49 protein-coding genes, 1 pseudogene and 1 riboswitch (2 of these 51 running past the window's edge) are annotated in these 57,096 nt (G+C 72.2%); of the genes and pseudogenes, 19 read left to right on the plus strand and 31 right to left on the minus strand.

The features are described from left to right. On the minus strand, window positions 1–419 hold the 5' end (the start) of the coding sequence (locus ACFU3E_RS18305; protein ID WP_384158702.1) for a SpoIIE family protein phosphatase. 2,035 nt of this gene lie to the left of the window's left edge; the window shows 419 of its 2,454 coding nt (coding positions 1–419); its start codon is at window positions 417–419; its stop codon lies beyond the left edge, outside the window. Between the two features lie 439 nt (window positions 420–858). After that, complete coding sequence (locus tag ACFU3E_RS18310; protein WP_384158705.1) at window positions 859–2,028, minus strand: DUF418 domain-containing protein; 1,170 nt, start codon at window positions 2,026–2,028, stop codon at window positions 859–861. Window positions 2,029–2,641: 613 nt separating this feature from the next. On the opposite strand from ACFU3E_RS18310, the gene ACFU3E_RS18315 reads away from it, so the two are divergent. Then, window positions 2,642–4,426, plus strand: coding sequence for an ABC transporter ATP-binding protein (locus ACFU3E_RS18315; protein WP_384158708.1), 1,785 nt, complete (start codon window positions 2,642–2,644; stop codon window positions 4,424–4,426). A 762-nt stretch (window positions 4,427–5,188) separates the two neighbouring features. On the opposite strand, the gene ACFU3E_RS18320 is transcribed toward ACFU3E_RS18315, so the two are convergent. The 3 genes from ACFU3E_RS18320 to ACFU3E_RS18330 form a co-directional block, all read right to left on the minus strand. After that, entirely contained in the window at window positions 5,189–6,307 is a 1,119-nt protein-coding gene (locus ACFU3E_RS18320) for a sensor histidine kinase (RefSeq protein ID WP_384158711.1), read from the minus strand. Then, window positions 6,304–6,975 carry a response regulator gene (locus ACFU3E_RS18325; RefSeq protein ID WP_384158714.1) on the minus strand — a complete coding sequence of 224 codons (672 nt, stop codon included), beginning with the start codon at window positions 6,973–6,975 and terminating at the stop codon, window positions 6,304–6,306. The genes ACFU3E_RS18320 and ACFU3E_RS18325 overlap by 4 nt, the downstream gene beginning before the upstream one ends. Window positions 6,976–7,913: 938 nt before the next feature. Continuing rightward, the gene (locus tag ACFU3E_RS18330; protein ID WP_384158837.1) at window positions 7,914–9,164 is read right to left on the minus strand and encodes a lactonase family protein; all 1,251 of its coding nucleotides are present in this window, start codon (window positions 9,162–9,164) and stop codon (window positions 7,914–7,916) included. A 215-nt stretch (window positions 9,165–9,379) separates the two neighbouring features. On the opposite strand from ACFU3E_RS18330, the gene ACFU3E_RS18335 reads away from it, so the two are divergent. Further along, on the plus strand, window positions 9,380–10,030 hold the full coding sequence (locus ACFU3E_RS18335) for a hypothetical protein (protein ID WP_384158717.1): 651 nt from the start codon (window positions 9,380–9,382) through the stop codon (window positions 10,028–10,030). A gap of 184 nt (window positions 10,031–10,214) precedes the next feature. Next, window positions 10,215–10,832: a hypothetical protein gene (locus tag ACFU3E_RS18340; protein WP_384158721.1), complete on the plus strand. Its 618-nt coding sequence runs from the start codon at window positions 10,215–10,217 to the stop codon at window positions 10,830–10,832. A gap of 269 nt (window positions 10,833–11,101) precedes the next feature. Here the strand turns inward: ACFU3E_RS18340 and ACFU3E_RS18345 are convergent, their stop codons facing one another. Then, window positions 11,102–11,623: a nitroreductase family deazaflavin-dependent oxidoreductase gene (locus tag ACFU3E_RS18345; protein WP_384158724.1), complete on the minus strand. Its 522-nt coding sequence runs from the start codon at window positions 11,621–11,623 to the stop codon at window positions 11,102–11,104. A 253-nt stretch (window positions 11,624–11,876) separates the two neighbouring features. Continuing rightward, on the minus strand, window positions 11,877–13,601 hold the full coding sequence (locus tag ACFU3E_RS18350; RefSeq protein ID WP_384158840.1) for a chloride channel protein: 1,725 nt from the start codon (window positions 13,599–13,601) through the stop codon (window positions 11,877–11,879). Between the two features lie 462 nt (window positions 13,602–14,063). Between ACFU3E_RS18350 and ACFU3E_RS18355 the strand changes: the two genes are divergently transcribed. The 6 genes from ACFU3E_RS18355 to ACFU3E_RS18380 all read left to right on the plus strand — a co-directional run bounded on the left by ACFU3E_RS18355 (window position 14,064) and on the right by ACFU3E_RS18380 (window position 19,810). Then, the gene (locus ACFU3E_RS18355) at window positions 14,064–14,762 is read left to right on the plus strand and encodes a hypothetical protein (protein ID WP_384158727.1); all 699 of its coding nucleotides are present in this window, start codon (window positions 14,064–14,066) and stop codon (window positions 14,760–14,762) included. Further along, on the plus strand, window positions 14,699–15,433 hold the full coding sequence (locus tag ACFU3E_RS18360) for a DUF1775 domain-containing protein (protein WP_384158730.1): 735 nt from the start codon (window positions 14,699–14,701) through the stop codon (window positions 15,431–15,433). The genes ACFU3E_RS18355 and ACFU3E_RS18360 overlap by 64 nt, the downstream gene beginning before the upstream one ends. A 118-nt stretch (window positions 15,434–15,551) precedes the next feature. Then, window positions 15,552–17,369, plus strand: coding sequence for a copper resistance CopC/CopD family protein (locus tag ACFU3E_RS18365; protein ID WP_384158733.1), 1,818 nt, complete (start codon window positions 15,552–15,554; stop codon window positions 17,367–17,369). Between the two features lie 246 nt (window positions 17,370–17,615). Beyond that, on the plus strand, window positions 17,616–18,371 hold the full coding sequence (locus ACFU3E_RS18370) for a hypothetical protein (RefSeq protein WP_384158735.1): 756 nt from the start codon (window positions 17,616–17,618) through the stop codon (window positions 18,369–18,371). A gap of 312 nt (window positions 18,372–18,683) precedes the next feature. Then, entirely contained in the window at window positions 18,684–19,229 is a 546-nt protein-coding gene (locus ACFU3E_RS18375) for a superoxide dismutase family protein (protein WP_384158738.1), read from the plus strand. Between the two features lie 32 nt (window positions 19,230–19,261). Further along, window positions 19,262–19,810, plus strand: coding sequence for a copper resistance protein CopC (locus ACFU3E_RS18380; RefSeq protein WP_384158741.1), 549 nt, complete (start codon window positions 19,262–19,264; stop codon window positions 19,808–19,810). Between the two features lie 511 nt (window positions 19,811–20,321). Here the strand turns inward: ACFU3E_RS18380 and ACFU3E_RS18385 are convergent. The 4 genes from ACFU3E_RS18385 to ACFU3E_RS18400 form a co-directional block, all read right to left on the minus strand. Continuing rightward, window positions 20,322–21,347 (minus strand): LacI family DNA-binding transcriptional regulator, encoded by a 1,026-nt coding sequence (locus ACFU3E_RS18385; RefSeq protein ID WP_384158744.1) that lies wholly within the window; start codon window positions 21,345–21,347, stop codon window positions 20,322–20,324. Between the two features lie 69 nt (window positions 21,348–21,416). After that, entirely contained in the window at window positions 21,417–22,253 is an 837-nt protein-coding gene (locus ACFU3E_RS18390; protein ID WP_384158747.1) for an ATP-binding cassette domain-containing protein, read from the minus strand. Then, window positions 22,250–23,263 (minus strand): ABC transporter permease, encoded by a 1,014-nt coding sequence (locus ACFU3E_RS18395; RefSeq protein WP_384158750.1) that lies wholly within the window; start codon window positions 23,261–23,263, stop codon window positions 22,250–22,252. The genes ACFU3E_RS18390 and ACFU3E_RS18395 overlap by 4 nt, the downstream gene beginning before the upstream one ends. 106 nt (window positions 23,264–23,369) lie before the next feature. Further along, window positions 23,370–24,392, minus strand: coding sequence for a sugar ABC transporter substrate-binding protein (locus ACFU3E_RS18400; protein ID WP_384158753.1), 1,023 nt, complete (start codon window positions 24,390–24,392; stop codon window positions 23,370–23,372). A 245-nt stretch (window positions 24,393–24,637) separates the two neighbouring features. On the opposite strand from ACFU3E_RS18400, the gene ACFU3E_RS18405 reads away from it, so the two are divergent. Next, on the plus strand, window positions 24,638–25,600 hold the full coding sequence (locus ACFU3E_RS18405; RefSeq protein ID WP_384158756.1) for a carbohydrate kinase: 963 nt from the start codon (window positions 24,638–24,640) through the stop codon (window positions 25,598–25,600). A gap of 137 nt (window positions 25,601–25,737) precedes the next feature. Next, entirely contained in the window at window positions 25,738–26,031 is a 294-nt protein-coding gene (locus tag ACFU3E_RS18410) for a putative quinol monooxygenase (RefSeq protein WP_384158758.1), read from the plus strand. Window positions 26,032–26,315: 284 nt separating this feature from the next. Here the strand turns inward: ACFU3E_RS18410 and ACFU3E_RS18415 are convergent, their stop codons facing one another. Beyond that, window positions 26,316–27,011 carry a GAF and ANTAR domain-containing protein gene (locus tag ACFU3E_RS18415; protein ID WP_384158761.1) on the minus strand — a complete coding sequence of 232 codons (696 nt, stop codon included), beginning with the start codon at window positions 27,009–27,011 and terminating at the stop codon, window positions 26,316–26,318. A 235-nt stretch (window positions 27,012–27,246) separates the two neighbouring features. On the opposite strand from ACFU3E_RS18415, the gene ACFU3E_RS18420 reads away from it, so the two are divergent. From ACFU3E_RS18420 to ACFU3E_RS18435, 4 genes are all read left to right on the plus strand, one after another. Beyond that, window positions 27,247–28,074, plus strand: a complete 828-nt coding sequence (locus ACFU3E_RS18420) for an endonuclease/exonuclease/phosphatase family protein (RefSeq protein WP_384158843.1) — start codon at window positions 27,247–27,249, stop codon at window positions 28,072–28,074. Window positions 28,075–28,478: 404 nt separating this feature from the next. Then, entirely contained in the window at window positions 28,479–30,197 is a 1,719-nt protein-coding gene (locus tag ACFU3E_RS18425) for a SpoIIE family protein phosphatase (RefSeq protein ID WP_384158764.1), read from the plus strand. Then, window positions 30,133–30,837: a hypothetical protein gene (locus tag ACFU3E_RS18430; protein WP_384158767.1), complete on the plus strand. Its 705-nt coding sequence runs from the start codon at window positions 30,133–30,135 to the stop codon at window positions 30,835–30,837. Before ACFU3E_RS18425 ends, ACFU3E_RS18430 begins: the two co-directional genes overlap by 65 nt. A gap of 43 nt (window positions 30,838–30,880) precedes the next feature. Next, window positions 30,881–32,074, plus strand: coding sequence for a Rieske 2Fe-2S domain-containing protein (locus tag ACFU3E_RS18435; protein ID WP_384158770.1), 1,194 nt, complete (start codon window positions 30,881–30,883; stop codon window positions 32,072–32,074). A gap of 75 nt (window positions 32,075–32,149) precedes the next feature. Here ACFU3E_RS18435 and proP read toward each other — a convergent pair whose 3' ends face one another. Further along, window positions 32,150–33,646: a glycine betaine/L-proline transporter ProP gene (gene proP, locus ACFU3E_RS18440; protein ID WP_384158773.1), complete on the minus strand. Its 1,497-nt coding sequence runs from the start codon at window positions 33,644–33,646 to the stop codon at window positions 32,150–32,152. Window positions 33,647–33,880: 234 nt separating this feature from the next. On the opposite strand from proP, the gene ACFU3E_RS18445 reads away from it, so the two are divergent. Continuing rightward, window positions 33,881–35,395 (plus strand): MFS transporter, encoded by a 1,515-nt coding sequence (locus ACFU3E_RS18445; protein ID WP_384158776.1) that lies wholly within the window; start codon window positions 33,881–33,883, stop codon window positions 35,393–35,395. Window positions 35,396–35,924: 529 nt separating this feature from the next. Here the strand turns inward: ACFU3E_RS18445 and ACFU3E_RS18450 are convergent. Further along, entirely contained in the window at window positions 35,925–37,739 is a 1,815-nt protein-coding gene (locus ACFU3E_RS18450) for an ABC transporter ATP-binding protein (protein WP_384158779.1), read from the minus strand. Between the two features lie 281 nt (window positions 37,740–38,020). Here ACFU3E_RS18450 and ACFU3E_RS18455 point away from each other — a divergent pair, with 281 nt between their 5' ends. Then, window positions 38,021–38,275 carry a hypothetical protein gene (locus tag ACFU3E_RS18455; protein WP_384158782.1) on the plus strand — a complete coding sequence of 85 codons (255 nt, stop codon included), beginning with the start codon at window positions 38,021–38,023 and terminating at the stop codon, window positions 38,273–38,275. 137 nt (window positions 38,276–38,412) lie between these two features. Here ACFU3E_RS18455 and ACFU3E_RS18460 read toward each other — a convergent pair whose 3' ends face one another. The 4 genes and pseudogenes from ACFU3E_RS18460 to ACFU3E_RS18475 all read right to left on the minus strand — a co-directional run. After that, window positions 38,413–38,745: an STAS domain-containing protein gene (locus tag ACFU3E_RS18460; protein WP_384158785.1), complete on the minus strand. Its 333-nt coding sequence runs from the start codon at window positions 38,743–38,745 to the stop codon at window positions 38,413–38,415. Beyond that, entirely contained in the window at window positions 38,742–40,064 is a 1,323-nt protein-coding gene (locus ACFU3E_RS18465) for a PP2C family protein-serine/threonine phosphatase (RefSeq protein ID WP_384158846.1), read from the minus strand. The genes ACFU3E_RS18460 and ACFU3E_RS18465 overlap by 4 nt, the downstream gene beginning before the upstream one ends. Next, on the minus strand, window positions 40,064–40,867 hold the full coding sequence (locus ACFU3E_RS18470; protein WP_384158849.1) for an alpha/beta fold hydrolase: 804 nt from the start codon (window positions 40,865–40,867) through the stop codon (window positions 40,064–40,066). Before ACFU3E_RS18470 ends, ACFU3E_RS18465 begins: the two co-directional genes overlap by 1 nt. A 75-nt stretch (window positions 40,868–40,942) precedes the next feature. Then, window positions 40,943–41,504, minus strand: a pseudogene (locus ACFU3E_RS18475) (maleylpyruvate isomerase N-terminal domain-containing protein); the annotation flags it as partial. A 167-nt stretch (window positions 41,505–41,671) separates the two neighbouring features. Here ACFU3E_RS18475 and ACFU3E_RS18480 point away from each other — a divergent pair. Continuing rightward, window positions 41,672–42,808, plus strand: coding sequence for an amidinotransferase (locus ACFU3E_RS18480; protein ID WP_384158788.1), 1,137 nt, complete (start codon window positions 41,672–41,674; stop codon window positions 42,806–42,808). Window positions 42,809–42,868: 60 nt separating this feature from the next. Here ACFU3E_RS18480 and ACFU3E_RS18485 read toward each other — a convergent pair whose 3' ends face one another. The 13 genes from ACFU3E_RS18485 to ACFU3E_RS18545 form a co-directional block, all read right to left on the minus strand. Continuing rightward, window positions 42,869–43,723 carry an energy-coupling factor ABC transporter ATP-binding protein gene (locus tag ACFU3E_RS18485; RefSeq protein WP_384158791.1) on the minus strand — a complete coding sequence of 285 codons (855 nt, stop codon included), beginning with the start codon at window positions 43,721–43,723 and terminating at the stop codon, window positions 42,869–42,871. Then, the gene (gene cbiQ / locus ACFU3E_RS18490; protein WP_384158794.1) at window positions 43,720–44,469 is read right to left on the minus strand and encodes a cobalt ECF transporter T component CbiQ; all 750 of its coding nucleotides are present in this window, start codon (window positions 44,467–44,469) and stop codon (window positions 43,720–43,722) included. The genes ACFU3E_RS18485 and cbiQ overlap by 4 nt, the downstream gene beginning before the upstream one ends. A gap of 6 nt (window positions 44,470–44,475) precedes the next feature. Then, window positions 44,476–44,844, minus strand: coding sequence for an energy-coupling factor ABC transporter substrate-binding protein (locus ACFU3E_RS18495; RefSeq protein ID WP_384158797.1), 369 nt, complete (start codon window positions 44,842–44,844; stop codon window positions 44,476–44,478). After that, on the minus strand, window positions 44,841–45,542 hold the full coding sequence (locus ACFU3E_RS18500) for an energy-coupling factor ABC transporter permease (RefSeq protein ID WP_384158800.1): 702 nt from the start codon (window positions 45,540–45,542) through the stop codon (window positions 44,841–44,843). The genes ACFU3E_RS18495 and ACFU3E_RS18500 overlap by 4 nt, the downstream gene beginning before the upstream one ends. A 29-nt stretch (window positions 45,543–45,571) precedes the next feature. Beyond that, window positions 45,572–45,757: riboswitch (cobalamin riboswitch) on the minus strand. Window positions 45,758–45,886: 129 nt separating this feature from the next. After that, a complete protein-coding gene (locus ACFU3E_RS18505) occupies window positions 45,887–47,314 on the minus strand; it encodes a serine/threonine-protein kinase (protein ID WP_384158851.1) in 1,428 nt (475 codons plus the stop codon). A 244-nt stretch (window positions 47,315–47,558) separates the two neighbouring features. Continuing rightward, window positions 47,559–48,863 (minus strand): MDR family MFS transporter, encoded by a 1,305-nt coding sequence (locus ACFU3E_RS18510; protein WP_384158803.1) that lies wholly within the window; start codon window positions 48,861–48,863, stop codon window positions 47,559–47,561. Then, entirely contained in the window at window positions 48,860–50,734 is a 1,875-nt protein-coding gene (locus tag ACFU3E_RS18515) for an ABC transporter permease subunit (protein ID WP_384158806.1), read from the minus strand. The genes ACFU3E_RS18510 and ACFU3E_RS18515 overlap by 4 nt, the downstream gene beginning before the upstream one ends. 20 nt (window positions 50,735–50,754) lie before the next feature. After that, entirely contained in the window at window positions 50,755–52,254 is a 1,500-nt protein-coding gene (locus tag ACFU3E_RS18520; protein ID WP_384158809.1) for an ABC transporter substrate-binding protein, read from the minus strand. Window positions 52,255–52,277: 23 nt separating this feature from the next. Beyond that, window positions 52,278–52,811, minus strand: a complete 534-nt coding sequence (locus ACFU3E_RS18525; RefSeq protein WP_384158812.1) for a GNAT family N-acetyltransferase — start codon at window positions 52,809–52,811, stop codon at window positions 52,278–52,280. 30 nt (window positions 52,812–52,841) lie between these two features. Beyond that, the gene (locus ACFU3E_RS18530; protein ID WP_384158815.1) at window positions 52,842–53,234 is read right to left on the minus strand and encodes a nuclear transport factor 2 family protein; all 393 of its coding nucleotides are present in this window, start codon (window positions 53,232–53,234) and stop codon (window positions 52,842–52,844) included. 111 nt (window positions 53,235–53,345) lie between these two features. Continuing rightward, window positions 53,346–54,143, minus strand: coding sequence for a VOC family protein (locus ACFU3E_RS18535; protein ID WP_384158818.1), 798 nt, complete (start codon window positions 54,141–54,143; stop codon window positions 53,346–53,348). A gap of 112 nt (window positions 54,144–54,255) precedes the next feature. Further along, entirely contained in the window at window positions 54,256–55,116 is an 861-nt protein-coding gene (locus ACFU3E_RS18540) for an SDR family NAD(P)-dependent oxidoreductase (RefSeq protein ID WP_384158821.1), read from the minus strand. 226 nt (window positions 55,117–55,342) lie between these two features. Continuing rightward, window positions 55,343–56,482, minus strand: a complete 1,140-nt coding sequence (locus ACFU3E_RS18545; protein ID WP_384158824.1) for a winged helix DNA-binding domain-containing protein — start codon at window positions 56,480–56,482, stop codon at window positions 55,343–55,345. A gap of 143 nt (window positions 56,483–56,625) precedes the next feature. Here ACFU3E_RS18545 and ACFU3E_RS18550 point away from each other — a divergent pair, with 143 nt between their 5' ends. Then, window positions 56,626–57,096, plus strand: partial view of a hypothetical protein gene (locus ACFU3E_RS18550; RefSeq protein WP_384158827.1) — the 5' portion only. It continues 183 nt past the right edge of the window; 471 of the gene's 654 nt are visible here — the first part of the coding sequence; the start codon lies at window positions 56,626–56,628; its stop codon lies beyond the right edge, outside the window.

A 57,096-nucleotide genomic window follows, 5' to 3' on the forward strand; every position in this document is an offset into this window, starting at 1 on the left:
CCCGAGGAGGCGTTGATCCACAGGAACCGCAGCTCAGGGTCGTAGGCGCCCAGAGCGAAGGGAGACTGCTCGAATGCCCGGTCGGCGATCACCGGACGGCGTCCCCAACGCTGGATGGTCACCACGTGGCCCAGTGTCCGCTCGTCGGGTCCGAGCAGCGGGTGGGACGTCACCACGGCGTCCACAGTGGAACCGTCCCGGTGGCGTAGGAGGATGAACCCCGTCGGGTCGGGACCGGCGCCGTAGCCCTCGGGGAAGCCGGGTGGCGGGGGATCGACCAGCAGGTCGGTGACGGGGCGCCCGACGGTGTCCTCCGCCGTCCAGCCCAGCAGCAGCCGGCCCCCCTCACTCCAGCCGCTCACCATGCCGTCCGGGCCCACCACGACAGCGGCAGTGGGGGCATCCTGCTTGTCGGCCATCTCCACGTGCCACGCCTCCGTCCGGATTGCCGTGCCCGTCGGGGCTGGTTTCCAGCGGCTGCTTCCAGCCTAGATCGGCCCCCGCTCCACGGCGCTCCGGCTGGTGCGCTTCGGGGTGCCAGGTCCCGGAGCGACCGAGGCCGGGGCCTGCGCGTCCCCGCTCGACAGCATCGGCCGGGCCGACGACCGAGACCACGATCGCGCGGCTGACCTGACCGCCGTTGAGGGACGTGTGGTGCCCTGCCATGGGCAACGTGCACGTGAACAGTGCGAACGTGGGTGCTGTGGGCCGTGGGCCGTGGGCCGTGCGGCTCTCGGTGCACCTTTCGGCGACGATCCAGGCTTACGGGTGGAAGCTCGCAGGGAGAATGCGCCTGCGGGATCCATGAGCGGTCCAGGCCGGGGTGGGACGCGGCGGTCGAGCCACCCCGGCCGGGCCTCATCGGATGTGCTTCGCCGGCTTGGTGGCGGCGTTGAGCAGGTACTCCAGGGGGCCGCGGCGAAAGAAGCGGGACCAGATCGCGGCGAACACGATCGCCCCGAGGATGTACATGAGCAGCGGCATCCAGGACTGCTGGGTGCTGCCGGGCCCGCTGAGCCCGCCGGGCCCGGACAGCACGGACTGTGCGACGAAGTGGCCGACGTAGGCCGTCAGGGACATGGTGCCCACGGCGATGACCGGTTTCGCCAGGCGGCGCAGTAGCGGCAGGCGGTCCATCGCCACCGTCGCGCCCACGATCACGAGGATCGCGATCCCCACGCTGCCGATGATGTCGAACGTGGTGCCGCTGTGGGGCCCGGCCGTCAGGAGCATCGATGCCTCGGGCTCGAAGGACCCACCGCCGGGGGGCATCGAACCGGAGCCACCGGACATCGACCCGGAGCCACCGGACGAGGGCCCGCCTTCCGCCAGACTGTTCAGCGCGGTCTTGCCGGCCAGCAGCAAGGACATGCCGTACGCGGCCACGGTGAGGGCGGCGCCGAGCGCGGCCAGGCGCCGCTGGACGGCGGTCCGGGAGAGGTCGAGGCGGGCCAGCGCCATACCGGCGACCACGAACGATATCCACGTGATCGTCGGGTAGAAGCCGGTGAGCAGCAGATCGAGCACTCCCACGTCGCTGAGCCGGCGAAGCGGGTCGTAGGCGTTGATGCTCTGCTGGACCGGCTCGTTCAGCACCGAGTTCAGGGCGAACAACAGCTGTGGTGTAACGAGGGCCAGTACCGCCGCGGTGATCGCGAGGGTCTTGGCCCGCAGGCGCACCAAGGGCAGGGCGAGCAGGAAGTAGACCCCGTAGAAGCCGAGGATGATCACTCCGCCGTACTCCATGGCCATCGCGGTGCCCAGCGCGAGCAGGACCACGGCGCGGATCGCGATCCTGGCCTTCGCCTGCCGGCCCGCCAGGCCGGTCTTCGGCTCCCGGCGACCGGCGAGCAGCATCAGGGAGAACCCGGCGAGGGTGGCGAACAGGACCGACGAGTGACCGTCCGCCATGTACCGGATCCAGCTGGCGACGCCGTCCGTGGCCGACAGCGGGGGACCGATGTGCACGACGTACATGCCGAACACCGCCAGCGCGCGGGCCAGGTCCACCCCGACGAGGCGTCCCATCGAAGGACCGGGCGAGGCCGGTACGGCGGAATCGGGCGGGGTTCGGGGCTGCGGAGGCGAGTTCTCCTGCGGAGCTGACGTCTCCTGCAGCGGCTGCGACTTTGTCATACGGAGAATCTCGCGTGGACGTCCGAGGGCGGACCATCCGGCAGGCTTCGGTAACGGCCCCGCCGGTCGGCGGGTAACGGCCCCGCCGACCGGTGGGGCCTCCTCCCGACGGTCCGGCGCGACCGGACGGCGGTTCTACAGCCACTCGGCGGGAGTGGGCCCGACAGTTGCCGGATGGGCGCGAGGCGGCCGGGCTTCCAGGCTGGAGGCATGACTCACCGTGCGCGACACAAGGAGCCCGGGGACTTCCTCGGGTCATCGGCCGAGGTACCGGGCCGGCGGGAGGTCATGCCTGGCGGGGGCGCGTTTCTGGAGTCCCTGGGCCTGAGGCCGGCGGCGGGCGCCTTCGTCCTGTTCGTCATCCGCTCTGAATTCTCCGAAGCCTTGGTGCACACCCTTGCCGCGAGGCCAGCCGGACCCGTCACCTGAGCCGGCACCTGCTCACGCCCTGGTGCGCCGGCCCGCTGATGCGGCGCCCGGCAGACCGCAGAAGAAGAGGAACATCGTGAACACCGCATCCGCCCCGACGACGGATGAAACCTCCCTGTCCGCCCGAGAGACCGTCAAGGCCCTGTGCGCCTATGTCCGCCCGCACCGGTGGGCCGTCGCCCTCGGCCTGCTGTGCGCCCTGGCCGGGGCCGCCGGGGGACTGCTGCAGCCACTGGCCACCAAGACACTGGTGGACCGGCTGGCGACGGGTGAGACCATCGCCGGGATCCTGATCGCGCTCACCGCGCTGGTGGTGCTGGGCACGGCGGTCGAAGCGTTCGGCGCGTATGTGCTGGAGCGGACGGCGGAGTCGGTGGTCCTGGCCGCGAGGCGCACCCTTGTGGGGCGGTTGCTGCGGCTGCGGATCGCGGAGTGGGAGCGGATCCCGCCGGGTGACCTGATGTCCCGGGTCACCTCGGACACCACGCTGTTGCGGGCGGTCAGCACCCAGGCGGTCGTCTCCGCGGCCACCGGCGCGGTGGCCTTCGTGGCGGCGATCGTGATGATGGCGTTCCTCGACATCGTGCTGCTGGGTGTGACGCTCGGCGTGGTCGTGCTGGTCGGCGGAGCCGCCGCGCTGGTGATGCCGAAGATCGCCCGCGCCACCGAGCGCTCTCAGGAGGCAGTCGGGGAGATATCCATCGCACTGGAACGGGTCTTCGGGGCGTTTCGCACGGTGAAGGCGTCCGGCGCAGAGGAGCGGGAGACCGCCCGGGTGGAGGCGGCGGCACGACGGGCCTGGCGGCACGGCGTGAAGAGCGCGAAGTGGGAGTCCGTGGCAGGCTCGGCGGACGAACTCGCCGTACAGCTGGCGTTTCTCGCGGTGCTCGCGGTCGGCGGGGCGCGTGTGGCCTCCGGGGAGATCCCCGTGTCCACCCTCATCGCCTTCCTGCTGTACCTCTTCTACCTGATCGAGCCGGTGTCCAAGCTGGTCGACGCCGTGTCCCATTATCAGGAGGGGGCAGCCGCGATCTCCCGGATCGCGCAGGTGGAACGCCTGTCGACGGAGCCGACCCGGCAGCAGGGCGCCCTGCCCAGGCAGCGGGGAGCGGTATCGGGCCCGGCGTCGGTCCGTTTCGAGGACGTGTCCTTCCGCTACCGCCCGGGCCAGTCGTACATCCATCAGCAGGTGAGTTTCGAGGTACCGGGCGCCGGGATGACGGCCTTCGTCGGTCCCTCCGGTGCGGGCAAGTCGACGGTGTTCGCGCTCGTCGAGCGGTTCTACGAGGCCACCAGCGGCCGGGTCCTGGTCGACGGCAAGGACGTACGGGACTGGTCCCTGTCCGAGCTGCGGTCTGCCATCGGGTACGTGGAGCAGGACGCTCCGGTGCTGGCCGGCACGCTGCGAGAGAACCTCGTCTTCGCTGCGCCCCGCGCGACGGACGACGACATCCGCGACGTTCTGGCCCGGACCAAGCTCGACACCCTCGTCGAGCGCCTGCCCCACGGCCTGGACACCCCGGTCGGACACCGCGGCTCGAAGTTGTCGGGCGGCGAGCGGCAGCGCATCGCGATCGCCCGCGCCCTGCTGCGGCGGTCCCGGCTGCTGCTGTTGGACGAGGCGACCTCGCAGCTCGACGCCGTCAACGAGCTGGCGCTGCGGGACGTCGTCGCGGAGGTGGCCCGCGAGACCACCGTGCTGGTGGTGGCCCACCGCCTGTCGACGGTGACAGGCGCCGACCGGATCGTCGTCATGGACGCCGGACGAGTGAGGGCCGTGGGCACCCACGGGGAACTGGTGGCCCAGGACCAGCTGTACGCCCAGCTGGCGGCCACCCAGCTCCTGACCCCCTCGCGATGACCCACCACACGCAGGGTTGTCCGGCCGTCCATTGCCCCGTTCCGGCCGGACAACCACGCGCCGACACCAACGAAAAACCATGACCGTGAAAGGCCCCGCATCACACCGAGTCCGCCGCCCCTCACAGATATGCGGTGTGGGACTGGGGTCCTGTGCGGGCCCTGGCTGGTGGCGTTCCGAGAGCATCGAATACATCGCCTTCGGAATCAACACCGTCCCCTGCTGCTGTGCGGGGTCTGCCGGCCTCCCGGGCTCCAGGCCGCACATGGGGACGAGCCGTCAGAATCGGCTGTGCCGACGCGCTCTCGGGAGTGGCCGTCGCCTTGGTCAGCACACTGCTGAAGTAACGCGGCTACAGTCACTCATGCGGTGCGGAGGGCGGGACCGATGTCGCTGAGCCGCGCATCGGCCCTGGCCGGCCTCCGTCAGGCGCTGACGGGAGGCCGGGGCCGTCGGCGAGCCCGCAGGCGACACCGGGCACGGTCAGGACGGGAGCTGGACGGGCGCGCAGGCCGGGCGGGGCCAAGCGCCCATCCCGCCCTTCTTGGCGCCGGCCGCGCAGGGGTGACCGGCGTCCGCGGAGGTGCGGTGTCGTCGCCCGGCTCGGTCGAGGAGAGACCTCAAGCCACCGGGCGCGTCCTGCCGACCGGACGTCGAGGCCACACGTCTGCAGAAGGCCCCCGAAGCGGGCCGCACGGAGCCCGAGCGGCGGGTCTGGTGAGCCGGCACAAACCGACTGGGCCGGCGTGAGGTCCTGGTCGGTCAGTCCGCGCTGAGGGGAACCCGCAGAAGCACCCGGTAGCCGCCTTCCGTGGTCGAGCCGGTCTCCAGGGTGCCGTGCAGGATGTCGGCCCGTTCTCGCAGGCCGACCAAACCGTGCTGTGATCCGGGGAGGGACAGGGAGGGACGCGTGGGCGGGGTGTTGGTGACGGTCACTCCGACGTGGTCGCCGTCCTGCCACAGCTCGACGCGGGCGGTCGCGCCGGGGGAGTGCTTGCGGACGTTGGTCAGCGCTTCCTGGACCGTGCGGTAGAGGGCCCGTTGGGCGGGTGTGCTCACGGTGGGCGGCAGTTCACCCTTCAGCTCTGCGTGAGTGCCGCTGGATTCCACGAGTTTGTGCAGATCGGCCAGGGTGGGCTGTGGCGTCAGCTCGGTGGCTTCGCCGCCGGAGGCGCGCAGAAGCGTGACCATGGTGCGCAGTTCGTCCAGCGTGGTGACGCTCAGCGAACGGATCGTACGGGCGGCCTCTTGGGCGTTCGGGTCCTTGGCGGCGACCTGCATGGCTCCGGCCTGGACGGCGATCAGGCTGACCTGGTGGGAGACCACGTCGTGCATCTCGCGGGCCAGCTGGGCGCGTTCGCGGGCGAGCACGGCCTGCGCGTGCAGAGCCCGCTCGTGCTCCCTGGCCTCCTCGATCTCGGCCAACCGCCGCGCCAAGTCCCGGTGTGCCTGGAGGAGTTGCCCGAAGAGGACCGGGGCGGCAGCGGTGGCCAGGCTGTACACGAAGTCGATCAGCGTCATGGTCCGGCCGACCTCGGCGAAACTGGCCAGGGGCCACGGAGCGCTGCTTGCCACGGCGGTCAGGGCGACGCATCCCGCGAGGAGGGGACGGCTGCGGGAGCGTTCGGCCAGCGTGAACAGCGCCATGAGCGGGGCGAGGGCGACTGGCTGCGTCAGTGCGATGGGCAGGGTGAGCAGGAAGACGCCGAGCGGGAATCTGCGCCGGAAGGCCAACGCGGCGCAGCCGAGCGTGGCCAGCGCGACGCCGAGGTGCGTGTGGTCCCACATGGTGAGCCATACGTCCACGGCCGCCACCGCCACCAGGACGATGTCGACGACCGGCGCGGGCACCCGCTCCCACAGATCGCGTGCCCGGCTCATGGTGCGGCCGCCGATCGCGGGTGCTCGTCGAGCAGTCCGGCCCGCTGAGCCAGCAGTGCTGCCTGCACCCGGCTGGTCACCCGCAGCTTGGTGAGGATCGCGCTGACGTGGTCCTTGACTGTGCCGGCACCGAGGTGGATGCGCGCCCCGATGTCGGCGTTCGACAACCCCTCGGCCGCCAGGACGAGGACGTCGCGCTCGCGGGCGGTGAGCAGCCGGACGCGGGCCGCCTCCTCGTCGACGGCGGCCTCGGTGCCGGGGTGGCTGTGCAGCAGGGTCCGCGACGCCTTGGGGGACAGCACCACACCGCCCGCGGCCAGGGTGCGCACCAGGTGGGCGAGCTGCTCCGGCTCGGTGTCCTTGAGCAGGAAACCGGCCGCGCCGCAGTGCAGCGCGGTCAGGATGTACTCGTCGGCGTCGAACGTGGTCAGCATCGCCACCACCGGAGCGTCCGGCATCGTCCGCAGCTCGCGCAGGACGGTGAGTCCGTCGACGTCCGGCATCCGGATGTCCAGCAGCACCACGTCGGGCCGCTCCCGCCGGACGGTCGCCACGGCATCGCCGCCGCCCGCTGTCGCGACGACCTCGATGTCCTCGGACGCGCCCAGAATGAGCCCGAAGCCCGACCGCACCAAGGCCTCGTCGTCCACCACCACTACCCGGATCACGTGTGCTCCGCCTCACCTTCGCGCCTACCGCCCGGCTCATACCGCCTCGACCCTAAAGCCCCGGAGCGTCCCTGCAGCGTCTCGGATGGCAGCTCCAGCCACCCGGCGGGGTATCGCCCTCCAGTCGGCAGGGGCACGGCAGTCTTCTGCCGGATACTCCGCGGGCTCGCCCGGTCTCCAGTGTGAGAGCCATGACACAGCGCGCAGACTCCCCGCCGGCCGACGCACCATCCTCTGCACACGAGACGCGGTGAGCCCACGCCGGGCACGCCCGGCGTGGGCAGGCTGGTCGGACTGGACCTGGCCCGGAGGCCTGGCTGCATTCGGTATGTACGCGGTCCATGTGGGTCCCGCCCCGGGGTGCGACGGGGCTCCGCCACCCGCACCGGAACTGCCGCCGGTGGCGTTGAAACCGGCGAGGAAGGGTGCGCTGACCCGCGGGAACGCGTGTGCGTGGGTGGCCGCCGGGCGGAAGGCGATCGGGTAAATCTCACTGTCTTCCACCTGCCCTCCGGAGGGCGTCCGAACAGCCGGAAGGCTCAGGCTGGTGCGTGGCACGTCCCGCACCTGTCGGCAAGGCGGCAACAAACACCACGCTCTGCTTGCGAAGAAGGGCCTGCCCAGGTTCACCGGCATCGACCCGTCCGCGCGACTGCCCGTAGCGCGCAGCCCCCGCCAACTCTCCCGTGACTCGGTGGTGCTGGGTCACACCAGTGGCCGGAGGTATGGGGGCCGTTGTTCTGGTGGATCGCCACGCCCACCACTTGTGTGAAGGAGGGGGCGAGGCGATCGAGCTCCAGGGTCCTCGCTCGGCGTAGCCGGAGCGACGACCGTCTGACCAGCGGCTGTCGAAGTGGACGATGTGCACCGGCCCTCATCTGGGCGTCCACGCCTCGTGTGAAGGAGGATCCCTTCAGATCGCGATGGCCGTGTCCGTGTCAGACGGCGGCGATGCCCTCCATTCCGGACTCGTCGAAGGCGGGCAGGCCCTCGGCCGTCGTGACCTTGGTGAGGGAGCCGTTCGCCTCGACGCGGAAGCCGTCGACTGTGCCGGACACGGCGTTCTGGACGTAGACGAATTTCTCGTCCTCGGTCACGGCGAGGTCGATCACGCCCTGCGAGTCCGCTGAGGGCGGAGTGGCGATACCCACCTCGTTGGTCAGGGCCAGCTTGCCCCGCTTGTCCATGCGGTAGCCGGTGACGGTGGAGTTGCCGGTGTTGGCGCCGTAGAAGTAGTCGCCCGCGCGCTCCAGCCAGCACAGCACCTCCTGGCCGTTGGCCAGGGGCTGTTGCAGGACTTTCAGTTTGCCGTCGTGCTTCACCTGGTACGTGGTCACCGTGGATTTCTCGGCCTCGGCGACCAGCATCCGCTTCCCGGTCCGGTCGAAGCTGATCGCGAACGGGACGCCGCCGGCCGACTTGTTGACGACGGGTTCGGCGACGGCCGGGAGGCCGTTCGGCTTCATCGGGAAGACTTCGACGGTGTTGTTGCCCTTGGTGGTGACGATCAGACTGCGACCGTCCGGGGCGAATTCGACCTCGCCCGGCGAGGTGTCGAAGCGCGGTGTGTCCTCGTTGTCCAGGCCCAGGGAACGGTGGGACCCCTTCAGGGGCTTGAGCCCCTTGCCGGTGATCCTGAAGCCCTGGACACTGCCCTCGCCGCCTGCGTTCATGACGTACGCGACCCTGCCGTGCACCGCGATGCTTGCCGGGAACTCGCCGCCGGAGTCCACGACCCGCCGGTCCTTCAGCTGCTGTCCTTCGACGCGGAATGAGGTCACCGTGCCGCTGCCGGCATTGACGGCCAGCAGCATGCCTGAAGCGTCGTCATAGACGAGTGAGCCCTGGGAGGCGAGCGAGTCAGTGGGTGCGTCGACCTGGTCACCGCCCCGGCCGCCGGTCGCGAAGGTCCCCGAGGGGCTCAGTTTGCCGTTGTCGTCCCGCGCGAACACATGGATGGTGTTGCCGTCCAGCTCGTTGCCCTGGACGAAGACGGCGTGGTCGGCCCCGGCCGTGCTCCCGGAGTACTGGTTGGCCGAGGCCACGGTCACGGCCACGGTGACCGCCGCCGCGGAGGCGAGGGCTCCGCCGCCGATCATGATGCGCCGAGTCCTGGACTTCGCCCGATGACCGCCGCGTGTTCCGGCGGGCTGGCTCGTGCGGCGGTGGTCCCTGCGGCTGCTGTGCATGCTCACGTCCCGTTCCTCTGCGTCTGGGTGATGCCGTCCGTGGCTGTGGACATGCACCAGAGTGGACAGTGGGAGCGGTGTGCCGATCTGGAACGGCGGTCGCGTCAGACTCTCGTAAGAGACTCCGACGGCAGGGTGCGGGCGCGGAGGCAAAGAGTCTTACGGAACCCTTACGCGGCCGTATCGGATGGCATCACGGGCCTACGCTCGCAGGCGTGTTGACCATTCGAAGCATCGCCCTCGTCACTGCCGCCCCCCTTGTGCTGGCTGCGGTGGGCATCGCGCATCCGCACGGGCTGTCCAGGTCGACGGCCTCGGACTGGACACAGCTGCACATCGCACTGCTGCCGGTCTTTCCGCTGCTCACGGTCGGTCTCCTGGTCCCTTTGTGGCATCGGCCCCGACTCGGCCTCGCGGGCTTCGCCACCGTGGTGGCCTGGGCGGGCGCCTTCGTCTACGCGGCCTTCTACACCGGCCTCGACGCGGTCGCCGGCATCGCTGCCGGAACCGCTGTCGAGCACGCCGGCGAGACAGCGAGCCTCGGGCCGGTCAAGCGCCCGCTCTACGAGACGGGCGAGGCGCTCGGGCAGGCCGGTGCCTACGCCCTCATCGGAGCCATCGCGGCCACGGCGGTCGCGCTGCTCCCGAAGCACGGCGCCCGGATACTTCCCGGCACGATGGTGCTCCTCGCGGCCGGCTGGTCCTTCGTCGACAGCCACATCTTCTGGCCTCGCGGCGTATGGACGATGCTCGGCTTCGCCCTGGGCTTCGCGTTGCTCCACTGGGGGGCCGGAAGCAGTGCCCCCACCGGCGGGGGCGGCAGGCTTCCCCGCGACCGAACGCGCGCTCATGGGACTGGAGGCTGACCTGCCCGCCGCATCGGCTACCGGTCGCACCGCTGCCCGCTGCCCGCTGCCCGCTGCCCGCTGCATGGGCGGGCCCACGAGCGGCATTCGACCACGCTCGCGCTGAAGTTGGAGAATGCGTGCGGGCGGCGCTGCCCAGCCGTGCTGGAAGGCGCCGGGGCCGGGCCAACGAGAGTGAGTCGGTGTGAAGGAGTTGCAGGACGGCATCACCCGCCTCCTGCCTGACGTGGTCAAGGCGGAGATCGAACCAGAGAGCTGTCCGGCCTGGTTGCGGCGGCCAGGGAAGATCGAGTGCGCCGGCATGTGGGAGACGGTCGCGACGATCTACCGCGCGCTCACTGGGCTGGTCCTGCCGGAGCAGGCCCCTTCTCGTGAGCGGCGGAGCCTGGACGTCCTGCTGACCTACGAGAACGGGCAGCGGCAGATCCTGGAGGTTGACGAGACGCAGCACTTCACCGCGGCCCGCGCCCTGACGCTGGAGTGCTACCCGGCGGGCGTGGAGCTCGGCTTCGACGCTTCTCGGTGGTTGGCCCGCTCGCAGGCTCTGACCGGGCGTGAACCCGGCGGCGGCTTCGCCAAGCCCAAGCCGCCGTTGTTCCCCGGCGAGGGCGGGCGCCATCGGCAACGCGCCTTCAGGGACGCGCTGGCGGATCTGCTGCCGCCCGTGCACGACTGGCTCCCGACCATCCGGATCAGCGATACGGAGGTCACCGGCATCACCGCCGCACTGGATCCGGCCTCGTCGCTCAGGACACTGCTTGGTGAACGCGGCGTACCGGTTGCGTGTCTCGCCCCTGAGTGAGGCGGCGCGGCCCTCGTACCGGTTGTGGCGCTCGCCGTTCGCGTTGAGACCGCGCGGACGGGCGCGCTGAGCTGCGGGAACGCGGGACTGCCTGTCATCTGCCTTCCCTCTGCCTGCCGGAAGGCGTCCGGGCAGCCGGCCGGCTCAAGCCGGTACGGCGGCTCTCGGCTCGTCGGCGGGCCCCCTGCCCCGATCATTGCGAGCGGCACCGTCGGATCGCCGGCTCCCGGTCCGTCTTTCGCGGTGCCCACTGGTCCTGGTGCGGGGCCTCACGCGCGTTCACGCCCGCGTTGAGGCTTTCCCAGGTCGGCGTCGAGGCGCACGAAGGGGATGGCTCGCCCCGCCTCGCGGTATGACGTCTCGCCGCCGTGGACGGACAGCCCCATGTACGCGCACAGGCGGCGAGCGGTGCGGGGATGGCGACGGGCGTACTCGGCCATGATCTCCGCACCCTCGTCGGGTGTGAGGAAGTGGGCGGTGACGGCGTGGGGGCGGTTGCCGAACTGGATGAGGGTCTTCGGCTGCCGCCGCAGGTTCTGGTACCAGTCGGCCTTCTGCCCGAACCCTGAGGCGACGGTCCAGCTCGCATCGGCCGGAGCGTACGACACCACTTCCAGGACCGCCATGCGGTCGAGGCCGCTGACGCGGCCCACGTGATGCAGGAGGAGCAGCCGTTTCCCGAACAGCGGCCCCAGCCCGATCCGGAAGAGCCGGATCGGCAGCCGCGCGGCCAGGCGCCGCCAGCCGCTGGGGCGCCGGGGGGAGCGAGGTGTGGTGTCTCTGTCTGTCATGGTCGCCTTCCGCGGGTCGGGAATGACGGCTCGCGGCCTCCATCGGGCGAAGGGCCGGGGTCGAGGGCCGCCATGCCCGACCAACCTTTGCACAGTCTAAATGTGGGGCAGGGGCGCGCGAGGCGGCATGGTGGCGGCGGTCGTGGTGAGGGACGCCGTGGCCGGACCGGGCGTCGGCCTTCTCCCGTTGGTGTCGCTCGGGCCTGCCTTCTCCGGGCCGGCCGGGGACGGCGTCGTTTGCCTCGGCATCGCCTCAGCGAGCCGGGAGGGGGGTTGCTGCCGCGGCGGTACGCGATGAAGCGGTCGACGCGTGCACGGCGCGCAGGGCGCTCTGGTGGCTGAGCCAGCCGACCGGTCTGCCGCCCTCGGCGTCGAAGACGGGCACTCCGGTTCCGGCGGCCGGGAGCAGGGCATCGAGAGCCTGAGCGAGAGGCTGGCCGGCGATCACGGGTGCGGGTGATGCGGCGAGTTCCCCGACCGTCGTGGGCGCGGCATCGGGTTGTTCCGCCAGTGCCTCGGCGATCGCCCGGGCGGTGATGACGCCGACGTGGTTCCCGGCGGCGTCGACCACCGGCAGCGCACCGTGGCCGGACAGGCCCAGCAGGCCGGCGGCGTCGGACAGCGCGGTGGATGACGGCAGAGGCGGGGGAAGAGGATCCATGACGGCGCCGACCTGCTGAGCACCGATCAGGGCGCCGCGGGCGGGGCCGTCGAGGTCGACGCCGCGTCGGCGCAGCTTGAGCGTGTAGACGGTGTCGTGCGACAGAAGGCGGCTGACCGCCGTGGCGAGCACGATCGCCAGCATCAGGGGCAGGATGATCGAGTACTCGCCGGTCAGCTCGAAGAGGATCACCACCGCGGTGATCGGCGCACGGGCCGCGCCGGCGAAGACCGCGCCCATGCCGACCAGCGCGTAGGCGCCCACGGCTCCGGCCGTGCCGGGCAGCAGGCCGTGCGCAACGATGCCGTACGCCGCTCCGAGCATCGCCCCGATGAAGAGGCTGGGCGCGAAGACCCCGCCCGAGCCGCCGATGCCGATGGTCAGACTGGTCGCCAGCATCTTGCCCGCCAGCAACAGCAGCAGGAAGCCGATCGCGTACCCGCCCTCGGTGGCCTTCTCCAGCACCGGGTAGCCGACGCCGTACATCTCGGGCAGAACGAGGAGCACCAGGCCGAGGGCGAGGCCGCCGATCGCCGGGCGCAGCCACTCCGGTCCGCGCCAGGCCCAGTCGCAGGCGTCCTCGACCAGGTACAGGAATCGGGAGAAGCCGACTCCGGCCACGGCGGCGACCACGCCGAGGACGGCGAACAGGCCGTACTGGGCGAGGTGGTCGACGTGGAAGTCCGGCAGGTTCAGGAAGGCCACGTCGCCGAAGGCGGCGCGGCCGATCACGCTGGCGGTGACGCTGGCCAGCACATTGGCGCCGAAGGCTTCCGCGGAGAAGGTGCCCAGGATCAGCTCCATGGCGAAGAACACCCCGGCGAGGGGAGCGTTGAAGGTGGCGGCGATGCCGCCCGCCGCACCGCATGCGACCAGCAGCTTCATCCGGCCCTCTGCCACCTTCGCCAGCCGCCCCAGTGTGGAACCGAGCGCGGAGCCGATCTGCACGATCGGCCCCTCGCGGCCGACCGAGCCGCCGGAGCCGATGGTCAGTGCGGAGGCGAGCGTCTTGACGACAGCGACCTTCGGGCTGATCCTCCCGCCGCGCTGCGCGACGGCCAGCATCACCTCGGGCACCCCGTGTCCGCGGGCCTCCTGGGCGAACCGGTTCACCAGAGGCCCGTACAGCAGGCCGCCGAGCACGGGGGCGAGCAGCACGAAATACGGGCCCAGCCAGGGCACGTGCGGATTGGCCGAGCCGGGGGACGCGGCGTAGTCCGCGTGACCGGAGAAGAGACCGGTGAAGGTCTGGATGCACCAGCGGAAGGCCACCGAGCCCGCGCCCGCCCCGGCCCCGATCGCCACTGCGAGGAGCATCAGCGCCCACGACGTGGTGCGCATGCGCGCACACGCCCTGGCGGGCGAGAGGCGGCTCGTCGTGCTGATGGCCCCGGGCTTCTCGTCCTCGGCCGTGTGGGTGGCACTCATTGCTTCCCCTTCCTCACGTTTGCATTATGCAAAACGTGTCAAGAGGGACTGCACGCGGGCCCTGCGGCGCGGGAACCGTGCAGATCCTCATGCACACGGCCGCGGGGGTGAACGCAGCCGACGACGCGTCCGTATCCCTGGGAAGCGTGACGGCGCCCAGGGGTGACCGGCCGCTGGTGCTTGTGGTGTGCGGGTGCGGAGGGCTCCTGCCGGCAGTGGTCTGCCGCCGCGGAAGGAGGGGTGATCATCCAGGGCGAGAACGCGACGTCCATCGGCGGTCGCCCCGGTCGGCCTGTCGCGAGTCGCGCCACTGCCTGTGTCAGGGCCGCAATTTTTGCTCTGGTCGGCGGTGTGCTCGCCGCCCTGGGACATCAGGCGGTCGCCGACGGGGTGGTGCCGTGGCGGTTCGTGATGCTGTCGGCGGGGGCGCAGTTCGTCGTGGTCCGGCCCTTCGTCCGCCGGAGCTTCTCGCTCCCCGCCGTCCTCGGATGCGCTCTCGCCGTGCAGGGCGCGCTGCATCTGGCGCTGGAGATCGCGGGTGAGCGGCTTCCGGCCGGGACCGTCCACGTCGGCCACGCGGCTCACGGCATGGCCGGTCATGCGGCCGTCGCCGCTGGGGACGGGCATGCCTGGCATGCCTCTGCCGCGATGACCGCCGTCCACGTGCCCGCGGCGCTGGCGGTGGCCTGGCTGCTGCACCGGGCCGATGCCGCCGTGGCGGCCGCCCTGGGCATCGCCCGCGGCGTACGTGGCATCGCGGCCTCGGTCGCCGCCTGGGCCCGCTCGCTGTGGGGCGGCGGTGAAGTCCGCCCGCTGCCTTCCGTACCGGGTACCGGATGCCCGGCGCCTCCCGCACGGGCACAGACGTACCTCCTCGGGCACGCGATGGTGCGCAGGGGACCACCGGGACACCTCATGTCCCGGTTCGTCCCCCACTTGGGCGGCCTCATCGGGCTGCCCCGGTTTCTCCCGCTAGGAGCATCACTGTGTCCGTGCACCACGCCGCCCGCGCGGCGGGCCGTGTCGCCGTGGCCGGCGTCGCCGCGCTGACGGTCGTCCTGACCCTGGCCGCACCGGCCTCCGCCCACGCAGAGGTCGAGGCCGACACCGCGCAGGCCCTCGCCGAGAACGTCACCCTCACCTTCGTCTCCGAGGCCGAGTCCGACACCGCGGGCTTCACCCGGGTGCGCGTCGTCCTGCCCGACGGCATCGCACCCGGCGACATCACACTCGCCGACGGCCCCGAGGGCTGGAGGCTGAAGACCACCGCCGACGGCTACACCGTCGCCGGCCCCGCCCTCGAGACCGGAGTCGATGCCGCACACAAGATCAAGGTCCGGCGGCTGCCGCACGCCGAGCAGCTTGTGTTCAAGACCGTCGAAACCTACAGCGACGGCGAGATCGCGCGGTGGATCGAGCTGCCCACCGAGGGTGCGGAGCCCGAACAGCCTGCCCCCGTCCTGAAGCTGAAGGCCGCGGTCTCGGACTCGGCCTCCTCCGGCACCGGCCCGTCCACCCGCGCCACGGCCGGCCCGGCACCCGCGCGCAGCACACCCGCCGAGGAAGCGCCCCACGCCCAGACCGCCGAAAAGGCGGCCGCCGGCCAGGAGGACGGCTCGTCCACCGGCCTGCTGGCCGGCTGTGTGATCGCCCTGACGGCCGTGCTGGGCGGCGGCGCGTGGTGGCTGGCAAGGCGCCGGATCTCCCCCGGTACCGGCTGACCCTCCCCGCGCTGCCCGCTCCGCCGATGGTGCCGCACCGCGTGGGCAGCGCGACACCGGATGCGCAGGGGTGCGTCCGGCCGCTTCCGAGATCCAAGAGCCGACCCGGAGATGTGACGTGAAACGACGACAGGTGAAGCCATGCGGGCGCGTGGGCAGGGCGGTGCTGGTGGTGGTCGCCGTGCTAGCCGGTCTGCTGCTCGGCAGCGCCGCACCGGCTTCGGCGCACGCGGTGCCGACGGGCAGCGCCCCGCGCGAGGGCACTGTCCTGAAGACGGCACCGAAGCAGGTCACCGTCTCCTTCAACGAGTCCGTCATCCTTGCCGAGGACTCGGTGCGCGTGCTCGACCCCGACAGCCGCCCGGTGACCGCGGGCGACCCCGAGCACGCCGACGGCAAGGCGGACACCGCCCGCGTGCCGCTGACCGACGGCTTGAAGCAGGGCACCTACACCGTCTCCTGGCGGGTGTTGTCCGCGGACAGTCATGCGGTTTCGGGCGCCTTCACCTTCTCCGTCGGAGCACCTTCGCAGACCCCGGCCGCGCCCACCGGTGAACGGGCCGTGGACCCGGCCGTCGAGGTGCTCTACGGCATCGGTCGCCATGTCGCCTATACCGGCCTGGCCCTGCTGATCGGCATCGCCGTGTTCATCCAGGTTTGCCGACCCGGCGCCACGGCCGCACGGGTGGTGCGCGGGCCGTTCCTGGCCGGCTGGTGGGCACTGGTGTCGTCGGCGCTCGCGCTCCTGCTGGTGCGCGGGCCGTACGCGAGCGGCGACGGCCCGACCGGGATGTTCGATCCGAAGCTGCTGTGGAGCACCGTGGACAGTCGGGCCGGCATCGCGCTGCTGGTCCGCCTGGCCCTGCTTCTGCTGGTCGCCCTGCTCCTGAGGCACGGCCCGTCCGGGTGGAAGACCGGCCGGGGCACGGCCGCCGCGGGCGGTGCCCTCGCTCTCGGTCTGGCAGCGACCTGGGCGGCGGCCGGGCACGCCTCCGCCGGGATCCAGGTACCCGTGGCGATGGTCTCCTCCGTGCTGCACCTGCTCGCCATGGCCGTGTGGCTCGGCGGGCTGACGGCGCTGCTGACCGTGCTGTTCCGGGCACCGGCCGACGACCCGCTCCCCTCCGTCGCCGTGGCCCGCTTCTCCCGGCTCGCCCTCGCCTCGGTGGCCGTACTGGCGGCCACCGGCGTCTATCAGTCCTGGCGAGGGCTCGGCTCCTGGGACGCGTTCACCACTCCCTACGGCAGACTGCTCGCGGTGAAGACGGGGGCCGTGGTCCTCATGCTGGTCGCGGCCTCGTATTCCCGGAACTGGACCGAACGGCTGCTGGGTGTGCCGCGGGAACAACCGGTGCCGGCCACCGTGGGCGGCGGCGGGCAGAGCGCTCCCCCCGACCGGTCGGCGGGGTCCGCCACCGGGCCCGATACGGCCGAGGCCGGCCCCGGGGAGCGGCGGCGCGGCCTGCGCGGTGCCGTACTGGCCGAGGTGGTGACCGGTGTCGTGGTACTCGCGGTGACGACCGTGCTGACGGGCAGCCAGCCGGGACGGGCCGCCACCGAGTCCACCTCGGCCGCCACGGTGGCCGGACGGCCCCACGTGGCCCTGGCGGTGATTCCGTTCGACACCGGTGCTCCCGCCGGGAGCGGCAGGGTGCAGATCACCCTCGAACCAGGCCGGGTCGGCCGGAACGTGGTGGAGGCCGTGGTCTTCCGTCCCGACGGAAGCCTCAGGGCCATCCCCGAACTGCGCCTCACCTTCACCCACTCCGCGCGGAACGTCGGCCCGCTGGATGCCGAACTCGTCGACCAGAGCGGCTATTGGGGCAGTGACTCCCTCAGCCTCCCGCTCGCCGGGACCTGGACGATGCGGGCCACCGTCCGCGTCTCCGACATCGACCAGGTCACGGTGTCGAAGACCGTGAGGATCACCCCATGAGTTCCCGGGCCGCCGTCGGGCACGGACGCCCTCCGAACCGACGGCCGCGACCGATCACCGGACAGGGCCCACGGCGGCCGTGCCGGACCAGCCCGCATCCCGGTGACGGGCGCAGCCCCACGGCTCGCACGTGCGTGAACGCGCTCGGCCGGCCGACCGTAAGTATCGGCAATGCTGCCGGACTTGAGGAGTCGCCCGATGCCCCGGACGCACCGCCGCGGCGGTGGAGCGAATCGGGGGTGCCGCGTGGCAGGTGCTGAGGACGTCGCCGACGCCCTGCGCCTCGCGCGGGCGGGCGTCTTCGCGGCCGTGTGCGTGGTGACGACGGCGCTGGGCCACGCCCTGATGTCCGGCGACATCCTGCCCTGGTGGGCGGTGGGAGCCGCGTTCGCCGGTACGGCCACGGGCGCGTGGTGGCTGGCCGGCCGGGAACGTGGCCCCACGACGGTCGTCGGGGCCACTGCGGTCGTGCAGGGACTGCTGCACCTGCTGTTCAGCCTTGCCCACCGACTGATCCGCCCGCCGGCCGCCGGTGCGCCCGAGGCGGGCGGCGTGTCCGGCATGCGCCACGGGGCGGAGTTCTCCCCCTCCGGCTTGGTCGTGCACCATCACGGGCAGCGTTCCCCCGGGATCGACGAGAGCGCCGGCTCCTCCCTCCTGTCCGCTGTGACGCATGAGAACTCGGCCGGAATGGTGCTGGTACACCTGCTGGCCGCCGTGATGTGCGGACTGTGGCTGTGGCGCGGTGAGGCGGCGGTCCACCGGATCGGCCGGGCGCTGGCAGCCGCCCTGTTCGCACCGCTGCGCAGGGTCTGCGGCGTGATCACATGCGCGTCATCCGAGATCGCGGCTCACCGGTGGCGGACGGTCGCCGGGGCCAGGGAGCGCTCGCGGCCGACGCCCGTGCTGCTGAGGCATGCCCTCGTGCGCAGAGGTCCGCCGGGGGCCCGGTCCGCAGTCACTCGCCCGTCTTCCGATCCGCTGCTCACCGTTCGGCCCTGATTCCGGCCCGTTCGTGGTGGTGGCCGTGGCCGGCGGACAGGCGGATGGCCGGCGTGCCCTGGATGCCCGTCGGCCTGTTGTCTCTTCCGGGCTGTGCCCGCGGCCCGTGATGCGGTGCGCGCCGTGCGCTTCGTGTCGCCGTCCGGGGCCGGCCTCCGTGAACGATCGGGAGTTCTTTCCATGTATCCCCACACCTCCAGCCGTCCGCCCCTGCGTGACTCCGTGTCAGCGGTACGGCCTGTGATGTCCGGACGGGGCGGGTCCGCGGCCGTGCGGCCCCGGTTCCGCGCCCGTCTCACCGTCTGTGTCACGGTGGCGGCGACGGCTGCCCTGCTGTCCGGCTGCGGCTCCTCCGAGAGCACGTCGAAGACGCCCACCGACGCGGCGGCGTCCGCGTCACCCTCCAGGAGCATGGGCGGCATGGCGATGGGCGACCCCTCGGCCACCCCCGCCGACAAGATCTCCGACGCCGAGGTGGTGAAGGGCGATTTCCAGCTTCTGGACACCCGCCCGCCGGGCCTGGACGACGTCGAGGGAACGGCCTGGCTGGCCCAGAGCCCGAAGGGCACAACGGTGACGGTCTCCCTGACCGGCCTGAAGCCGGATGACGTCTATATGGCGCACCTGCACGCCCAGCCCTGCTCCGACGGCAACGGCGGGGAACACTTCCGGTTCGACAAGGGCGGTGCGACCACCCCGCCCAACGAGGTGCACTTGATGTTCACCGCCGACACGTCCGGTACGGGCATGACGACGGTGAACAACTCCCGCAAGACCGGCGAGGAAGCGGTCGCCGTCGTCGTCCACCCCCGCGACGCGCAGGACAACCGGATAGCATGCGCGGACTTCGACTTCTGAGGGCGCCGGCCGCTCTGTTCGGGTGCCTGTGCGTGGTGCTCCTCCTCGGTGGCACACCCGCGCACGCCCACACCGCGCTCAAGGAAGCGGCACCGGGCCCCGGCGCCAAGGTTGCCCCCGGTGCCGACGTCGTGGCGCTGACCTTCGGTCGGCTGGAGCCCGATACTGCACCGAGGATCACCTTGACCGGCCCCGACGGCGCCGCCGTGCCCGTGGGGAGGGCCGTCGTCGTCGACGACTCCGTCACCTGCGCCGCGGTCGCCCCGCTGCGCACGGGCGTCAGCACCCTCACCTACACCGTCACCTCCGCCGACGGCGACACCCTGAGCAGCGCCTTCCAGTTCGAGGTCGCCGTGGGCGCCGAGGCCGTCGCGACCCCGTCCGCCTGCGAGGGGCTGAGTCTGCCGGCACCGAAGGCGGGTGCGGCCACGGCGGAGGACGGCAGGATCCTGGGCCTCGGACGCACCACGGCGCTGGCCGTCCTGACGGCGGCAGTCGTCGTGATCGTGGGCGCGGGCGTCCTTGCCGTGCGCACGCTGCGCGGAGCGCGGACGGCGGGGAGGAGGAAGAACACCGTGTGACACGGGAGCGAGAGCGCTCGGACAGGTCCCGAGCGCGGCACAACCCACCTCGAACGGCCTGAAGCGATCCGACAGGATGCGGCGCGGCAGGCGGGCCCGGCCCGGCGAGCAGCCGGACCGGACCCGCGCGTGCTCCTGCTGGGCGGATCGCGACGCTCGGTGACCCCCGTACGGTGCCCCCGTACGCCGGAAATCACGGCGACCGCCGGGTTCGCCTGACACCGCGTCAGGCGGCCCGGAGCCTCAGGGAGGAGGGCATCGGCCGCTACATGCCGCGAGCGGTATGCACGAGGCGCCGAGCCTGCGTGCTTCGTCCGGCCGGCCCGCGCCGGCGAGGCCAGAGCGGCCCGGCATGTGCTTCTGGGCGGCTCCACCACCCCTTCCGCCGATCATGTCCCGAAGGGCCGTCCGCGCGCCCTCGCCAGGCGGCCGTGCGGACACCCGTGAGCGCGGGGTGGACGTGCCGTGGCTGCCCGGCCTCGAGCACCGAGCACCCGCACCCACGTCGTGCTCACGGCCGGGCCGGCGCCGGGTGTTCCCCCGAGCCCCGGACGATGAGTCGCGTGGGGACGGTCATGGTGCGGGCGCGGGAGCGGTCGCCGTCGAGGCGTGCCAGTGCGGTGGTGGCGGCTGCCCGGCCGATCTCCTCGGGGTCCTGCGCGACGACCGTGAGGGCCGGTTCGAGAGCCTCGCCCAGTTCCACGTCGTCGAAGGCGACGACGGCCACGTCCTTCCTTTTGCTGCGGGCGAGTTCGGTGACTATCCCCAGGGCGACGATGTTGTTGCCGGCGAACAGGGCGGTGGGGGGATCGTCGAGGCCGAGCAGCTGGGAGGTGACGGTGGAGGCCCCGTGCTGGTCGTGGGCGTTGGCGATCAGGGATCGGTCGTGGGGGATGCCGGCTTCCCGGAGTGCCGCGCGGTAGCCGGCGAGACGCTCACGGCGGGTGTAGAGCTTCGTGGGCAGGTCGCCGACGAAGCCGATGCGCCGGTGGCCATGGGCGACGAGGTGGGCGACCCCGTCGTGCGCGCCCGTGCGGTTGGAGCTGACGACGCTGTCCGTGGACAGGCCGGCTCCCGGGCGGTCGAGGAAGACGACGGGCAGGCCCCTGGTGCGGTGGGCCTTGAGGTGGGTGTGATCGGCGCCGACGGACGGCACGACCAGCAGGGCGCTGACACGGCGCGCGAGGAACTTGTCGGTCAGGTCGCGCTCGCGGCCGGGGTCGTCGGCGGAGGAGCCCATGAGGAGGGTGAGTCCGCGTTCGCGGACGGTGTCCTCGATGCTTCGGGCCACGGCGCCGAAGAACGGGTTGCCGAGGTCGGGAATGACCAGCCCGATGGTGGTGTCGGGTCCGCCGACCCGGATGTTGCGCGCCATGAGGTTCGGCTGGAAACCGAGCCTGGCCACGGCGGCGAGGACCTGTTCCCTCGTCTCGGCGGAGGCGGGGCCGTCCTCGTTGAGGACGCGGGAGACTGTCTTGGCGCTGACACCGACTTCGCGTGCGACGTCGGCCAGGGTCGGGCGGCGGTTCGCTGCCATGGGCGGAACTGTCTCCTGTGCTCGTCGGTTCCGGCCGCGGCCTCGGCCGGAACCTGTGAGTGCGGTGGGTCAGGTGGCCTGGACTCCGGCGGCCTTCGCGGCAGCGGAATCCGCCACGACAGTATCTCCGGCCGCGTCGACGCTGAGCGCGCCGGTCATGATGGCCACGACCTCCGCCATGGAGTAGTCGGAGGGCTTGATCAGGGCGGCGCGGCGGCCGAGGCGGTGGACGTGGATCCGGTCGGCGATCTCGAAGACGTGCGGCATGTTGTGGCTGATCAGGACGACAGGCATGCCTCTGTCCCGAACGCGGCGGATCAGGTCCAGGACCTGACCGGACTCCTTGACGCCGAGCGCGGCGGTGGGTTCGTCCATGACCACGACACTGCGGGCCCAGGCGACGGAACGGGCCACGGCCACGGCCTGGCGCTGTCCGCCGGAGAGGGTCTCGACCGCCTGCGTCAGGGAACGCAGCCCGATCTTCAGGTCGGCCATGTGCTCGGCCGCCTCCTGGCGCATGCGCTTCTTGTCCAGCATGCGGAAGACGCTGCCCAGCACGCCGGGGCGACGCAGCTCGCGGCCCAGGAACATGTTCGACGCGATGTCCATGGAGGCGGCGACGGCGAGGTCCTGGTACACCGTCTCGATGCCGTGGGCGCGGGCGCTCTGCGGGCCGGAGAAGGTGATGGGCTTGCCGTTCAGGCGGATCTCGCCGGCGTCGGGGGTCACCGCGCCGGTGAGGGCCTTGATCAGGCTGGTCTTGCCGGCGCCGTTGTCGCCGATGACGGCGAGGACCTCGCCGGGCAGCAGGTCGAAGTCGGCGCCGTCGATGGCGGTGACATGGCCGTAGCGCTTGACCAGACCGCGGGCCTGAAGGACGGGCGTGGGGGAGGAGGTGGCGCTCATCGGGCCTTCTTCCGGGAGATCTGGTCGACGGTCACCGCGAGGATCACCAGGACGCCGGTGATCAGGGTCTGGTAGATGGAGGCGACGCCCATCAGCTGAAGGCCGTTGCGGAAGACACCCACGATGAGAACGCCGATGAAGGTGCCCAGGACCGAGCCGCGTCCGCCGAAGAGGCTGGTGCCGCCGAGGACCACGGCGGTGATGCTGTCGAGGTTGTCGGTCTGCCCCGCCTGCGGATCGCCCACGCCGGTACGGGAGATGAGGAGCAGGGCGGCGATGCCGTAGAGAACGCCGGCCGCGGTGTAGACGCCGATGGTCAGCCGGGACGTGCGGATGCCGTTGAGGCGAGCGGCTTCCTGGCTGTTGCCCAGGGCGTAGACGTGCCGGCCCCAGCCCGTGCCGCTCAGCGCGTAGGCGAGGGTGAGGAACAGGCCGATGGTGACCAGGGAGCCGTAGGTGATGTCCGTGTTGCCGAGGGGGAAGGTCTGCCCCAGGGCCGTCAGCGGGCCGGGCAGGTTGGTGACCGTCTGCTCCTCGGAGTAGATGTGGGTCAGCGCGAACGCCACGTTCAGCATGCCGAGGGTGACGATGAACGGCGGCAGCGGGATCTTCTGCACCAGCAGTCCGTTGAGCAGCCCGAAACCGCCGCAGACGACCAGGCCCAGGGCGATGGCGGCCAGCGGCGGCAGCGAGCCCTCGGCCGCCATCCTGGCGATCACGATGCTGCCGAACGCCATCACGGCCCCGCACGACAGGTCGATACCCGCGGTGAGGATGATCAGCGTCTGACCGATCGCCAGCGTTCCGACGACCATGACCTGCTGGACGATCAGCGAGAAGTTCCCGCCCGTGAGGAACTGGTCGGTCGAGACGGAGAAGAACACGCAGGCCAGGAGGAGCGCGACCAGTGGACCCGTGGTCGGTTGGGTGAGCAGCCTGCGGACCGTGGTGGGCGCTTTGAGCTCGGCGTAGGGCGAGGAAGTGGACGGTGGCGTGGACGTGGCAGTCATGCGAGGTCCTTGACGGAGGATGAGGAGGCGGCCGGCTCCGGCCGGGGAGGCGGGAGCCGGCCGGCCGACTGAGGGGTGAGGCGGTACGGGCGGTCCTCGGGGCGGCTCAGCCCCAGCAGTTCTCCAGGCCGTAGGCGGTGTCCTTGGACGTGATGCCCGTCTGCGCCTTGTCGGAGATCAGGGTGACGCCGGTGTCGGTGTACCCGGATGCCTTCTTGCCGTCCTTGGCGTAGTTCACGACGGCCTTGACGCCCTCGGCGGCCATCTTCAGCGGGTACTGCTGGGACGTGGCGGCGATCTTGCCGTCCTTCACCGCCTGCGTCCCGGTGCAGCCGCCGTCCACGGAGACGATCAGGACGTCCTTCTCGCGGCCCTTCGCCTTCAGAGCGGTGTACGCGCCCAGGGCGGCCGGTTCGTTGATGGTGTACACGACGTTGATGCCGGGCTCCTTCTGGAGGCAGTTCTCCATCGCGGTCTGGCCCTTGGCCTGGTCGCCGCCGGTGTCCTGGGCGCATGCGACGTCCTTGTCGGTGGCGCCGAAGCCCTTGAGGAAACCGTTGTGCCGCTGGACGCCGACGGAGACGCCGGGCGCGAGGTCGAGGGCGGCTATCTTCGCCTTCTTGCCCTTCATGGCGGCCTTGGCGTACTCGCCGATCAGCTCGCCGGCCTTGAGGTTGTCGGTGGCGAAGAGGGCGTCCACCGCGCTCTGGGGCTCGGTCGGGGTGTCCAGGGCGATGACCAGGACGCCCTTGGCCTTGGCCTTCTCGATCGCGGGCACGATCGCCTTGGAGTCGCTGGGGGTGATCAGGATGCCCTTCACGCCCGAGGCGACCATGTTCTCGATGGCGGTGACCTGACCGGCGTTGTCGCCGTCGAACTTGCCGGCCGCGGTCATGAGCTGCACGCCCTCGTCCTTCGCGGCCTTCTCGGCGCCCTCCTTCATCTTCACGAAGAACGGGTTGGTGTCGGTCTTGGTGATCAGACCGACCTTGACGTCGCCCGAACCGGCGCCGGACGAAGCCGAACCGGTACCGGAGCCGGATCCGCAGGCCGTCAGGGCGAGGGCCGCGACGCCGGTGCACGCGGCGGCTCTGAGGAGGGAAAGGGGCAGACGAGTGGTGCGAGACATGAACGACTCCTGCGGGATAACGAGCGGCGCGGCCGGCATCGGAGGATGCCGTCCCGAGGTGTCATCGTTGACCTATGTCATCGTTGACACTGCATGGCGAGGATGATGGACTCCGGCTCCCGGCAACGTCAATGCCTTGCCCGCGTCACAAATCGGCAACGTCCCCGGCCACCGTCCCCCGCAGCTGGTCAACGGCTGCGTCACGACATGACCGGTCCGCCCGCACGGTCGCAGAGGAGCAGCCCATGAGCCCGCATCAGATCACGGTCCTGGGAGAGTGCGTCGCGGACGCGTTCACCGAGCCCGCAGGTGCCTCGAACGAACTCGCCCTGCGGGTGCTGCCCGGGGGCGGACCTGCGAACACGGCCGTGTCACTGGCCCGGCTCGGCACCCCGGCCCGCTTCCTCGCGCGCCTGTCCGGCGACGTGTTCGGCCGCCTGTTCCGGGCACATCTGGAGGCGTCCGGAGTGGATCTGTCGTACGCGGTCCGAGCGGCCGAGCCCAGCACGCTGGCCGTGGCGGACCTGGACGCCCAGGGCCAGGCCGCGTTCTCCTTCCACGCGCAGAACACGGCCGACTGGCAGTGGACAGCCCCCGAACTCGCCGGCGTGGACCTGTCCGAGGCCGCCTGCGTGCACACGGGATCGCTCGCCCTGGTCCGGGAGCCGGGAGCGGCGGTGGTGGAGGAGTTCCTGGCGGCGGCGGCTCCACGGGCCACCGTCAGTATCGATCCCAACGTCCGTCCGCTGCTGGTGCGCCCCGAGGTCTACCGCGAGAGACTGCGGCACTGGTGCCGGCTCACCGACATCCTGCGCCTCAGTGCGGAAGACCTCGAACTCCTCCTGCCCGGCACGCCCCCCGAGCAGGCGTGCGACACCTGGCACGCCGCGGGGGCGCGGCTCGTCGTGATCACCCGCGGCGGAGACGGCGCCCTGGCCTCGCTCGACGGCGAACGGGTGGAGGTGCCGGCGGTCACGACGAAGGTGGTCGACACGGTCGGGGCGGGTGACTCCTTCACTGCCGGCCTGCTGCACCACCTCGGCACCCAGGGGCTTCTCGGCGGCCGGCTGACGGACCTGCGGCTCGGTGACGTCGAGGAAGCCTGCCGGTTCGCCGCCCGGGTCGCCGCCCTGACCTGCTCGGTGGTGGGCCCCAACCCGCCGTGGCAGCACGAGCTGACGCGGCTCACGACGGCCGGCCGCGCATGACGGGCCGACGCGTCGCGCCGGGGCGGTCACCCCCGGACCGTTGACCTCGTGAAGCCGGACCGGGCCGACGTCCGGCACCTCGGCTCCCGCCGGGACTGATCCCTTTTGCCATCCCCGACCACGGAGATCGATCCATCGTGAAGAAGACCCTGTTCGCCGAGTTCACCGCCCGTGAGGGAGCGGAGGAGGAAGTCGCCCGGCTGCTGCGGGACTACGCCCGAAAGGTGCGGGAGGAAGAAGGCAACCTCACCTTCGACGTCTACACCAGGACCAGCCACCCACGCGCCTTCTGGATCTTCGAGGTGTACCGGGACGAGGACGCCTTCCAGGCACACCTGAACGCCCCGTACGGCGGTCCGTTCAACACCGCGCTCGCCCCACTGATCGAGGAGGACGCCTCCGTGCTCACCTTCCTCGATCAGATGGCCTGACACATCCGCCGGGCCCGCGTCGCCGGGCCCGGACCGGTGTCCGGCCGGCATCCGCCGGTGAGGCACGGATGCGGTGAGGCACGGATCTCGTCGTCGGCGGACACGACTGGGCGGCCGACCCTTGCTCCTGCCTCAGGAGACCTGGCTCGTCCAGCGAGCTTCATCGACGGCGCCGTCGGGGACGGGGCCGGGGTGGCCCGCCGCATCCGCACCGCGGTGCGGGGACGGGTGACGCATGCGTTTCGCCGCCCCGAACACGAGCGGGATCCCGTGGGCACGGGCCGTCAGGCAGGACCGCCGGCGCGCTTGTCGCGGACCCGCTGGGCGACGTCGCGCAGTTTGATGTTGTGGTGCTGGGAGATATTGCGCAGCACGTTGAAGGCGTCCTCGTCGCTCAGCCCGTGGCGTTCCCTGAGGATGCCCATGGCCTCGCCGATGGCGTGCCGGGTCTCCAGCGCGTGTTCGAGCTGGTCGATGGTACGGGCGTCGGCGAGGGCGACGGCGGCGTGCGAGGCCAGCAGCCAGCCGGCGGTCGCGATGTCCTCGGTGAAGGTTCCCGGGCGGCGGGCGTACAGGTTCAGCGCGCCGAAGTCCTCGTCGTGGGTGTAGAGCAGGACCCCGGTCATGCTGCCGATGCCCAGTTCGCGCGCGGCCTCGGCGTAACGGGGCCAGTCCGGCTGAGGCCGGGTCATGTCCGCGATCCGGAACACGCGCTCCTCGTCCGCGCGACGGGCGAGATCGAAGCACGGCCCCTCGCCCAGCGCGCCCTGCCGGCGGTCGGACTCCTCGACCATGTCCCCGTACGAGGACAGCGTGACGGCGCGGCCCTTGCGCACCGAGAGGATCCCTGCCGCGTCACAGCCGTCCACCAGCTTCACGGCCGACGCCGCGATCTCGTCCAGCGTCTGCTGCACCGAGTCCTGCTTCAGCAGGGTCCGCGCGAGCAGGGCCATCTCCTCGGCGAACTCTTGCCAGTCCATGCTCACCGTCCATGTCGATCACCAGTCCGGCCACCCTACGCACAGCCTGGCCCCTGAACGCCGAAGGCGCCAGGACCGAGGACCGTGGCGCGGGCGCCGGAACCCTCGTCCCAGCCCGGGACGGCGTGATGTCCCAAGCACATGTGTTCCGGCGATCCCGTCCCATAACCTCGTGCGTGAGACGGCAGAGGCCGGATGTATCCACTGTGAGGAGGCGAGGGTGTTCGGCAGGGGCATGGGGGCGCGGGTGTTCGCGGGCGCCATGGTGGCGGTCTGCATGGTGCTCGTCGGCCCCAGCGCACCGAGCGGAGCCCTCTTCGGAGGGGCACAGCCCGCAGAGGCCGCCCGGGACGTCGTACCGAACCGGGTCATGACGTGGAACATCTGCAACCCCTGCGACGTGAGCGACGTCGACCGGGCCGCGGAGATCGCCGCGCACGCGCCCACGCTCATCGGCCTGCAGGAGGCGTGCGTGCGTGACGTCGAGAGGATCCGGGACTATCTGAAGAACCTCCACGGGCTGGTCTACCACGTCGAGTACGGTTCGGTGCTGCGGAATTGGGGCCGCTGCGGGGGTACGCCGTGGAGTCCGGGGGCCTTCGGCCAGGCGATCCTCTCGGCCGCACCGATGACGGACCCCGTCAACGTGGAGTACCCCGACGGCGGCTCCGAGGACCGCGGGTACATGGCCGTCACCACGACCGTGGGAGGCCGGTCCGTCCGGGTCTTCAACACGCATCTCGCCCAGCGGCGTCAGGAGGCGGTCCGGGCCGACCAGACGCGCGTACTCGCCGCGGAGGCCGCCCGGCACGACCGCGCGATCCTGCTCGGCGACTTCAACGCCGATCCGGACGCCCCCGAGCTCACCGGGATCTGGGCACTGGCCACGGACGCGGACCCGCAGTGCCATCCGTCGCCGACCGGGACCTGTCAGCCGACCACCGACTGGCAGAGCAAGTTCGACTACGTGTTCCTGCGCGGCTTCGTCCCCCTCCGCCACCGGGTGCTTCCGACTCCGTACTCGGACCACCATCCGCTGCACACCGACGTGGACCCGGCCTGAGCGTGCGTCCTGGCCGGTGATGCCGCCGAACGATCCCCGGCTCGCCCGGGCCCGCCCCACCCGGGCCTTTCGGACCGGGCACGAGCACCGCGCGCTCAGCACGCCGCCCGTCCGGTCGTGGTGTTCCGTGAAGCCGACGAGCGGGGAACCATCCGTCGACGTGCCGTCGCCTCCCCGTGATCGAGGAGCGGGCGCCGGAGCCGCTGCCAGGTCTCTGACCCCGGGGCGGGTGCGGGCTCCCCGGGAGCGCAGGTCAGCGGCGCCCACCCTGTGATCACCAGCTGCGCGCAGGACGCGGCGTCGTTCGACGACGTGGAATTCTCCCGTGTATGGGCATACGGGGAAGGCAAGCAGGCAGGGCTGCCGGTGACAGGGACGCCGGCCCGATCAGCAGGGAGGCCGCGATGACGGGGCCGGAGCACACGGAGACCGTTCGCGGGCCGTCCGTGCCGACAGCATCCGTCGTGCTGGCCGGGACTGTGGAAGCCATCGGTGCCGGTGCCTACGTCGTGGACGAGCAGGGCTGCATCATCGCCGCGAACGCCCGCGCCGAGCGCCTGCTGGGCCGGTCCGCCGAGGACCTGATCGGGCATGACGCGCACGACCTGCTGCACCGGGGCCCGCAGGGGCAGCCCCTGCCGAGAACCCAGTGCGCCATGCGGCAGGCCTTCCACGCCGGACGCACCGCCCAGGCCGACGAGGACTACTTCGCCTGCGCCGACGGCACCCTGTTGCGCATCTCCTGGCTGATCACGCCCTACGACGTCGGCGGCCGGCACGCCGGTACGCTCGTCGTCTTCCACACCCCCGACCACCCGCAGGTCGGCGACCCGCAACCCGAATCGGCCGTCCAGCCGCTGTCGGAGCTGCACCGGCTGGCGCTGCTGGCCGAGACCACCGCGCAGCTCACCTCCACCCTCGACGTCGACGAGGCGCTGCGCAGGCTGGTGACCCTGGTCCTGCCCCGCCTCGCGGACTGGGCGGTCGTCGACCTGATCACCGAGCGCGACGAGGTGTGGCGTACCGTCGTGGTCCACGCCGACGGTGGCACCCTCACGCACCGCGAGGACCTGCAGGGGCCGATGCCGCCGGTCCCGGAGGAGTCCCCGATGCCTCTGTCCAGGGCCCTGCGCGGTGTCGCCTCCAACCTGGCCGGCCCGCAGACCTACCAGGGGCCGCCGGATTCCGGCATCGCGGTCGAGCAGCGCCGCCTGTTCGACGCCACGGGGATGCGGTCCGCGGCCATCGCGCCCATCCGCACCACCCGCGCGGTCCTGGGAGCGCTGACCCTGGGCCGCGACGAGAACCAGCCGGCCTTCACGCCCGCGGACCTCCCTCTCATCGAGGACATCGCACGCCGTGCCGGCCTCGCCCTGGACAACGCCCGCCTCTACCAGCGTCAGCGCAAGGTCGCCGAGACCATGCAGAACCATCTGCTGCCGCAGATGCCGGGCGTCTCGGGCCTGCAGATGGCCGTCCGCTACCTGCCCGCTCCCGACGCCTCACAGGTCGGCGGCGACTGGTACGACGCGTTCCCCCTGTCCGACGCGTCCACCGCCCTGGCCATCGGAGACGTCGTCGGACACGACCTGGAAGCGGCGGCCGGCATGGCGCAGGTCCGCAACATGCTCCGCGCCTACGCCTGGTCCCAGCACGAACCGCCCAGCCGGATCGTCGAACGGCTCGACGAGGCCATCCAGCACATCACCGACGTCACCATGGCCACGACGATCTTCGCCCGGATCGAACCGGCCGACGACGGCCACTGGCAGCTGTCCTGGACCAACGCCGGCCACCCCCCGCCGCTGCTGATCAGCCGGGACGGCCTGGCCGACTACCTCACCGACGGCCATGGCATCCTCCTGGGCACCCAGACCGGCACCCGGCGCCCGGACGCCACCGCGCAACTGCCGCCCGGTTCCACTCTGGTGCTGTACACCGACGGCCTCATCGAAGCGCCCCGCCGCACCCTCGACGAGGGACTGGACCGACTGCGTCAGCACGCCGCCGCCCTCGCCCACCGTCCCCTCGCCTCGTTCACCGACCAGCTCCTGCGGCGTGTCCGGCCCGCCGGCAACGACGACGACGTGGCCCTCCTGGCCCTGCGCGTCCCCGAGGGCTGACCTGGAACAGGCGCATCGGCGGCCTTCCCGTCGGGCTGTTCGTGGCGGGTACGACGACGCCACATGCCGCGCGGAAGCCGTCGGCGAAGGCCGCCCTGCGGTCCTGCCCGGAACACCCGCCCGCGCCCTGTCCTACGCGCTGCCGCCCCTGCTGCGCACCGGCCGCACCGACCGGGCCCGCGAACAGCAGGCCTGGCCGGCCACCGCGCCTGGCGCCGCAACCCCACGATGTCCGGCCAGGCCGCCGGAACCTGGAGTTCTGCCCGCTGACCGGCAACGAGGCCTCGGCGGGTCCGGCGAGTCCGGCCGGGCCCGCGAGGCCGCCGGACGGGCACTCGCCGCCCACGCCGGGGCCCCGCGCCACGAACACCTCAGCAGCTCCCTGCGCGAACTCCGGTACCGGGAACCGGACCTGCTGCCCGGCGGCATCGAGACCGTCATCGGCGCCGGCAGCACCCTGCGGGAGACCGTGGACCTCATCATGCGCGACACCGGCCTGGCAGGTCTCCCCGAGTTCGACCTCCAGTCCGGGCTCCACCCGTCGCGCGGCCCCGGGGACTCACCCGTCCGTACGCGCCGGGCAGGGCGTGAACGGCGCGTCACGGCCAGGATGGACGGTGCCGGGCGCCCGCATGCCTGACGCGACGCGCGGCTGTCGCTGCCCGTACGCGCGAGGGAGAGGTATGACCGAGACCGACGAGGCCGGGACCTTCTCTGCCGGGGCCGAGTGGCCCTCGGCGGACCGTGACCCGAGTACCGGCATGGTCGACCTCCGGCGCGTCGGGGCGAACCCGGACTTCTGGTATCCGGTCGCGCTGTCGAAGAACGTGCGGAGCAAGCGGGCGTTCGCGACGACGTTCGCCGGTGAGCGCATCGCGCTCTACCGCGGGGAGAGCGGCACCGTCTACGCCCTGGAGGACCGGTGCGCCCACCGTCAGGTGCCGCTGAGCATGGGCGTCGTGGAGGGCGAGGCACTCCGCTGCTGCTACCACGCGTGGGCCTACCGCGGCGACGGCCGCATCTCGCAGATCCCGTACCTCGCCAAAGGCGATGGCCGGCCGCCGCGCGGCGTGCGCGGGTACCCCGTCCGCGAGGCGTACGGCTTGGTGTTCGCGTTCCCCGGCGACCCGGACAGGGCCGCGGCCACCCCGCTGCCCGACCTGCCGGCCTTCGGCTCACCGCGCTACAGGACGATGACCTACTCCCGGACCGTGCACTGCCACTACTCGTTCATGCACGAGAACCTGCTCGACATGAACCACCAGTTCCTCCACCGCGGCGTGGTGGGCCGACTCCGTCCCGAACTGCTCGACGCCCGGACCGATGAGCGGTCGGTGGAGGCCAGGTACCTCTTCAGCCACACGGGGGGCAAGCGGAACCGCGGGGCCAGCCTGCTCGCCGCCGAGGGCATCGGCGGTCGCGACTCCCGTGACGTCATGACGATCCGCACCGAGTACCCGTACCAGACCCTCGACCTGGTCCCGGAGAACGCAGATCGGCCCGCCTTCCGCCTCTGGGCCGCCTACGTGCCCGAGGACGCCGAGCAGCGCCGGTGCCGCACCTTCGGCCTGCTCATGATCGAGAAGCCGCGGATTCCCGGCGCCCTGCAGATGGCCTGGCCGCTCATCAGGCGCTTCACCGAGCGGGTGTTCGCCGAGGACCGGATGGCCGTCGAAGCCGAACAGCGGGCCTGGGACGAGCAGGGCGAGGACCGCAACCGCGAGGTCTTCTCCCTGATCCTGGACGTGCGCGAGGTGCTGCGCACCAACGGCATCCCCATCCGCCCCCGGGCCGGCGCGTGCGGCGCCGCCTCGGTGTGCAACGGCGATGATCGCGGGCCGGCACCGGTGACGGGCACCGGCGGTTCCGCGTCCTGAGGGTGCGGAGGCGACCTGCCCGTACACCAGCGCGAAGGCCCGCCCGCACTGGCGCGGGCGGGCCTCTCGCGCCGGTCAGAACCTGGGCTGCGGGGTCTGCGCCTGGACGAGTTCCTCCGCCTCCGCCGCCGTCTCCACGGACGGCGGGGAGCCGGCCAGCGGCTTGTTGGCGGTCTCGCGCATGCACAGCACGGCGATGACGCCGATGACCGCGGCGCCCGTGGCGTAGTACGCCGGCATGAGGGTCGAGTCGAAGGCACTGATCAGAGCGGTGATCACCAGCGGTGTCGTACCGCCGAAGACCGACGTGGCCAGGTTGTAGGCCACCGAGAGCGATCCGTAGCGCACCTGCGTGGGGAAGATCGCCGGGAGCGCCGCTGACATCGTGCCGAGCATCGCCACCAGCGAGAGCCCCATCAGCAGCAGGCCCAGGGCGATGAGGACGACGCTGCCCTGCCGGATGAGCAGGAACGACGGCAGGGAGAGGAACAGGAAGCCGAGCATCCCCGTCATCAGCAGCGGCTTGCGCCCGAAGCGGTCCGAGAGCCGCCCGACCTGGTTGATGACGCACATCTGCAGCACCATCACCAGGAGCAGGATCAGCAGCCCGTGGTTGGTCCCGTAGCCCAGCTCGTCGGACAGGTACGTCGGCATGTACGACAGCAGCATGTAGTCGGTGATGTTGTACGCCGCGACCAGTGCGAGGCACAGCAGCAGCGGCCGCCAGTACCGGGTGAAGATCTTGCCGAGGTCGGTGGCGGCCGAGGTCTCCACGGCGTCGGCGGCCTCGCTCGCCCTGGCCCGGCCGCCCTCCAGCTTCTGGAAGGCGGGCGTCTCGTCGAGCTTGAGCCGCAGATAGAGACCGATGAGGCCGAGCGGGGCCGCGACCAGGAACGGGACGCGCCAGCCCCAGGACAGCATCTGGTCGTCGCTGAGCAGGGTCTGGAGGACGACGACGAGGCCGGAGGCCGCGACGTAGCCGGCGAGCGTGCCCAGCTCCAGGAAGCTGCCGAAGAAGCCGCGCCGCTTGTCGGGCGCGTACTCCGCGATGAACGTCGAGGCACCCCCGTACTCCCCGCCGGTCGAGAAGCCCTGCACCAGCCGGAAGAAGATCAGCAGGGCCGGCGCCCACAGGCCGATGGCTGCGTGCGAGGGGACCAGGCCGATGGCGAAGGTTCCCACCGCCATCATGATCATGGTGAGGGAGAGGATGCGCTTGCGCCCGACCTTGTCCCCGAGCGGGCCGAAGACCATGCCGCCGAGAGGACGCACCAGGAAGGCCACCGCGAACGTGGCGAAGGAGCCGAGCAGCTGGGCGGTGTCGTTGCCGGAGGGGAAGAAGACCCTGCCGATGGTCGACGCCAGATAGCTGTAGATGCCGAAGTCGTACCACTCCATCGCGTTGCCGAGGGCGGCGGCCTTGGTGGCGCGCTTGACCGCCGCATCGTCGGTCACCGTGATGTCGCTGCGGCGCAGCTTCGGGTGACGTCGTTTCTCGATCGCCCGGAACAGCACCCGGTGTCGTCTCACAGCCGCGGGATCCACCGACTCGTCGTTGTCGGTCGCCGCCATCACGTGGTTCCTTTCGCCGGTCGCATTCCCAAGCACAACGCCTGTGCAGATCTCGCGTGCTCAAACGAACCCCTGCGCACGGCGTCCGGTCGATCACGGACGGTGCCACGCGGGCGCTCAGGGTGAGACGCGGGCCGCTGCGCCGTCCCGGGGGGATCTCCGGAACGGGCGTGTGCCCGTGCCCCGGAGGGGGAACCTGGTTCGCCGGGTGCGTGCCTGGTGAGAGGAGCCCAAGTGACAGCGTCGGCGGCGGGCGGCCGGAACCCGGGCGGGCAGCAGGACGGGTACGAGCCGGACCCGAACCGGTGGCGGGCCCTGTGGGTCACGCTGGTGGCCGGCTTCATGAGCCTGCTGGACGTGTCGATCGTGGCGGTCGCCCTGCCCACCATCCAGCAGCAGCTGCACGCCTCCGCGGCCGAGGTGCAGTGGGTGGTGTCCGGTTACGCCCTCTCGTTCGGCCTCGCCCTCGTCACCGCCGGCCGCCTCGGCGACGCCCTGGACCGCCGTCGCATCTTCCTGCTCGCCCTCAGCGGCTTCGTGCTCTTCAGCGCGGCCTGCGGAGCGGCCCCGAACATCACCCTGCTGGTGGTGGCCCGGCTCGCCCAGGGCCTGGCGGCAGGCTTCATGGCCCCGCAGAACTCCGCGCTCATCCAGCAGATGTTCCGCGGCGGCGAACGCGGCCGTGCCTTCGGCTTGTTCGGCGCGACCGTCGGCATCTCCTCCGCCGTGGGCCCCCTCACCGGCGGCCTGATCCTCGCCCTGGCCGACGGCGCCCAGGGCTGGCGGTGGATCTTCTACGTCAACGTCCCCATCGGCATCCTCGCGGTCCTCCTCGGACGCCGCCTGCTGCCCCGGACCCGGCGCTCCGGCCGGGAACACGTCGACCTGCCCGGCGTCCTGCTCCTCGGGCTCGGTGTCCTCGCGCTCATGTACCCGCTGGTCCAGGCGGAGACCGGCGGCCTCACCCGGTTGTGGTGGATGTTCCCGGCCGGTGCCGTCCTCCTCTTCGTCTTCACCCGCTGGCAGCGCCGCCTGCTGGACCGCGGCACCCAGCCGCTGCTCGACCCGCGCCTGTTCACCATCGTGCGCGGCTACGCCGTCGGCGCGGGCGTCGGCACCCTCTACTTCATCGGCTTCAGCGGCGTCTGGCTGGTCTTCGCCCTCTTCTACCAGAACGGCCTGGGATTCTCACCGCTCAAGTCCGGCCTCGCCGTGACTCCCTTCGCCCTCGGATCGGCCCTCGCAGCCGCGATCTCCGGGCGGCTGGTGGACCGGCTCGGCCGTCTGCTCACCGTGGGCGGGCTCACGGGCGTGATCCTCGGGCTGGGCGGCACCGCGCTGCTGCTGCGCTTCGCGCCCCTCGACATCGCGCCCTGGATCGCCGCCCCGGTCCTCTTCCTCGGCGGCGTCGGCGGCGGGTGCGTGATCTCCCCCAACATCACCATGACGCTGCGAGAGGTGCCCGTGCAGATGGCGGGAGCGGCGGGCGGCGCCCTGCAGACCGGGCAGCGGCTCGGAGCCGCGGTGGGCACCGCAGCCCTGCCCGGTCTCTACTACCTGGTGCTGGGCAGCAGGAACGACGACTACCGCGGTGCGCTGTTCCTGGCGATGGCCGCCGGGCTCGTCGGCATGGCCGCGTCCCTGGCCCTCGCGGCGTACGACTGGCGACGCGACCGGCGGACGCGCCGGCCGCACCGCCCGTGCCCGGACGACGTCGCCCACAGTCCCGTGCACGCCCGGCAGACCTGAGCGTCACCCGTTCACGAGGCTGGCCTTGTCCCCCTCCAGTCCGCCCGCGCCGTGAGCCCAGGGCGAAGGCCCTCATGGACGTCAGCAGCAGCGCGGGCGGACCCAGACCACCGGCACGGGCCAGGGCGGTCAGTCGCCCGCCGCCTGCGTCCGGAGCGTCAGGTCGCCGTCGGGCCCAGAGCCACGCCGTGCCACCGCACCGTCTTCGCCGTCGTCACGTGACGCGGCCACGGTGCGGACGACCTGGTGCTCGCCATCGCCGACCGGATCATCGGTGACGCCCTGGCCGCCCACCGCGTGACCAGCAGCGCGAGACCGACCGCCGGTCGTGGCGGGACATCTGCCAGGCCCTCGGCCCGGCGACGCACAGGTCCCTGACCGCGGTACGCCCGGAGCCGCCCGCGATGGCGGACAGCTCCTTCGAACAGGCGGTGGACCTCCTGCTGGAGGCCCTGACAGCCCGGGCGCGCGCCCTCACGCGGCGGCCGCCGAAGCGGTGACGACCGCCCCGAAGGTGAGCGAGCCGGCGTTACCGCACCTCGGCCCGCCCGGCGGTGTCGTCCAGGAAGCCGCCCGACTGGTGCTGCCACAGCTTCGCGTAGGCACCCTCCACCGCGAGCAACTCCTGGTGGGTGCCCTGCTCGACGATCCGGCCGCGGTCGAGGACGACGAGCTGGTCCATGCCGGCGACCGTGCTCAGCCGGTGCGCCACCACCAGCGCGGTCCGCCCGTCCATGAGCCGCCACAGCGCCTCCTGCACCAGCAGCTCGCTCTCGGAGTCGAGGGCGCTCGTCGCCTCGTCGAGCAGCAGGATCGGCGCGTCCCGCAGGATCGCCCGGGCGAGAGCGACCCGCTGGCGCTGACCGCCGGACAGCTTGACGCCCCGCTCGCCCACCATGGTGTCGAAGCCGTCCGGCAACGCGTCGGCGAACTCGGTGACATGGGCCGCCTCGGCCGCCCGGCGGATCTCGGCGTCGGTGGCGTCCGGCCGGGCGAAGGCGATGTTGTCCCGCAGGGTGCGGTGGAACATCGCCGGGTCCTGCGGCACGTACGCGATCCGGCCGCGCAGGTCCGCCTGGCGGACCCGGCTGATGTCCTGGCCACCGACCAGGATGCGACCGCCGTCGATGTCGGTCATCCGCAGCAGCAGCCGGGTGAGGGAGGTCTTGCCGCCGCCGGACCGGCCCACGAGGCCGATCTTCGCCCCGCTCGGCACGGCCAGGTCGAGCCCCTCGAAGAGGGGCCGGCCGCCCCGGTGGGCGAAGGTCACCTTCTCGAAGCGGACGTCGGCGGGGCCAGGCCGCAGTGGTTCCGGTGCCGGCGGGTCGAGCACGGTCGGCGGCGTCAGGAGCAGTTCGGTGAACTGCGCGGCCTCCGTCATCGAGCTCTCCAGCCGGCGGTATATCTGGTTGAACTCGAACATGATCCGGGTCGCGTTGTTGTAGTAGGCGAAGGCGACCACGATCGCCTCCACACCGTGCGCTCCGCCGCCCAGCGTCACCGCGAGCAGCAGGCCCATCGCGTTGGTGAGCACGGACATCGGCGCGACCAGCGTGTCGATGCGCAGGTTGCCGTAGTCCCACGACCGCATGGTGAGCCGGCGTGACATCGCCACCCGGGACCGGTGTTCGGCGGCCTCGCGCTCCTCCGCGGCGAACGCCCGCACCGTGTCCATGTTCATCAGGCTGTCGGCGACATGGCCCGACACCCGGGCGATCGCCTCCTCACGCTGGTCGACCAGCGCCTGGCGGCGCCGGATGAGCGGCACGACCAGCACCGCCGTCAGCGCGATCATCACCACCAGACCGACGACGAGCAGCGGTTCGTAACGCCACAGCACCACCGCGCCGAACGCCAGTGGCACGAAGCTCCCCACGATCTGGAACGTCAGCGTGTCGACGAACTGCTCGAAACGGGAGGCGAAGCTGAGGACCCGCTTGGTCAGCGAACCGGCGAAGTTGTCATGGAAGAACGTGGCGTCCTTGGCGAACAGTTCGTCCATGCCGATCACGTACAGGTGCTCGATGCCCAGGGCGTCGAGTCGGTTGAGGCAGTGCAGGGCGACGCGCCACAGTGCCTCCGCGACCAGCAGGACGCCGGCGAAGGCGAGCACGTACGGCAGCATCGAGCCGACCGTGACGTCCTTGTCCTCCGCGATGTCGCCGACGAGCTTGGCGACGATCAGCGGCGCGACGTAGTTGATGCCGATGTTGCCCAGCGCCGAGAGCAGCATCGCGGGTGCCGTCCACCGGCGGAGCCGGGACAACTCCCGTCCGTAGTAGCGAAGTGCGAGAAGCACCGAGCGCCTGCCCGGTAATGCCCTGTGCGTTTCCGGCGTTTCCATCCCACCCCTGTGTCGTCCTGTGGCCGCCCGCCACGCCGCGCGTGCGGGCAGGGGCCATCGCCGCAACGGATGTGTGAGGTTTCGGTTCGAGTCCGGAAGTGTCCCGTGATTCCCACCGCGGCGTCCAAGCGTTTTCCGGCCGGGGGTGGTGTGCGGGGAGCGCCAAGGGGCGCGGCGGGCGGATTCGGGGTGGGCCGGTGGCACGCGCCGGTGAACGGCGCGGGGGATGCCGGAGTGGTGGCCCTGCCGGTGCGTCAGGCGAGGCCGGAGAGTCCCGCGGGGTGAGGGCGGTCGACCGGGCGGCCCCGCTCGGCCCCGGGGCCTTCCGCGGCGTGGAGCGACCCCGGCCCGAGGCCGTCAGCCACAGGGCCCCGCGGGCGCTGGGGCCGGGCGCCACCGGCACGGCGGCGGCGAAGGAACTCGGCATGTCCTCGCGGACCTCCCGCCGCCGGGTCGCCGAACTGCTCGACACCCTCGACGCGGGGTCGCGGTTCCAGGCCGGCATGAGCGCGGGGGAACTGGGCCTGAGCGGCTGAGGAACGGGCAGCGCAGTCCCCGGCAGGGGGCGGTCGGTCCCTGATCGCGCCGAGGATGAGCGCCTGCGGCTGGGCGGCCGTGTGGTCCCGCGGTTGCGTCTGCGCTTGGCGCGGCACAGGGCCACGGCCCGGACGGGTCATGACGCGGCGCTGGGGTCCGGGCGCAGGGTGAAGACCTGGTCGAGGCCGACGAGGGTGAGGACGCGCAGCAGGTTCGCCGGTACGGCTGCCAGGACGATGTCGGCGTCGGCGGCCAGGGCGTGCTGGCGGGCGGCGAGCAGGGCGGTGATGCCCGAGGAGTCGCAGAACTCGAGGCCGGACAGGTCGAGGACCAGGCACTGCCCCGGTGACAGGGGGAGTTGGTCGAGCCGGCCGCGGAGTTCGGGAGCCTGGTCGAAGTCCAGGTCGCCGGCCACGTGCAGAACGGGGCCGGTCGCGGTGTCGCGGTGTCTGATGGTGAGCGGGCTCATGAGGGGTGACTCGTCGCAGGGTCTATGAGGGACGGGGCGGCGGGAACGCCGAGGGCGAGCAGGGCGGTGTCGTCGTCGAGGCCCTCGCCGAAGCTCTCGAGCAGCCCGGTGAGGGCGGTGATCACCTCGTCCGGTGCGGCCGGAGCGTGGTCGGTGGCGAAGGCGTGCAGGGCGTCCTCGCCGTACAGGTCGTCGCGGCCGGGGCCGGTGCGGGCCTCGGTGAGGCCGTCGGTGTACAGCACGATCGTGTCGCCGGGGGCCAGGACGGTCTCGGCGGTGCCGATCGGCGCGCCGGGGACGACGCCGATGAGCAGCCCGCCCGGAGTGGGCAGGAACTCGGCGCGGCCGTCGCTCCGCAGGACGAGCGCCGGCGGATGGCCGCCGGAGGCGAGCCGCACGACCGTCCGGCCGTGCTCGCCGTCCGGCTCGATGATCCCGACGATGCAGGTGCAGTACCGGGGGTTGCCGTCGCCGGTGTACCGCTCGTGCAGGACGGCGTTCAGCGTGGCCAGGGCCGAAGCCGGATCCGGGTCGTGGTGGGCCGCCGCGCGCAGGGTGTAGCGGGTCAGCGAGGTGAGCGAGGCGGCCTCGGGGCCCTTGCCGCACACGTCGCCGAGGAAGAACGCCCACCGGTCGCCGGCGACGGGGAACAGGTCGTAGAAGTCGCCGCCCAGCTGGTCGGGCGAGGCCGTGTGGTAGTGGACGGCCGTCTCCAGGCCCGGCACGGCGGGCAGCGAGTCCGGCACGAGTGAGCGCTGCAGTACGGCGAGCGCGTCGGCCAGCCTCGCCCGGTCGGCCTCGGCCTGCCGCCGGGCCTCGTCCGCCTCGGCGCGGGCCCGCTCCGCCTCCTGGCGGCGGCGCAGGAGCTCCTGCTCGTAGGCGCGGCGGTCCGAGGCGTCGAAGACGGTGATCCGGATCAGCAGCGGGTCGCCCTCGGTACCGTGCTTGACCACCGCGGAGACCAGCACCGGCAGCCGGCCACCATCCTTGCGCCGCATCTCCAGGGCGATGCCGCGCAGCTCGCCCTGCATGCGCAGCAGCGGAGCGAAGTGCGTCTCGTGGTACAGCTTCCCGCCGACGGTGAGCAGGTCCGCGAAGCGCTTGCGGCCCGCGACGGCCTCACGGTCCAGGCCGAGCCAGTCCAGCAGCGTGGTGTTGATCTTGGCGATGGTGCCGTCCATCATCGTGGACAGATAGCCGCACGGCGCGGACTCGTACAAGTCCTCCGCGCTGTCCTCCAGCAGCGCGGTGAACGCCGCGTCCGTGCTCGCCTCGCCCCCTGCCCCGGCGGGCTCCGGCACACCGCCCGTGCGGCACATCACTTCAGGGACTCCAGGAAGTCGAGGATCGCCGCGGCGGTGGCCTCCGGAGCGCTGAGCTGCGGGCAGTGCCCGGTGGCGTCGAGTGTGACCAGACGGGAGGCGGGGATCGCCGCGTGCACATGGGCGCCGACCTCGCGGGGCGCGATGGCGTCCTGCTCGCACTCCAGCACGAGGGTCGGCACGGACACGCCCTTGAGGTCCTCGCGGCTGTCGGTGAGGAACGTCGTACGGGCGAAGACGCGCGCGATATCGGGGTCGGTGGCGCAGAAGCTGTTGGTCAGTTCCCGGCCCAGCTCCGGCCGCTCCGGGTTGCCCATGATCACCGGGGCCATCACGGACGACCAGCCCAGGTAGTTCGCCTCCAGGGAGTCGAGCAGCTCGTCGATGTCTTCCGTGCTGAAGCCGCCGCGGTACCCCTCGTCGTCGATGTAGCAGGGCGAGGGCGTCACCATCACGAGCGTCCCGATCCGCTCCGGCGCTGCCTGCGCCGCCAGCACCCCGACCATGGCACTCACCGAGTGCCCCACGAACACCGCCTGCCGCAGGTCCAGCTCCTCGCAGACGTCGACGACGTCAGCGGCATACCCCTGCAGCGAGGAGTACCGCTCCTCGCTCCATGCCGCCAGGTCCGAACCGCCGGAGCCGACGTAGTCGAACAGCACCACCCGGTAGCGCGCGGAAAGCACCGGGACCACCAGACGCCACATGTTCTGGTCGCAGCCGAACCCGTGAGCCAGGAGCAGCACGGGCGCGTCTTCGGGGCCGACGACGTGGATGTTGTTCCTGTGGCGGATGTCCATGCCGCCATGCTCCCACCTCCGGCGGAGCGGTTCGACGGCGGGAGGCGAGCGAAGGCGTTCGCGGCCGGGAAGCCGGCCCAGGTACAGCGGCACCCTGGAGGCCGGCGCGCCGAGCTCGGCCTGCTCCGCCCCGGGCGGCGCCCGCCTCCCGGGGCCGAGCAGTGCGTCCACGTCGTGAAGCAGGACGGGAACGGGCTTCCGGCGATCCGCTCCAGCATCTCCCGGGACCGGACGAGCCCCTCCGCGGACGGCTGCTCCGCGTCCGGGAGGTAGGCGATCAGATCGAGGTGGTGCAGCGTCCACTCCATGACGTACGTGGCGAGGAAGTCGCCCACGGTGAGGATCTCGTCACGGGTGCCGACCCGGGCGCCCGGGTCGGCGAGCAGGGCGGCGCGGCCGTCGGCGGAACCGACGTCGTTCAGGTGGAGATGTCCCAGTACGTCAGCGCGTCACGGGGCGGTTCCCGGTAGGGCGGGGTGGCCAGGGTGATCAGGACGTCCCGGGCGTCGACGATCAGATGGCCCACCAGGTCCCGCACCAGCCACCCCGTACAGCCGGAGGGCCGCCCGGAGTCCTCGTCGGACAGGTCGTCAAGCGCCGCGCGCAGTGCCGTCCATGAACGCGAGAAGAGACCCACCTCGGCACCGTGGCGCGGTGTTGCGAGCGTGGACGAGCGTATTGCGGGCACCTGGACCGTTACCGGGAGCGTTTGCGGTCGGCGGCGCGTACGATCCCGGTGGGTCACGCTGGGTGATCCGGCCCTTGCGGCGTATGACATGGCTTGCGATCCAAGAGGTGGTGAGCATGACCCTCCTGCAGAACCCCGGGGTACCTCCCGCGGCCGGTGAGGACGCGGAGCGGCTCGTGTCGCCGGTCGGTTCGCACACCGAGTGGGATCCGCTGGAGGAGATCATCGTCGGGCGCCTGGAGGGCGCGACGATCCCCTCCGACCACGCGGTGGTGACCTGCAACGTGCCGCCGTGGGCAGGGCGGTTGCAGGGGCTCGCGGCCGGTTTCCGGTATCCGCGGCTGCTCGTCGAGCACGCTCAGCAGGAGATCGACGCCTTCGTCGCCCTGCTGGAGTCCTTCGGCGTCACGGTCAGGCGGCCGGAGGCGGTCGACCACCGGCGCCGCTTCGGCACCCCCGACTGGACCTCGCGCGGCTTCTGCAACACCTGCCCGCGCGACAGCATGCTCGTGATCGGCGACGAGATCATCGAGACGCCGATGGCATGGCCGTGCCGGTACTTCGAGACGCACTCCTATCGCCCGCTCCTCAAGGACTACTTCCGGCGTGGCGCGCGCTGGACGGCGGCACCCAAGCCGCAGCTCACCGACGAGCTCTTCGACCCGGACTTCCGCGTCCCCGGGCCGGGCGAGCCCATGCGGTACATCCTCACCGAGTTCGAGCCCGTCTTCGACGCCGCGGACTTCGTCCGCGCGGGACGGGACCTGTTCGTCACCCGCAGCAACGTCACGAACGCGATGGGCATCGACTGGCTGCTCCGCCACCTCGGCCCGGAGTACCGCATCCACGAGATCGAGAGCCGCTGCCGCACACCCATGCACATCGACACGACGTTCGTCCTGCTCGCGCCCGGGAAGGTGCTGATCAACCCCGAGTACGTCGACCCGGACCGCCTGCCGGACGTCCTCGGTTCCTGGGACGTCCTCGTTGCTCCCGAGCCCGACCCGATCGACGAGCGGCTGCTCAAACTCACGTCGATGTGCGGCAAGTGGCTCAGCATGAACGTGCTCATGCTCGACGAGAAGCGGGTGATCGCCGAGCGGCACCACACCGGGATGCTGCGCGCGCTGGAGAAATGGGGCTTCGAGCCGATCCCGTGCGACCTGCTGCACTACGCCCCCTTCGGCGGTTCGTTCCACTGCGCGACCCTCGACGTCCGACGCCGCGGCTCACTCCAGTCCTACTTCGACTGACCGAGCTGCTCCGACGGCCGGAGGCGGGGGCCGGGGGCGACACGGCCGCGGGGGTGCCCCTCACCCTCCGGACGCCCCCAGCCGCGCTGCCGTGAGGGCGGCCAGCTCGTCCGGGGTGCGCGGCCCCGGCTCCATGCCGGACAACAATCCCTGCGCGCGCAGGAGTTCCGCCGCCGCGGCACCCCACGGCAGCCGCAGCCCGGCCTCGTGGAGGAGGTCGGTGCGGGCCAGTGCCGTGGCCGCGGGCCCGGTGCGGACACCGGACGGGGTGAGGAGCGCCGCGTCGTCGGCCCAGCGCAGGGCGAGATCGACGTCGTGGGTCGCCATCACCACCGTGGTTCCGGTGCCACGGAGGCCGTCGAGCGTGGTGAGCAGCCGCTCCTGGCCGTCGGGGTCGAGTCCGGCCGTCGGCTCGTCGAGCACGAGGACGCGGGGCCGCATGGCGACCGCGCCCGCGATGGCCGTGCGCTTGCGCTGCCCGTAGGAGAGCAGATGGGTGGGCCGGTCGGCCAGGGCGGTGATGTCCAGGGCGGCGAGCGCCTCCGCCACCCGCGTCCGCACCTGTGTGTCGTCCAGGCCGAGGTTCAGCGGCCCGAACGACACGTCCTGCTCGACGGACGCCGCGAACAACTGGTCGTCCGGGTCCTGCACCACCAGCTGCACGGTCGTCCGCAGCCGGGTCAGCCCCTTGCGGTCGTACGACACCGGCTGCCCCTCGACCGTCAGCCGGCCCTCGTGCGGCTTCAGCCCGCCGGAGAGCAGCCGCATCAGCGTGGTCTTGCCGCTGCCGTTGCGGCCGAGCAGCGCGAGCGCGCGCCCCTCGCGGATCTCGAAGTCGAGGCCGCTGAGCACGGCCGGGCCGTCCTCGTAGGCGAAGGACGCGCCCCGCAGGGCGACGAGGGCGGGCTCGCTCATGTCAGCGGCCTTTCCAGTACGAAGGTGAGGGCGGCCAGCACCACGAGCAGCAGGCAACTGGCGGCCGTGAAGCGGACGGAGACCCGGGCCTCGGACACCAGGACGCGCAGGGTGCCGTCGTAGCCGCGCCCGGCGAGTCCGGCCTGGAGCCGGGCGGCCCGGTCGAAGGCCCGGACGAACGCGGTGGCGCCGAGTCCGGCCAGGGAACGCCACTCCGCGGCGCGGCTGGTGTGCCCGAGCCGGGCCGCCTGGGCTTCCCGGATGCGGCGTACGGAGTCCAGCAGCAGGAAGCTCATCCGGTACGTCACGAGCGCGACGTCGACGACCGGCGCCGGGATCCCGGCCCGGACCAGGCGGGGCAGCAGGTCGGACATGGGCGTGGTGAAGGCGAACAGCAGCACGCCCAGGGAAGCCGCCGAGGTGCGCAGCAGCAACGCTCCGGCCCGGACCGGCCCGTCACCGGCGAGGGAGACGAAACCCCCAGGCCCGCCCACCTGGACGAGCAGCGTGACCGCGCCGGTCACGCAGAAGCCCAGCGGCACCCGGTAGGCCCGCCACAGCCGCCGCCCGGGCACACCGGCCGGCCCCAGCAACACGACCAGGGCCGTCAGGAGCACCAGGGCCGCGCCCGGCCAGGGCGGCAGGGAGATCGCGAGCACGGTGAGGCCGAGCCCGAGCACGGCCTTGTCCACGGGATGGCGGCGGCGCCAGCGACTGCTGTGCGCCGCCGCGTCGATCGGCAGCACGCGGGATCAGCCCCGTTCGGCGGGGGACTTCCCGGCGCCACCGGTGAGCTCGTTCCCGGCCTCCCGCTCCAGCGCCCGCTGCTCGCCCTGCCGCCGCCCCCGGTGCAGGCCGAAGTAGTAGGCGAGGACACCGGCGCCGAGGGCCGCCTGGAGGGCGAACAGCGCCGACTCGATCTCGCCGGACGGCGGCTCGTACAGCGGTGAGAACCACGGCTCGTAGTCGGGCTCGATCTCGGTGATCGCCGTCTCGGCCTCGGCGTCGGCGCCCGTGAACGGCTCCTTCTTGTGATCGCCGAGACCGAGCGCGAGCGGCAGCACGGCAAGCGCGGCCACGACGAGCAGCAGCACCAGGTTGATCTTCGTGTTCCTGCTCATCGGGCCACCGCCTCGGTCTCGGTCCGGGACTGCTTCTTGGCGAGGAGCACGCCCAGCCGGGTCAGTTCGCCCTTGCTGGACTGCACCAGCAGCCGCATCACGAGCACGGTCAGCAGGCCCTCGCTCACCGCGAGCGGGATCTGGGTGATGGCGAAGATGGAACCGAACTTGCCGAGCGCGCCCAGGAATCCGCTGCCCGGGTCGGGGAACGCGAGCGCCAGCTGCACGCTGGTGACGCAGTAGGTGGACAGGTCGGCGACGAACGCGCCGCAGAACACCGCGGCCATCAGCGGCGCGTCGTAGCGCCGCAGCAGTGTGTAGACGGCGTATCCGGCCCAGGGGCCGACGATCGCCATCGAGAAGACGTTGGCACCGAGCGTGGTCAGACCGCCGTGCGCGAGCAGCAGCGCCTGGAAGAGCAGCGTGATGGTGCCCAGTACCGCCATGACGGGCGGCCGGAACAGGATGGCTCCGAGGCCCGTTCCGGTGGGGTGCGAGCAACTGCCGGTGACGGACGGCAGTTTCAGGGCGGACAGGACGAACGTGAAGGCGCCGGAGGCACCGAGGAGCAGAGTGCTCTCCGGGTGCTCGCGCACTTCACGGGTGAGCGACCGGACCCCGTGGACGACGAACGGCGCCGACGCGACGCCCCAGGCGACCGCGTGCGCCGGAGGAAGGAAACCCTCGGCAATGTGCATGGCTCAGCAGACCCTCTCCAGCACCTCGTGGATGGTTGACGCGCCTTGGCCGGTCTCCTGGCTGACGGGTACCACCGCCCGGACTCCGCCTTCCCGGGTCGCAAGGACCCAGTGGCTGCCCGTGAGGGCCGGAGCCGGACTTCCCGATTCACAGTGGCGAGGGCCGCACCGGCATCACACCGGATTTCCCGTTCACCAAGGCCTGGTGACAATAAGGCCGGGGTAAGGGCGATGACAAGCCGCCCAAGGGGCGCGCGAGGGGGCGCCCGCTCGCACACCGGCGCATCCCCCGGCTGATCCACGCGCGGTGCGGCAGGGCGCCGTCGTGCGGTGTCCGGGTCGCGTCAGTCCTCGCCCCCGTCGTCTCCGTCGTCGCTCTCCCCGTCGTCCCCGGCCTCGTGCGGCCTTTCGGACTTCGGCTGCTCCGGCCCGCCGGCCGCCTCTTCCGGTGCCGGAGTCGCGGTGCTCGGCCCAGGCGCGGGAGGAGCCGGGGAGGCGGGCGTGGACGGAGTGACATCGGCCACGGTGCCGGTGCTCGGAGTGGTGGCGGCCGCGGGGCCGGCCGCCGGGTCGGAGGACAGGGGCGAGGGGGAGTCGGCCGACGGTGTGGCGGCGGGGCTGCTCGCGGAGGGGGAGGCGTCGGGTTCCGTGCCCTCCGCGGTCGTGCCGGGCGAGAACCAGCGCATGCCGATGAGCATCGCGGCGAGGAAGAGTGCCGCGGCGGCGGCCGTCGCGGTCAGTCTCGACCGGTTGCGGACGCCGCCCCGCCCGCGGGAGCGACCCGAACGCCCCGCCTGTGCTGCCCGGGCCGCGCTGCGATGCCCCGGGGTGGCGGGCAGCGCGTACGTGGTCGGGCTGCTGGTATCGGCGGCCGCGTACGGGCCCGGCGCGGCGTGCAGCGCCGCGGACGTGGCCGTCGGCCGCAGCGGCGCCGAGGCCTCCGGCAGCGGCTCGGGCAGGCCCCGCCAGGCGCCCCCGGCGAACCACTCGGCGGCCTGCTGGGCGGTGGGCCGGTCCTCGGGCTGCTTGGCGAGCAGACCCAGGAGGTAGTTCTCGAACGCGGGCGGAAGTCCGGCGACACCGAGCTCGCGAGGCGGCACGGGCGTCGAGTCGAGGTGCTGGTGGAGGAGGGCGACGGCGGTGTCGGCCTCGAACGGCGGGCGTCCGCTGAGGAGCTGGTAGAGCACGCAGCCCAGGGAGTACATGTCGGAGGCGGGCCCGGCCTGCTTGCCCAGGGCACGCTCGGGCGCGAGGTAGAGGCCGGTGCCGACGATCTGGCCGGTGGCGGTGAGCGCGGCGCCGGGGTCGTCGAGGAACCGCGCGATGCCGAAGTCGCCGATCTTCAGCGTGCCGTGGGCGTCCAGCAGCAGGTTGGCGGGTTTGACGTCCCGGTGCACGATGCCCTGTCCGTGTGCGGCGGCGAGCCCCGCGGACGCCTGCGCGGCGAGCCGGGCCACCCGCTCGGCGGGCAGCGCGCCGGAGCCGGTCAGCACCCCGGCGAGACTGTCGCCCTCGACCAGCTCCATCACCAGGTACAGCCGGTTGTCGTACTCGCCGAAGTCCAGGACACCGACCACGTTGGGGTGGTTGAGACGCCCGGCGGTCTGCGCCTCCAGACGGAACCGGGAGGTTGCCGTGGCATCGGTGTCCTGGGGGAGCAGCAGCTTGACGGCCACCGCTCTGGCGAGCGTCTCGTCGTACGCGCGCCAGACCTCTCCCATTCCACCGCGCCCGATCTCAACATCCAGCCGGTAGCGGCCCGCTAGCAGCACTCGTCCTCGTCTCATGCGTATGGGAAGGTCGTCGCCGCAGGCCGAACTCCCCGTTCATGCACGGGGATTGGTGGGGTGCCGCAGCCGACCCAGGATACTGGCGCGGCGTGACCACCGATCTCCGCAGCGGTGTCCTCGGAGGGTGCGGTGTCGGAGAACCCCGAGTTCGGACATCCCGGAGTGAGTGGTCGCCCGCCGGGGTGACTCCCGCGCGTCCGGTTGCCGCGAGACGCCGGCGCGCGTTTCAGGCCGCCGGGTCCGACCCCTTCTCACGGCGCGGCAGCACCGCCACCGCCAGGGCCGGTACGGCCGCGAGGACCAGCCACGGCACGGCGGCCGGCAGGCCCAGGTCCAGCAGGAATCCGGCGGCCGCGCTGCCGGCCAGGACGATCAGCCCGGAGACCGACGACAGCGCACCCATGTAGAGCCCGAGCCTGCCCTCCTCGGCGAGGTCGGGCACCCAGGCGCGGGCGGCGGGCACGACCAGCATCTGCCCCACGGTGAGCAAGATCACGAAGCCGGCGGCGGGCAGCAGTCCGGCGGCGCCCGTCCAGCCGGCCGGGCGTGCCGCGGCCACCACCGTGAAACCGGACGCGATCAGCAGCAGCCCCGCGGTCATGGAGCGGCGCAGATCGAGCCGGTCGCCGGCCCAGCGGGTCACCGGCAGCTGGGTGGTCACCACCAGCACCGAGGACAGCGCGAAGAGCCAGGACAACGGCGCCTGGGAGCCCGCCGCGCGCTGCACCTCGTCCGGCAGGGCCAGGTACAGCTGGTTGTAGGCGAGCAGGTAGGTGCCGTAGGCGCAGCACAGCGCGAGGAAGCGGCGGTTGCGCAGCAGGACGCGGGCCCCGCCCCGCTCCCGGACGCGGATCCGGCCGGGGATGTGCTGCGGCATCAGCCACAGGTGCCCGGCGAGGACGAGCACGAAGACCGCGGCACCGGCGAGGCACACGGTGCGGAAGTCCACGGCGAGCAGCAGCGCGCCGAGCAGCGGCCCGACGAACGCCCCGGCCTGGCCCGCCACGCTGAACAGCGCGAGGACACGGGTGCGCGGGCCGTGCCCGGTCTCCTCCCAGACCACCGACTGACGGGCCACCTCGGACTCCACGGCGGGAGAGAACAGCGCGGCGGCGAATCCGATCACCAGCACCGCCCCGATCACGGCCCAGCTCGCCTCCGCGTACCCGAGCCACACGAACCCGGCGATCCGCAGCGCACAGCCGGCCAGCACGACCGGCCGCACCCCGCACCGGTCGACCAGCCAGCCGCCGACCACGAACAGCCCCTGCTGGCTGAAGGTGCGCAGCCCCAGCACGAGCCCGACCAGCCAGCCCGCCATGCCGATCGCGGTGCCGAGGTGCTCGGCGAGGAACGGCAGAACGGCGAAGAAGCCGATGTTGAAGGCGAGCTGGGTGAGGATCAGCAGCCGCAGCAGCGGCGAGAGCTCCTTGCCGAGGCGCCAGGTGCTCTCACGCGGGGACTTCGGTGTCCCGGCGTCGGAGGTCCGGGCGGCCTTGCGGGCCAGCAGCCGGGAGACGAGGTCGGTCATCGTTCTTCTGTCTGTGCGGCGGACACGGGAGTCAGGAGGGCGTCGGGGCGGACCGGTTGCCGCCGCGGGGCCGGCACGACCGGATCCTCGGGCGGTTCGGCCGGGCCGGCGATCCGTGTACGCCGCCGCGGCAGTCGTAGGCCGCCCGCGGCCGTCACCGCGAATGCTCCGAGCAGGGCGAGCACGGCGGCGGGGAAGAGCACGGCCCACGGGGCGCGCTCGGCGTAGGGCTGGTTCTCGGCGAGCAGCAGGCCCCACTCGGGGGACGGCGGCTGGGCGCCGAGGCCGAGGAATCCGAGCGCGGCGAGGCTCAGGGCGATGCCCGGGAGCCGGAGCAGGGCGTGCCGGGTGACCGGGGGCAGAACCGCGGGCAGCAGTTCGTGCCGGAGCAGGTACCAGCGGCCGGCGCCCAGCGCCCGGGTGGCCGTCAGATGGGTCGTCGCGCGCTCCTGCCGCAGCAGGGAGGAGGTGTGCGCGGCCAGCGGGGACCAGGCGACGACGGCCACGGCGCACGCGGGCGTCCAGGGGCCGCTGCCCATGATGCCGGTGACGAGGAGACCGGCCAGTACGGGCGGTACGGCACTGAGGGTGTCGACCAGCGGTCCGGACAGCCTCGGCAGCAGCCCCAGCAGCAGCCCGGTGACGAGGGCGGCGGCGCTCACCGCGAGGGCGGTGCCGAGGGTGGTCACCGCGCCGTGGGAGATCCGGGCGAGGACGTCGCGGCCGAGCGCGTCCGTGCCGAAGGGGTGCTGCCCGGAGGGGGCTTGCAGCCGGGCGAGCGTGTCCAGGGCGAGCGGATCGCGGGGCAGCCCGAACCCGATGACGGCGGCCAGCAGTCCCCCGTAGAGCAGGGGGAGTGCGCGGGGCGCGGGCGGCCGGGGCCGATGCAGGGACTGCAGGGCGCCGTCGCGCAGCGCCGGACCGATCAGCAGCCGCGCGGCGAGCCGGGCGAGAACGCCGGCGGTGGCCGCGAGCAGGACGAGGGCGAGGGTGCCGGTCTGCAGGGCGGGCAGGTCCTGGGCGAGTGCGGCGTTCAGGGTGAGCCGGCCGAGACCCGGGATGTCGAAGATCTGCTCGACGGCGACCGATCCGCCGGTCAGTCCGACCACGAACAGCGCCAGGTTCGGCAGCAGTCCCGGCACGCAGCGGCGCACTGCCTGCCGGGCCACCGACTTCGGCGGGACACCGCGTGCCGCGGCCGCCAGGGCCCAGGGCTCGGCGAACGCGCCGGGCAGCAGGTCGTCGAGCATCCGCCCGAGGACCGCCCCGGCGGTCAGGCCGAGGGCGAGCGAGGGCAGCACCATCCACTGCGGCCCGTACCAGCCCAGGGCGGGCAGCCATCCCAGCTGTACACCGATCACCGAGGCCAGTACGGAGGCGGCGAGGAACTCGGGCAGCGCGGCCAGCACGGCCGTCACCGTCCCGCCGGGACGGCGGCCGGCGAGCCGTCCCCGCATGCCCAGCCGGAGCGTACGGGCGCAGACGGCGGCCGCCGTGCCCGCGGCGACCACCAGGGCCCCGGACACCAGCAGCAGCGACACGCCGAGCGCCTGCACGACGCCCGGCAGCACCTGGGTACCGGACACCCAGGACGTGCCGGCGTCCCCGCGCAGCAGCCCGCCCAGCCAGCGGCCGAGCAGCATCAGCGGGCCCTCGTCGAGGCCCAGTTGCTCCCGGATGGCGCGCAGGGTCTCCGGAGTGGGGTCGCGGTCCGCGGACCGCGCCCGGAGCACGGTCAGCGCGGGGTCGGTGTGCGACAGCCACGGCAGCAGGCCGATTCCGCACACCAGGGCGGCCATGAGTACGGTCCGCCACAGCAGCGCCGGGACGCTGCCGCGCGCGAGTGCGCGCAGAGCGGCGGCACCTTTCATCGGGAGGGTGAGCGTGCGGTTCAGCGTCGGGTCCCCGTACCTATGAGGGTGCGCTCGTACGGATCGGGCAGCGCGCCCTGCACGGACGTCGCGATGCCCGCGACGAGCTTCAGATGCACCAGCGGGATCACCGAGTCGGTGCCGAGGACGGCCGCCTCCGCCTTCATGGCGGCGTCCTGCCGCTCGGCGGTGTCGGACTCGGCCTGGGCGGCGGCGACCAGCTTGTCGACGTTCTCGTCGCACAGGAACGACAGGTTGTTGGAGCCGTCGCAGGTGTAGTCGCTCGCGAGGACGGTGACCGGGTCGCCGGTGTCCAGCATCATGTTGCGGGAGAACACCGCGGCGTCGAACTTGCCGCCCAGCAGGTCGCCTTCGAGACGCGTGTAGGTGCGCACCTCCAGCTTCACCTTGAACCCCGCCTTCTGCAGCTGCTGCTGGAGTACCTGGGCGGTCTCCGGCAGCTCGGGCCGGTCGCTGTAGGTGGCGAGGGTGATGCTCGTGCCGTCGGGGCCGGTCGCCCGTGCCCGCCCGGCCGGTTCGACGCGCTTGCCGGCCGCCCAGGTCAGGGCCGGGCCGAACAGGCCCTGCGCGGGCACGGCGTACCCCTCGTACGCGCCCTTGGCGATGACCGAGGTGTCGATCGCCTCACGTGCGGCCGCCCGCAGCCCCGCGTCGGTGAAGGCGCCGGACTTGGTGTTGAGGTAAAGGCTGGTGTTGCGGGCGGTGTTGACCTCGTGGACCTCGTCCTTGTCCAGGGAGGCGACCTGGGCGACGGGAAGGGACTCGGCGATGTCGACGTCGCCGGTGCGCAGGGCGTTGGCGCGGGCGGTGCCGTCGGAGACGAACCTGGCGGTGACGCCCGAGGCCTGGGCCCGGCCGCCCCAGTAGTCGTCGAAACGGTCCAGCGTGGCCGCGGTGTCACCCTCGGTCCTGGTGAGCGCGAAGGGGCCGGTGGCGGTGCCGACGACGTTCACCGCGCCCTTGTGTTCGTACGCCTTCGGCGCGAACACCGCGAGGGACGGGTTCGACAGCCGCAGCGGCAGTACGGGGTCGGCCTCGGCGGTACTGACCCGGACCCGCTTGTCGTCCTCGGCCGTGGCGGTCAGCTGCACACCGGAGATCGCGGACGGTGCCGGGTCGGCCTTCCCGGCGGCGGTGAGTGCGGCGGCGACGGCCTCGGCGGTGACGGCCTCGCCGTCCTGGAAGCTCGCGTCCCGCAGGGTGAACAGCCAGCTCTTGCCGCCGTTCTCACTGCTCCACGACTCGGCCAGCGCGGGGACCGCCGTGCCGTTGGCGTCCAGCTTGGTCAGCCCCTCGCTGACACCGAGCCGGGACAGGAGCATCGCGTCCTGGCCGTACGGGGAGTAGTTCTCGGTCGGGGCGAAGGGCAGGGCGACGCGCAGGCGTGCGCCTCCGGCGGCGCCGGAGGAGGCCGATGAGTCGTCACCGGAGGACGCGAAGCAACCGGAGAGCAAGGGCAGCACGAACAGCCCGGCTATGAGCCGGCGGGAGGTTCTCATAGCGTATATGAATACCATTTTCGTTAAGAGAACGGTATCTCGAAGTGCACCACCCCGCTGCCGCCGGGCAGCTCCTCCCGCTCGTCGCACACCGCCTTGCCCAGTGTCTTCCACAGGCCCAGCGCGCCGGGGGAGTGCGGGTACGTGTGCAGGTACACGGACCGGTATCCGCCGTCGGCCCGGGCGAACTCCAGCAGGCCGTCCACCAGTTGCCGGGCCAGCCCGCGCCGCCTGTGCTCGGGGTGCACGTACACCCGGCGGAGTTGTGCCGTCTCGCCCGAGGGGAACCGTTCGGCCAGCCACCGCGGGTTCGGCGGGTGTGCCGGGCCGCGCGCGTCCAGAGCTGCCGTGGCCGCCACGGTCCCGTCCCGCTCGTCCACGGCGACCAGGAGGGTGTGCCGGGGCGGCGTGACGTAGAACGACACCGGATCGATGATGTCCGCGTGCCAGCGCGGCACGTAACCGGTGCCGAAGTCGCGGTACACGGCGTCGAGCATCACCGCCCGGGCCCCGTCGATGTCGGCCGCCGCGGCTTCCCTGATGCTGTACTCACGCATTTGCACATCATATGCAAGAGGTGCTCGGGGTCAGTCGGGGGCCGCCGGTGTGATGTGGCTCAGCACGCACAGCCAGCGGCCCTGCCGCCGCACGAACACATCCGTCGTCCACTCGTCGGCGTCGTGGCGCTCCCCCTGGTAGTGGGCGGTGTTCGTCACCCGGCCGGTCACCAGCGCGGTGTCGCCGTAGACGCGGACCCGGGGGCCGGGCCCGAGATCCATCGCCGAGTGGGTGAGCGCGCCGGACTCGACGAGGGAGAGGAACTTCTCCTTCGGGTCGATCCCCGAATCGGAGACGATGACCCACTCGTCCGCCATGAAGCCGGCGATCCGCGCAGGATCGTTGGAGACGATCGCCTCGGCCCAGCCCTTCGCCAGTCGGGCGAGCTGCAGTTCATCTGCCGAATCGGGCTTTTCGCTCATACCGCGACGGTAGTCGTCTCAAGGCGGTGATGTGGGGAGGGCGGCCGGCGGGGAAGACCGGAACCCGGAACCCGGAACCCGGAACCCGGAACCCGGCCGGAACAGCCCGGCTCAGCTCTCGGACGGGGCGAGCACCACGAAGTCCGCGTTCGCCGGGTCGAGACAGACGGCCAGCCGGCCGACGCCCTCCACGTCCTCCGGCCCCATCTGCACGCTGCCGCCGCTCGCGGTGACCTCGGCCACCGCCGCGTCGCAGTCGTCGACGGCGAAGACGGGGTGCCAGTACGGCCGCCCACCCGTCAGGGTGAGGTCCTCCTTGCGGAGCTGCATGAGCCCGCCGTGCATCCGGTCCTCGGAGAGCCCGGAGGGGGTGATCAGGGTGTACGTGCCCGCGTCGCCCGGCAGCGGCATGTCGCTGAACCGCCAGCCGAAGAGGGTGCCGTAGAACTCCCGCGCACCCGCGGCGTCGGACGTGAGCAACTCGGTCCACGACAGCGAGCCGGGCTGGTCCACCAACTCCAGGCCCTTGTTCGTCCCCGGCTGCCAGACGGCGAACTGACCGCCCAGCGGGTCGCTGTACTGCGCCATCCGGCCCCAGTCGTCGAGGTCCATCGGCGCGACCCGCACGGTGCCGCCCGCCTGCTGCACGGCCTGCGTCGTGGCGTCCGCGTCGGTGACGCTGTAGTAGAGCATCCAGGCCGGGCGTGCGCCCTCCTCGGTGAGCTTGCCCAGCCCGGCGACGATCTTGCCGTCCTTCTTGAACATCCCGCCCTCGAAGTCCTCGCTCTCGCCCATGGCCTCGTAGTCCCACCCGAGGACGGCACCGTAGAAGGCGGCGGCGGCCCGGACGTCCGGAGCGCCCAGGTCGAGCCAGCAGGGAGAACCGGGGACGTACTCCGTCGTGATCATGGCGATGCTTCCCTTCCGCGGGTTCTGTGTGCCCAGCGTGACACCGAGCGCTGACCATCGCCCGTCGGCCGCTCCCCGTTCGGGGGACGCCCGGAGGATGCGGGGGACGGCGTCAGTGGACGGACAGCCCGCCGTCGACGAAGAGCGACTGCCCGGTGACGTAGGCCGACGCCGCGCTCGCCAGGAAGACCGCCGCGCCCGCGAGGTCCTCGGCGAGACCGTTCCGCCCGATCATCGTGCGGGCGGCGAGGGCGGCCACTTTCTCCGGGTCCGACGACAGCCGCGCGTTGAGCGGTGTCATGACGAAGCCCGGCACGAGGAGGTTGCAGGTGACGCCGCGCGGCGACCACGCCTCGGCCTGGGAGCGCGCCAGCGCCTCCAGTCCGCCCTTGGAGGCCCCGTAGGCGCCGCTCTGGACGAACGCGCGATGCGCCTGCTGCGAGCTGATGTGGATGATCCGCCCGTGTCCGCGCTCCGCCATGCCGGGGCCGAAGCGCTGCCCCAGCAGGAACGGCGCCTCCAGGTTGACGGCCATCGTGGCGTCCCAGACGTCCTCGCCGAGCTCGTCCATCGGCGGACGCAGGTTGATCCCGGCGCTGTTGACGAGGATGTCGGGCTCCCCGAACGCCTCGACCGCCCGCTCGGCGGCGGTCCGCACGCCCTCGCGGGTGCTCAGATCCGCGCCGACCCACGCGGCGTCGCAGCCCCGGGCCGTCAGCTCACCGACCGTCGAGGCCAGCCCTGCCTCGCCGCGGGCCACGACCACCACGCTCGCCCCGGCGCGGGCGAGGGCCCCGGCGATGGCGCGCCCGATGCCGGAACTGCCACCGGTGACCACCGCGACCCGGCCCTCCAGGGAGAACAGCTCGGAGAGGTAGTCCTGCGCCGACCGGGGCGGCGCAGTCGCCCCGGTCGGTCGAGTCTGCGGGGTCGACGGGGTCGGTTCTGTCGGCGGAGTCGGCTGTGTCGTCATGGCGACCCACTCTAGGTCGATCATCCGAACGGCCGTCGGGCAGCGCTCGTCGCCGGGCGGGCGAGATCCTCGGCACGGTGATCGGCACGGCACTGGAGTGGGGCAATGTGCCCACCATGGTTCTGGCGATCGGGCTCGCGAGTGGATGATCGGCCGCGGCAGGGGCCACGCCGTGGTCCACACCCACCACTGACGCGACGTCACCCGCGTGCGGCGCCGCACGGGTTCAGCCCCTGAGCAGGCGCACCTGACCGGCGGGGAGCTTCGGCCACCAGTGGTGGTAGCGGCGGTAGACCTCGCCGTCGCGGCCGGCCAGCAGCGCCGTCAACGACGCGGCCTCCGCGGCGAGTCCGTCCCACACGGCGGCCGGCAGGTCGTGGAACGCCGTGGCCTCGACACCGCCGTCGAGCGCGCGCCACACACCGGCGACCCGGCCGTCCACCAGCAGCGTGGGCAGCACGTCGCCGTTCACCCGGATCACCAGACGGCGGTACGCCGGGGGAATCACGCGGCTGCGGTCGGCGTGGGCCAGCAGAACGCTGTCCCACATGGCCATGAGCCGGGGCGGCGCCGGCGTGCCCGCCGGCGGGCGCGAGGCGCCCGGTACGTCGTACAGGAGGGTCCCGTCGGGTCCCCGGAGCTGCTCCACCGTGTCGCCGAGGGCGAGCAGCGCGCGGCGTACCGGCGCCCGCGGCACCATGGCGAACTGCGCGACGTCCGCCACCGAAGCGGGCCCGAAGCCCGCCAGGTAGCGCAGGACGAGATGCCGCAACGCCTGTGCCACCGTCTCCCGGCCTTCGGGTACGGGACCGGTCCGCGCCGAGACGAACGACGACCGGGGGCCGAACGACCACGGCCCGCCGGTCGGGACATGGAGCAGCGGCGCGTACGCCTTGAGCCCCCACCACGCCCCTGCCTTCTTCTCCGCGCCGACCCGTTCCTCCAGCCAGTCCTGCACCTCGGCGGCCGTCCGGGGCCGGTCCGCGAAGTCCAGCAACTCGGGGACGAGTGCCTCGCCGTCGGCCGGCGTGAGCCCCGCCGCGGCGAAGCGGTATCCGAGCCGTGAGGCGTACAGCGTCTGCTGCATCGCCTCGCGGAACGGCTGGTAGTCGTCCGCGTGGACCGCGTGCAGTGTGATCCGCATCAGGGTCGCCTTGACCACCGTGCGCCCCGCGAACGCGGCGTCCAGATCGGCCGGCACGAACCCGGCCAGCCGGTTCCACAGCGCCACGTACGGAGAGGCGGCGTGCTGCGCCTGCAGCGCCACCACACGCCGCACCGCCTCCCCGGCGTCCATCGCCTCCCGGTCCAGCAGCAACTGGCGCCCGAGGGTGGCCCGATTGAGCTCCTGCGCGGTGATGTCCACGCCGGGGATTCTGCCGTGGCCCCAGCGGAGGCACCGACTCCACGGCAGTGGCCTGGATCACATCGCCTGGATTGAGTGTCCGGCGGGGGAGATGTCCGTACCCATGGGTGTCGGGGCGGGGCCGGATGCGAGGATGAGGCGCCATGACAGTCGGGTGGTGTACTCGCACGTTACGGGCCGCGGTGTTCGCGGCCGTCTGTGTCGTGCTCGCCGCCCTGGGGCACGTCATGATGTCCGGCGACCATGTGCCCCTGCCGGCACTGCTGGCCGGATGGGGCGTAACGGGCGTGGCCGGCTGGTGCCTGGCGGGCCGCGAGCGCGGACCCGGCTCGGTCATCGCCGTCGCCGTGGCGGTCCAGACGGCTCTGCACTCAACGTTCTCGCTCGGGCCGCCGGCGCCTGCCGCATCCGGGGCCGACTCCATGGACCTGCCGTCGATGCATCACGGCATGGGATCCATGACTCACGACATGGGCCCGGGCGCCATGGATTCCATGTCCCCGCACACGGGGCACATCCCAGGCGGCGACTCGTCCCTCGGCATGCTCGCCGCCCACCTCGTGGCCGCGCTGCTGTGCGGCATGTGGCTCGGCCACGGGGAGCGGGCCGTCTTC

Source organism: Streptomyces sp. NPDC057424, assembly GCF_042803315.1.
Classification (GTDB): domain Bacteria; phylum Actinomycetota; class Actinomycetes; order Streptomycetales; family Streptomycetaceae; genus Streptomyces.

Excerpts from the sequence above, each read along its gene's own strand:
- ACFU3E_RS18415 (WP_384158761.1), bottom strand. The coding sequence starts at position 27,011 with ATGGACTGGCAAGAGTTCGCCGAGGAGATGGCCCTGCTCGCGCGGACC.
- ACFU3E_RS18400 (WP_384158753.1), bottom strand. The coding sequence starts at position 24,392 with ATGTCTCGCACCACTCGTCTGCCCCTTTCCCTCCTCAGAGCCGCCGCG.
- ACFU3E_RS18405 (WP_384158756.1), top strand. The coding sequence starts at position 24,638 with ATGAGCCCGCATCAGATCACGGTCCTGGGAGAGTGCGTCGCGGACGCG.
- ACFU3E_RS18480 (WP_384158788.1), top strand. The coding sequence starts at position 41,672 with ATGACCCTCCTGCAGAACCCCGGGGTACCTCCCGCGGCCGGTGAGGAC.
- ACFU3E_RS18310 (WP_384158705.1), bottom strand. The coding sequence starts at position 2,028 with ATGGGACGCCTCGTCGGGGTGGACCTGGCCCGCGCGCTGGCGGTGTTC.
- ACFU3E_RS18420 (WP_384158843.1), top strand. The coding sequence starts at position 27,247 with ATGGGGGCGCGGGTGTTCGCGGGCGCCATGGTGGCGGTCTGCATGGTG.
- ACFU3E_RS18345 (WP_384158724.1), bottom strand. The coding sequence starts at position 11,623 with ATGACAGACAGAGACACCACACCTCGCTCCCCCCGGCGCCCCAGCGGC.
- ACFU3E_RS18485 (WP_384158791.1), bottom strand. The coding sequence starts at position 43,723 with ATGAGCGAGCCCGCCCTCGTCGCCCTGCGGGGCGCGTCCTTCGCCTAC.
- ACFU3E_RS18450 (WP_384158779.1), bottom strand. The coding sequence starts at position 37,739 with ATGGAAACGCCGGAAACGCACAGGGCATTACCGGGCAGGCGCTCGGTG.
- ACFU3E_RS18395 (WP_384158750.1), bottom strand. The coding sequence starts at position 23,263 with ATGACTGCCACGTCCACGCCACCGTCCACTTCCTCGCCCTACGCCGAG.
- ACFU3E_RS18530 (WP_384158815.1), bottom strand. The coding sequence starts at position 53,234 with ATGAGCGAAAAGCCCGATTCGGCAGATGAACTGCAGCTCGCCCGACTG.
- ACFU3E_RS18390 (WP_384158747.1), bottom strand. The coding sequence starts at position 22,253 with ATGAGCGCCACCTCCTCCCCCACGCCCGTCCTTCAGGCCCGCGGTCTG.
- ACFU3E_RS18515 (WP_384158806.1), bottom strand. The coding sequence starts at position 50,734 with ATGAAAGGTGCCGCCGCTCTGCGCGCACTCGCGCGCGGCAGCGTCCCG.
- ACFU3E_RS18425 (WP_384158764.1), top strand. The coding sequence starts at position 28,479 with ATGACGGGGCCGGAGCACACGGAGACCGTTCGCGGGCCGTCCGTGCCG.
- ACFU3E_RS18465 (WP_384158846.1), bottom strand. The coding sequence starts at position 40,064 with ATGTGCCGCACGGGCGGTGTGCCGGAGCCCGCCGGGGCAGGGGGCGAG.
- ACFU3E_RS18330 (WP_384158837.1), bottom strand. The coding sequence starts at position 9,164 with ATGCACAGCAGCCGCAGGGACCACCGCCGCACGAGCCAGCCCGCCGGA.
- ACFU3E_RS18540 (WP_384158821.1), bottom strand. The coding sequence starts at position 55,116 with ATGACGACACAGCCGACTCCGCCGACAGAACCGACCCCGTCGACCCCG.
- ACFU3E_RS18510 (WP_384158803.1), bottom strand. The coding sequence starts at position 48,863 with ATGACCGACCTCGTCTCCCGGCTGCTGGCCCGCAAGGCCGCCCGGACC.
- ACFU3E_RS18495 (WP_384158797.1), bottom strand. The coding sequence starts at position 44,844 with ATGAGCAGGAACACGAAGATCAACCTGGTGCTGCTGCTCGTCGTGGCC.
- ACFU3E_RS18385 (WP_384158744.1), bottom strand. The coding sequence starts at position 21,347 with ATGGCAGCGAACCGCCGCCCGACCCTGGCCGACGTCGCACGCGAAGTC.
- ACFU3E_RS18320 (WP_384158711.1), bottom strand. The coding sequence starts at position 6,307 with ATGAGCCGGGCACGCGATCTGTGGGAGCGGGTGCCCGCGCCGGTCGTC.
- ACFU3E_RS18520 (WP_384158809.1), bottom strand. The coding sequence starts at position 52,254 with ATGAGAACCTCCCGCCGGCTCATAGCCGGGCTGTTCGTGCTGCCCTTG.
- proP (WP_384158773.1), bottom strand. The coding sequence starts at position 33,646 with ATGGCGGCGACCGACAACGACGAGTCGGTGGATCCCGCGGCTGTGAGA.
- ACFU3E_RS18525 (WP_384158812.1), bottom strand. The coding sequence starts at position 52,811 with ATGCGTGAGTACAGCATCAGGGAAGCCGCGGCGGCCGACATCGACGGG.
- ACFU3E_RS18500 (WP_384158800.1), bottom strand. The coding sequence starts at position 45,542 with ATGCACATTGCCGAGGGTTTCCTTCCTCCGGCGCACGCGGTCGCCTGG.
- ACFU3E_RS18535 (WP_384158818.1), bottom strand. The coding sequence starts at position 54,143 with ATGATCACGACGGAGTACGTCCCCGGTTCTCCCTGCTGGCTCGACCTG.
- ACFU3E_RS18470 (WP_384158849.1), bottom strand. The coding sequence starts at position 40,867 with ATGGACATCCGCCACAGGAACAACATCCACGTCGTCGGCCCCGAAGAC.
- ACFU3E_RS18350 (WP_384158840.1), bottom strand. The coding sequence starts at position 13,601 with ATGCTCCTCGCAGTGGCGATCGGGGCCGGGGCGGGCGCGGGCTCGGTG.
- ACFU3E_RS18460 (WP_384158785.1), bottom strand. The coding sequence starts at position 38,745 with ATGAGCCCGCTCACCATCAGACACCGCGACACCGCGACCGGCCCCGTT.
- ACFU3E_RS18435 (WP_384158770.1), top strand. The coding sequence starts at position 30,881 with ATGACCGAGACCGACGAGGCCGGGACCTTCTCTGCCGGGGCCGAGTGG.